This is a genomic window from Chryseobacterium jejuense, assembly GCF_017877355.1.
GTDB classification, from domain to species: Bacteria; Bacteroidota; Bacteroidia; order Flavobacteriales; family Weeksellaceae; genus Chryseobacterium; species Chryseobacterium jejuense_A.
This window is the reverse complement of sequence record NZ_JAGIPR010000008.1, coordinates 1-57,671: the sequence shown is the minus strand read 5'-3', so window position 1 is coordinate 57,671 and position 57,671 is coordinate 1. Positions and strand designations below refer to the sequence as shown.

The 57,671-nt window shown below is 35.0% G+C and carries 43 protein-coding genes (1 of these 43 running past the window's edge); 21 read left to right on the top strand and 22 right to left on the bottom strand.

The window, feature by feature from the left end; all coding sequences use genetic code 11:
• The 17 genes from J2772_RS16445 to J2772_RS16365 form a co-directional block, all read right to left on the bottom strand.
• On the bottom strand, positions 1-1,106 hold the 5' portion of the coding sequence (locus J2772_RS16445) for a DUF2062 domain-containing protein (protein ID WP_209918604.1). 67 nt of this gene lie to the left of the window's left edge; the window shows 1,106 of its 1,173 coding nt (coding positions 1-1,106); its start codon is at positions 1,104-1,106; its stop codon lies off the left edge, out of view.
• A 4-nt stretch (positions 1,107-1,110) separates the two neighbouring features.
• Positions 1,111-1,587 (bottom strand): hypothetical protein, encoded by a 477-nt coding sequence (locus J2772_RS16440; RefSeq protein WP_209918603.1) that lies wholly within the window; start codon positions 1,585-1,587, stop codon positions 1,111-1,113.
• Positions 1,584-1,964 (bottom strand): 3-hydroxyacyl-ACP dehydratase, encoded by a 381-nt coding sequence (locus tag J2772_RS16435; protein WP_209918601.1) that lies wholly within the window; start codon positions 1,962-1,964, stop codon positions 1,584-1,586. The genes J2772_RS16440 and J2772_RS16435 overlap by 4 nt, the downstream gene beginning before the upstream one ends.
• Before the next feature lie 4 nt (positions 1,965-1,968).
• On the bottom strand, positions 1,969-2,580 hold the full coding sequence (locus tag J2772_RS16430) for an outer membrane beta-barrel protein (protein ID WP_209918599.1): 612 nt from the start codon (positions 2,578-2,580) through the stop codon (positions 1,969-1,971).
• Between the two features lie 7 nt (positions 2,581-2,587).
• Positions 2,588-3,223, bottom strand: a complete 636-nt coding sequence (locus tag J2772_RS16425) for a hypothetical protein (RefSeq protein ID WP_209918597.1) — start codon at positions 3,221-3,223, stop codon at positions 2,588-2,590.
• Positions 3,189-3,815, bottom strand: a complete 627-nt coding sequence (locus J2772_RS16420; protein ID WP_209918595.1) for a LolA family protein — start codon at positions 3,813-3,815, stop codon at positions 3,189-3,191. The genes J2772_RS16425 and J2772_RS16420 overlap by 35 nt, the downstream gene beginning before the upstream one ends.
• Entirely contained in the window at positions 3,808-4,563 is a 756-nt protein-coding gene (locus J2772_RS16415; protein WP_209918594.1) for a polysaccharide deacetylase family protein, read from the bottom strand. The genes J2772_RS16420 and J2772_RS16415 overlap by 8 nt, the downstream gene beginning before the upstream one ends.
• A 209-nt stretch (positions 4,564-4,772) precedes the next feature.
• Positions 4,773-5,834, bottom strand: a complete 1,062-nt coding sequence (locus J2772_RS16410) for a beta-ketoacyl synthase N-terminal-like domain-containing protein (protein ID WP_209918592.1) — start codon at positions 5,832-5,834, stop codon at positions 4,773-4,775.
• Positions 5,831-7,030, bottom strand: coding sequence for a beta-ketoacyl-[acyl-carrier-protein] synthase family protein (locus J2772_RS16405; RefSeq protein ID WP_209918590.1), 1,200 nt, complete (start codon positions 7,028-7,030; stop codon positions 5,831-5,833). Before J2772_RS16405 ends, J2772_RS16410 begins: the two co-directional genes overlap by 4 nt.
• Before the next feature lie 86 nt (positions 7,031-7,116).
• The gene (locus J2772_RS16400; protein WP_034692439.1) at positions 7,117-7,374 is read right to left on the bottom strand and encodes a phosphopantetheine-binding protein; all 258 of its coding nucleotides are present in this window, start codon (positions 7,372-7,374) and stop codon (positions 7,117-7,119) included.
• Positions 7,375-7,471: 97 nt separating this feature from the next.
• Positions 7,472-8,011: a 3-oxoacyl-ACP synthase gene (locus J2772_RS16395; RefSeq protein WP_209918588.1), complete on the bottom strand. Its 540-nt coding sequence runs from the start codon at positions 8,009-8,011 to the stop codon at positions 7,472-7,474.
• Between the two features lies 1 nt (position 8,012).
• Complete coding sequence (locus tag J2772_RS16390; RefSeq protein ID WP_209918587.1) at positions 8,013-9,164, bottom strand: beta-ketoacyl synthase N-terminal-like domain-containing protein; 1,152 nt, start codon at positions 9,162-9,164, stop codon at positions 8,013-8,015.
• Positions 9,161-9,589, bottom strand: coding sequence for an acyl-CoA thioesterase (locus J2772_RS16385; protein ID WP_209918585.1), 429 nt, complete (start codon positions 9,587-9,589; stop codon positions 9,161-9,163). Before J2772_RS16385 ends, J2772_RS16390 begins: the two co-directional genes overlap by 4 nt.
• Positions 9,590-9,655: 66 nt before the next feature.
• Complete coding sequence (locus J2772_RS16380) at positions 9,656-10,924, bottom strand: ABC transporter permease (protein WP_209918583.1); 1,269 nt, start codon at positions 10,922-10,924, stop codon at positions 9,656-9,658.
• Positions 10,911-11,669 carry an ABC transporter ATP-binding protein gene (locus tag J2772_RS16375; RefSeq protein WP_209918581.1) on the bottom strand — a complete coding sequence of 253 codons (759 nt, stop codon included), beginning with the start codon at positions 11,667-11,669 and terminating at the stop codon, positions 10,911-10,913. The genes J2772_RS16380 and J2772_RS16375 overlap by 14 nt, the downstream gene beginning before the upstream one ends.
• A 1-nt stretch (position 11,670) precedes the next feature.
• Complete coding sequence (locus J2772_RS16370; RefSeq protein WP_209918579.1) at positions 11,671-12,666, bottom strand: BtrH N-terminal domain-containing protein; 996 nt, start codon at positions 12,664-12,666, stop codon at positions 11,671-11,673.
• 51 nt (positions 12,667-12,717) lie between these two features.
• On the bottom strand, positions 12,718-13,122 hold the full coding sequence (locus J2772_RS16365; RefSeq protein WP_209918577.1) for a hypothetical protein: 405 nt from the start codon (positions 13,120-13,122) through the stop codon (positions 12,718-12,720).
• 439 nt (positions 13,123-13,561) lie between these two features.
• Here J2772_RS16365 and J2772_RS16360 point away from each other — a divergent pair, with 439 nt between their 5' ends.
• Complete coding sequence (locus J2772_RS16360; protein ID WP_209918575.1) at positions 13,562-16,474, top strand: insulinase family protein; 2,913 nt, start codon at positions 13,562-13,564, stop codon at positions 16,472-16,474.
• A gap of 217 nt (positions 16,475-16,691) precedes the next feature.
• On the opposite strand, the gene J2772_RS16355 is transcribed toward J2772_RS16360, so the two are convergent.
• Genes J2772_RS16355 through J2772_RS16335 form a run of 5 tightly spaced genes read right to left on the bottom strand, consistent with a single transcriptional unit; the run spans position 16,692 to position 23,324 of the window.
• Complete coding sequence (locus J2772_RS16355; RefSeq protein ID WP_089739202.1) at positions 16,692-17,135, bottom strand: ABC transporter permease; 444 nt, start codon at positions 17,133-17,135, stop codon at positions 16,692-16,694.
• Positions 17,136-17,141: 6 nt separating this feature from the next.
• Entirely contained in the window at positions 17,142-17,573 is a 432-nt protein-coding gene (locus tag J2772_RS16350) for a hypothetical protein (protein ID WP_209918573.1), read from the bottom strand.
• On the bottom strand, positions 17,573-18,712 hold the full coding sequence (locus J2772_RS16345; RefSeq protein WP_209918571.1) for a beta-ketoacyl-ACP synthase III: 1,140 nt from the start codon (positions 18,710-18,712) through the stop codon (positions 17,573-17,575). The genes J2772_RS16350 and J2772_RS16345 overlap by 1 nt, the downstream gene beginning before the upstream one ends.
• A 1-nt stretch (position 18,713) precedes the next feature.
• On the bottom strand, positions 18,714-19,628 hold the full coding sequence (locus tag J2772_RS16340) for a dialkylrecorsinol condensing enzyme DarA (protein ID WP_209918569.1): 915 nt from the start codon (positions 19,626-19,628) through the stop codon (positions 18,714-18,716).
• 42 nt (positions 19,629-19,670) lie between these two features.
• On the bottom strand, positions 19,671-23,324 hold the full coding sequence (locus J2772_RS16335) for an MMPL family transporter (RefSeq protein WP_209918567.1): 3,654 nt from the start codon (positions 23,322-23,324) through the stop codon (positions 19,671-19,673).
• Positions 23,325-23,496: 172 nt separating this feature from the next.
• On the opposite strand from J2772_RS16335, the gene J2772_RS16330 reads away from it, so the two are divergent.
• From J2772_RS16330 to J2772_RS16235, 20 genes are all read left to right on the top strand, one after another.
• On the top strand, positions 23,497-24,489 hold the full coding sequence (locus J2772_RS16330) for a hypothetical protein (RefSeq protein ID WP_209918565.1): 993 nt from the start codon (positions 23,497-23,499) through the stop codon (positions 24,487-24,489).
• A 21-nt stretch (positions 24,490-24,510) separates the two neighbouring features.
• Positions 24,511-25,659, top strand: coding sequence for a hypothetical protein (locus J2772_RS16325; protein WP_209918563.1), 1,149 nt, complete (start codon positions 24,511-24,513; stop codon positions 25,657-25,659).
• 582 nt (positions 25,660-26,241) lie between these two features.
• Complete coding sequence (locus J2772_RS16320; protein ID WP_209918561.1) at positions 26,242-30,822, top strand: T9SS type A sorting domain-containing protein; 4,581 nt, start codon at positions 26,242-26,244, stop codon at positions 30,820-30,822.
• An 856-nt stretch (positions 30,823-31,678) separates the two neighbouring features.
• The gene (locus J2772_RS16315) at positions 31,679-36,259 is read left to right on the top strand and encodes a T9SS type A sorting domain-containing protein (protein WP_209918560.1); all 4,581 of its coding nucleotides are present in this window, start codon (positions 31,679-31,681) and stop codon (positions 36,257-36,259) included.
• Positions 36,260-37,924: 1,665 nt separating this feature from the next.
• On the top strand, positions 37,925-39,058 hold the full coding sequence (locus J2772_RS16310; RefSeq protein WP_262899067.1) for an EpsG family protein: 1,134 nt from the start codon (positions 37,925-37,927) through the stop codon (positions 39,056-39,058).
• Positions 39,059-39,209: 151 nt separating this feature from the next.
• Positions 39,210-40,352: a hypothetical protein gene (locus J2772_RS16305; RefSeq protein WP_209918556.1), complete on the top strand. Its 1,143-nt coding sequence runs from the start codon at positions 39,210-39,212 to the stop codon at positions 40,350-40,352.
• Between the two features lie 54 nt (positions 40,353-40,406).
• Positions 40,407-42,968, top strand: a complete 2,562-nt coding sequence (topA, locus tag J2772_RS16300) for a type I DNA topoisomerase (protein WP_209918554.1) — start codon at positions 40,407-40,409, stop codon at positions 42,966-42,968.
• Between the two features lie 150 nt (positions 42,969-43,118).
• On the top strand, positions 43,119-44,189 hold the full coding sequence (locus J2772_RS16295; RefSeq protein ID WP_209918552.1) for a formimidoylglutamase: 1,071 nt from the start codon (positions 43,119-43,121) through the stop codon (positions 44,187-44,189).
• A 3-nt stretch (positions 44,190-44,192) separates the two neighbouring features.
• Positions 44,193-45,194, top strand: a complete 1,002-nt coding sequence (locus J2772_RS16290) for a glycosyltransferase family 2 protein (protein WP_209918550.1) — start codon at positions 44,193-44,195, stop codon at positions 45,192-45,194.
• Between the two features lie 102 nt (positions 45,195-45,296).
• Positions 45,297-46,415, top strand: coding sequence for a glycosyltransferase family 4 protein (locus J2772_RS16285; RefSeq protein ID WP_045501270.1), 1,119 nt, complete (start codon positions 45,297-45,299; stop codon positions 46,413-46,415).
• A 35-nt stretch (positions 46,416-46,450) separates the two neighbouring features.
• Complete coding sequence (locus tag J2772_RS16280; RefSeq protein ID WP_209918548.1) at positions 46,451-47,317, top strand: polysaccharide biosynthesis/export family protein; 867 nt, start codon at positions 46,451-46,453, stop codon at positions 47,315-47,317.
• A 4-nt stretch (positions 47,318-47,321) separates the two neighbouring features.
• Positions 47,322-49,814, top strand: a complete 2,493-nt coding sequence (locus J2772_RS16275; RefSeq protein ID WP_209918925.1) for an exopolysaccharide transport family protein — start codon at positions 47,322-47,324, stop codon at positions 49,812-49,814.
• Between the two features lie 213 nt (positions 49,815-50,027).
• On the top strand, positions 50,028-50,918 hold the full coding sequence (locus tag J2772_RS16270) for a DUF6089 family protein (RefSeq protein WP_209918540.1): 891 nt from the start codon (positions 50,028-50,030) through the stop codon (positions 50,916-50,918).
• A gap of 5 nt (positions 50,919-50,923) precedes the next feature.
• Positions 50,924-51,673: an isoprenyl transferase gene (locus J2772_RS16265; protein WP_209918538.1), complete on the top strand. Its 750-nt coding sequence runs from the start codon at positions 50,924-50,926 to the stop codon at positions 51,671-51,673.
• 27 nt (positions 51,674-51,700) lie between these two features.
• On the top strand, positions 51,701-54,235 hold the full coding sequence (bamA, locus tag J2772_RS16260; protein WP_209918536.1) for an outer membrane protein assembly factor BamA: 2,535 nt from the start codon (positions 51,701-51,703) through the stop codon (positions 54,233-54,235).
• Between the two features lie 8 nt (positions 54,236-54,243).
• Positions 54,244-54,792 (top strand): OmpH family outer membrane protein, encoded by a 549-nt coding sequence (locus tag J2772_RS16255; protein WP_209918534.1) that lies wholly within the window; start codon positions 54,244-54,246, stop codon positions 54,790-54,792.
• Positions 54,793-54,858: 66 nt separating this feature from the next.
• Positions 54,859-55,362, top strand: coding sequence for an OmpH family outer membrane protein (locus J2772_RS16250; RefSeq protein ID WP_209918532.1), 504 nt, complete (start codon positions 54,859-54,861; stop codon positions 55,360-55,362).
• A gap of 70 nt (positions 55,363-55,432) precedes the next feature.
• Positions 55,433-55,918, top strand: a complete 486-nt coding sequence (locus J2772_RS16245) for an acyl-CoA thioesterase (RefSeq protein WP_045501263.1) — start codon at positions 55,433-55,435, stop codon at positions 55,916-55,918.
• A gap of 47 nt (positions 55,919-55,965) precedes the next feature.
• A complete protein-coding gene (rfbD, locus tag J2772_RS16240) occupies positions 55,966-56,829 on the top strand; it encodes a dTDP-4-dehydrorhamnose reductase (RefSeq protein ID WP_209918530.1) in 864 nt (287 codons plus the stop codon).
• A 4-nt stretch (positions 56,830-56,833) separates the two neighbouring features.
• Positions 56,834-57,514 (top strand): hypothetical protein, encoded by a 681-nt coding sequence (locus J2772_RS16235; RefSeq protein WP_209918529.1) that lies wholly within the window; start codon positions 56,834-56,836, stop codon positions 57,512-57,514.
• Positions 57,515-57,671 lie beyond the last annotated feature (157 nt).

Genomic DNA, 57,671 nt, shown 5'->3' with positions numbered 1-57,671 from the left:
GTGGTGCTCAGGATAAAACTTCCGATTACATATTGAAGTAGATTATTCTTAATCAGATCAAAATTAAGATCCTGACTGAGGAGATTACTGTCTCCATGTACAAACGGAGCGCCCAGAAATAAGGATGCTGCAATAATAAATGGAATAAATGGCGGTAAGCTGACATTGGAAGCTATAAACGCCAGAACCTTATTCAGTTTGAAGAGTACAGATAAGCTGATCACGAGTAAAGTCTGGAATCCCCAAAAAGGAGAAAGTCCTATAAAGACTCCAAGAGCAATGGAAAATGCTTTGGTACGGTTGCTTCCGTCGCTTTCCAGTACATCTTCCTTTATGAACCTTTTAAAGCTTTTTTTTTTGAAATTATTCACGAAATTCCTCGGAATAATGTAGAATAGGGTAATGGTTACCAAAATAGTATTCAGAATACTGATTCGGGTAAAATCCTTAAACGGTCTGAAGTGAGAAACACGCTCTGCAGGATCATACAGAACCTTGATGGGAACATTCTTTACCGGGAGGTGTCTCCAGGCGGTTCTTACGATAATCTCAATTTCAAATTCAAACTTAGGGGTAAAATATTTCTTTGGAATTCTGTGCAAAGGATAAAGTCTGTACCCGGATTGAGTGTCTTCCAGCTTGATTCCGGTTTCAAACCAAAACCAGAAATTAGAAAATCTATTTCCAAAACTGCTCTTCTTTGGAATCCCGTCCTGAGACATGTTTCTGTTTCCAATCAGCAGAACATCCTCATCTTCCTGAAGAAGGGCTTCTACAAATACAGGGATATCGTCCGGATAATGCTGCCCGTCAGAATCAATGGTTATAGCGTGGTCATATCCCAATTCTTTTGCCTTTCTGAAGCCTGTTTTAAGCCCGTTTCCTTTCCCTTTATTCTCAGGTAAGGAAATTACCGTGATCTGAGGATATTGGTTCAAAATCTGAGGCGTGGAATCGGTGGAACCGTCATTAACCACAATAATACTTTCGGTGTAATCTAAAACGCCGTCAATCACCCTTTTTAGGGTCTTTTCATTATTATAAGTAGGTATTAAAATGCAGATTTTCCTTTCGGAAATTACATTTTGTACTTCAACAAGGGACATGTTTTTATTTTAAAGTGGCTCTTTCAGTCTCGGTAATCGTTTTAGACTGCATGGCGAACCTTTTGATATAGTTTTTTAAAGTTGCATTCTGTTTGCTGTAATTATTCAGTAGAAATGCTTTATCATCTTTTAAGCTTCCTCTGTATCCCACAATTTTAGGGATGTTTTCCTGAACGCTCAGTCTTATCAGACGAAGTTCTGCGTTATTGGGATTGCTTTTGATGATTCCTTCAAGGTTCGTTGCTCCTATCTTTACAAGAGCTTTTCGGTTTCCTTTAGATACTTTGGCTTCCATAATTTTGGCAGCTGCTTTATACCCTAACGTTACCGGATCAGAACCTGATTGTTTTTCTGCAACGTCAATGAAATTTGATGTATTCGTGCTGGAATCATTGGCCTTGGCATAACTGTTTCTCAGTACCTCAATATCAGACTGAAAGAAAAATAAAAATGCCGCTACGAAGGATAAAATAAGTTTCATGACATTAATTTTTTATAGCTTACAGACAGTTTCAATGCAATAGTCTCGCCAAAAGAGGTTACATTTTTTACTTTAACATCCTCACCATCTTCCGTTATATCCAACTGAAGTTTCAGATCAGGAGTCTCAAAAGGATTGATAATGGCCATGAACTTTACATTCGAGGCCGTTTTTAAAAATAACGATGAACCTGTAAATTCTTCTGTCAGTTCTTTAATGATCTGCATCATACAAACTCCTGGAGTCACAGGGTTTCCAGGAAAATGTCCCTTGAAAATGTCGTGATTCTTATTTAAATGGATGTGAGCAGTAAAGCTTCCGTTTTCTGCCTTTTCGTATGATGTTAAAGTATAAAAATCTGTAAGAATGGTTTGCATGATCTTATTTTTTAAGATTAAATGTATAATATACTCCAGCCTGGAAAACTACATTGGCATGTTTTCCCTGGTAGTTATTAATGGTATGTAAGAAGCCATGTTTTATTCTGGCTTCCACCCCAAAATTCTTGGTAATGTCATAACCCGCCCCTGCCGTAATTCCTAAATCGAAATTATAGGATGGATCAAAGTCTTTTTCCACAACCACATCAATGGTAGGGCCTATAAGCACATTAAAATTTTTAAAATAAAACTTATTTACTAACTGAGTTCCAAAATAAGAAATTTTATATTCATCTCTGTCATTTCTGCCCATACTCTCTACTTTTGCACCTTGTCTAGAATAATTAAATTCAGGTTGCAAAGCATAGAATTTAGTAAGTCTTATATTTCCAAAAAAACCAATATAAAAATCTGTACGATTCTTAAATTTATAAGATCCTTTTATCTCATCGTAGGAATGGGTGTTTTCATCATAAATTAAGTATTTTTCAACTCCATTGCCTTGTGTGAAATGTGAAAAATTGGCACCTCCTCTTACTCCAAGGCTGAAAGTTACTTGTGCAAAAGACAGTCCGGAGATGAGTGCAAAAAGCAGGAAATATATTTTCTTCATCTATAAATTATTCATTTTCAGTTATTTGAAATAGTTTTATATTGATCTTAAAGTCCTTATGATCTAAGTGTAAACTGTCCGCGAAGATATGCTTTTTCGCATCAAAAGTAAAATCGATCTTTTCCTTGTTATTTTTTGTGTAAATGATCTGTTTCAGGAGATTGTTTTCTTTATTGAAGAACAGATAATAGCTTTTGTTATCGATTTTAGAGAGATAGATTTTAGCGTTTTCATTTTCAAAGCTTTCACTCACCGGATATTGCCTTTTTAACAGCTGTTGAAAGTCATTTTTCAGGAAGTTAATGACAATTTTCTTATCCAGGTCCGGAAGTACATAGTTGAGCTTAAAATTTTGATCTGAGATTTCAAAATCAATCAGTTTATTCCCGAAATCAGAAGTTAAAGCGACACGATGCGTTGTTTCATTCAATTTTTTGATAATCAGAATACCGCTTACATGATTTTTATAAATATCCATCTGACATTTATAAACATAGTCTTCAGCAGACGAAAAATAAAGATTTTCAACTGTTTTTTCTGTGGTTGGAGCTGGTTTCACATCAGTAAGCTTATAGGATTTACAGGAAACAGCCAATACCAGAATCAGGCTATAAAGTAAATTCTGACGCAGGAATGGAAGCATTGATCTTTGTATTTTTGAAAACAATATTGGTAGTATCTCCCGAAGCTTCTGTCATATTCACTTGAGAAACCGTAGATTGGCTTTTAGGGAAGTACAGTTCAATCTGCTTAATGTATTTTAAAAGCTGTGAAGTCTTCGGAATAAATTTCGCCACATTGTAATTTCCGTTTTTGAAATAAGTGACCGTAAACTCAGGATCGTTGAACATGGTTCCGTTTGAACTCCCGACAATCAGTTTATTGATCTTTTCAAAAGTTTTGCTTTTGGCATCTACAGATGATTTTTTTCCCTGGTCATTAATGTAGATCTTGTTGCTTTTAAAAACAATACTGTACTGATAAGGTTTGGTGTATTTCCAGCTCAGCATATTAGGAGTCTGCAAAGACATTTTTCCGTAAGTAACAATGCTTTTATCCAGAAAATCCATTTTCTTGGTCTGGGTGAAATCACTCTGCAGCGTTTTGATCTCTTTGGTGTCTGCAGAAACCTTGGATACGAATGCTTTAGCCTCTGCTCCGGACATAGCTGTGTTTTGAGCGAAAAATAATCCGGATACCAGTAAAAATGCTCCGGAAGCAATATTTTTAATCATTTTTTCTTGAATTTGTAATAGAATCAACTGTAAAAGTTGAGTACTTTTTATCCGCCAAAAATACTAATAAATCTGCCAGTACACGATACGTTTTTTCTGAAGTATCATGAAGGAGAATAATGCTCCCTTTTCTCAGGCTTTTAGTTACTCTTTGGTAGATTTTCTTTTCATCATCAATAATGGTGTCCAGAGAGCGGACGTTCCATCCGATGCTTATTTTGTGAGTTCTTTTGATTGCTTTAGCAATACTCGGATTGGTAACCCCGAATGGAGGTCTGTATAAATTGGTTTGTATATTACCAACATCCTTCATGATTGTATCACAGTTTTCAATCTCTGCAATCATTTTTGAAGTTGATAAAAAACCTGTTGAATTGGAATGCGATAGGGTATGATTCCCGATGGTATGTCCTTCTTTAATAATTCTTTGAAAGGTTTCAGGATATTTTTCAATCTGTTTTCCGATACAGAAAAAAGTGGCTTTTATTTCATGTTCTTTAAGTAAATCTAAAAACTTCGGCGTGAATTCCGTTGGACCATCATCAAAAGTAAGGGCTATTTCTTTAATTTTGGTTCTTTTATGAGTAATGCTGTTGACGAAATATCCCAGTTCAATAGCAAATGATCCCCAAACCACTACTGCAGAAAAAGCAAGAAACCACGCGATATACACCCAAAGGCTTCCCTGAAACGCATAGATAAAAACGTTGCAGAAGAGATAAAATAGGATGAATGAATAATGTCTCATTATTGGGTGTTTTTTTATTTCTGGTAGAGATTCTTCCTTCGTCAGAATGACAATTGTAACAAATTTATGTCTGTTTGATCTATTTTGAGCTCTTTTTGTCACTCTGTAAGAATCTAGACTAATACATTTAAATTATCTATTTTGAGATTCCACGCTTCACTTCAAAACCTTGTTCGCAAACCTTTGGGCTGTGCTCTGAATGACAAAAATTACACTCTTTCCAATAATACCAAGCTATGGTCATTACCTGCCAGATGATTGTAAAGAAGTACATTTTTCACCTCTGCTTTTTTCTCTGTGTTAATCATCATCACTTCCGGGATCTGCTGTTCCTTTAGAATATGGCAAGCTATAAATGTAGAAAAACCACTTGCTGTATTAAATTCTCCGCTCAGATGTTTGTAATACAGTAATGCTGAATCTGGAAACAGATCCATGGCCTTTGTATAATAAGCATCAGAATCTTTATCTCCGCTGAAGCCTAAAATTACAGCATCAATATCTTTTGTAGAGAGATTGTTCTTTGTTAAAAACTCGTAAATAAAATCTGAAGTTTCCTCCAGTTCCAATCTGTTACTGATTTTAATGTCGGTGAGTTTTGCATAAGTGTTTTCTATTTTATCTTTTCCAAGAACGAAAAAGCTTGCTCCTTCACCCCAAATAACACCTTTGGTAGTAGAATGAAGATAATCGGCAGGAAGATCTGATTCTTTTTTAATGGTATTATTCAGACAGTAGAGTTCCATGGTTCTGTCGGTCTGCTCATCGGTTGATCCAACCAGAACATTTTCAGCTTCACCATCCTTAATCTGAAGTTGGGCATCCAAAAAGGAAAACTCCAGTGATGAAGATGTATTTACATAGGTAAAGTTGTAGGCATGACACTGCAATCCAAGGGCGATCTGGCCTGCAACAGTATTATGGGTGGATTGAATAAAAAATGTTGGAGTTAAAAATTCCTCATGATTATCAATCACATTTTTCAGAAATTTTTCAGAATCCTGAGAACATCCCATTCCGGTTCCCACAATAATGGCATCCGGTTGTTCGATTCCAGCTTCTTTTAAAGCATAATGAGAAACTACAGAGCTCATTTTTACAGTTTTAGACATTCTTCTAATCATTGCAGGAGGAATGAATTCTTTGTAATTAGGCTCTATGGCTTTAATGATCTTTACCGAATTTTCCGGGTTAAGATTCTGAAGAATATTTTCGTTTAAAGTGTCCTGAACAGAAATACAGGATGCACTGTTGATGTATACTGTACTCATGATTTAGAAAAAATTAGGGTTGAACAGTTTCCTCCAAACCCAAATGAATTAGAAAGAACATGATTGATATTTTTCTCCTTCAATTCAGTAACAGGAGTTAAATCAAACTCTTCCATTTTCGTTTTGAAATTCAGATTTGGGAAGATGAGACTGTGCTGCATGGCTAAAATTGAAAATACGGCTTCAATTCCGGCAGCGGCAGCCAGTGTATGTCCTGTAAATGCTTTTGTAGAACTGAATTCAGGGACGTTTTTCTCTCCAAATATTCTAATCATCGCAATTCCTTCAGATAAATCATTATTAGGAGTTGCTGTTCCATGAACATTGATATAATCGATGTCTTCTTTTTGCAAACCTGAAATTTTCAGGGCTTGCTGCATTGCTAAAAATGCACCCTGTCCGTTTTCAGAAGATGCGGTCTGGTGATGGGCATCGTTGGCATTTCCATATCCGGAAAGATAAGCCAGCACCTTTTTATTTTCCTTTTTAACAATTTCTTCGGATTCAAGAACTAAGAAAGCAGCTGCTTCTCCAAGGTTCAATCCTTTTCTGTTATTATCAAAAGGAGTATTATAAGAGTCTGTAAGGATCATCAGGGTATTGAATCCGTTCAGCGTAAATTTTGAAAGGGAATCTGTTCCCCCAACGATAACACGATCCAGAACTCCGTTTTTAATGAGCTTGGCTCCCATCATAATGGCATTTGCTGCGGATGAGCAAGCTGTACTAATAGTAGAAACCATGCCTTTTAATCCCAAATGATCGGCAATCACCAAAGAGGAATTGCCGGCATCATGAGCGTCAATATATTTTTGCTTTTCAGGAAAGTCTTCGTAGGAATAGAAGTATTTTTCAGTAATATCCATTCCCCCGACGCTGGTAGAGGAGATCAGTCCGGTTCTGTACCCGTTGATATCTGATATTCCTGCACTTTCTACAGCTTCTTTAGCGGCTACCATCCCTAATAAAGATGTTCTTGTAACATTATTGTCTTCGCTAAGCTGAAGTTTCTGTACAAGTTCCTCATTGGATAATTTTATTTCCCCTGTTTTAATGGTTCCTGCATGGCGGGTTTCAAACATCTGAATATCTGAAATACCATGTTTTCCGGACTGTAATGAAATAAAATTTTCCTCTACATTGTTTCCGATGGAGGAAATGATGCCCATTCCTGTTATGGCAATTTTCTGGCTCATTCTATTAAATAATGTAACAATGTACCAATCTAGCAGTTTACCAATTATTCTTACATTGATACACTGTTAGATTGTTATATTCATTTTTATTTTGTTCTGTTATCTTCGATGAATTTAGCCATGGTATCGATAGATTGGAAAATTTCCTTTCCTTTTTTGGGATCGGCTAATTTTATTCCATAGTCTTTATCAAGAAGAACGATTAATTCCAAAGCATCAATAGAATCTAATCCTAATCCGCCTCCAAATAACGGATCTGTGTCTTTAATTTCCTCTACAGAAACGTCTTCAAGGTTAAGTACTTCAATAATTTTGTGCTTCAATTCAGTTTTTAAGTTTTCCATAAAAAGTTTTAATTTAACAATGTACCAATATAACAGTTTACCAATGCATTAATGACTTATCATTACTACATTTTCAGATTGCCAGATGGTTACATTTTTATAAGGTTAGCAAATATACAAAAGCTTTGTAATTTTCCTGAAATAATTCAACCCAGCCACACAATACTTTATCCGCTTTTCCGGATTGGAGAATCTGCTCAGCATAATCGGTTAAAAATTTTTCATCAAATTCATCCAAAACGAAGAAAGCATTCTCTGTCTGCATTTTGTGCTTAATACTGATTTCACCTACACAAATATTGGGTAAAGTGTAAACAAAAACTGCGGGACTAGGAAAATAATTCTCCTGGGAATTGATACTTTCCTGATATTTGAAATCAGTATCCAAACTGGAGGATTTGTTAGCAAAAACCAGCGCTGTTCTGCTGTGATCTTCTTCTTTTAATAGCATTTCAGCAGAAAGAAAAGCCAATTTACTCAAACTGTCCATTTTGTGGAATTTCGGATAGCTGAGCTCTAAGCTTTTATAGGCTTCTTTGGCAAATTCCGGGAATGTATTGCTTTCGGTTTCAAAAATAAGGTTTCCATCAACGGTTATTTTTGAATGTTCTATGGTGCAGCTGCTTATTTTCTTCATCCTATTTATTTAAACATTTTTCCAGCACAATTGCCGCATTACAGCCTCCAAAACCAGATGCGGTTTTCAGAATATATCTTACGGTTGCTGACTGGTTTTCCCTGATAATATTCAAAGGTTGAGATACACCCATTTCTTCAAAGTTTTTAGAAGGGATCAGGGTATTCTGAAGAGCACTTTCCATAGAAATAATACTTTCCAGCAATCCGGAGGCTCCCAGACAATGTCCGTAATAGCCTTTCATGCTGTTCAGCGGGACATTTTGTAGCTCCATTCTGCTTAATGCGATGCTTTCCATTTCATCGTTATATAATGTTGCCGTTCCGTGGGCTGAAATGAAATCGATTTCTTCTGAAGAAATATTGGCTTCCATCATAGCATTTCTGATACTACCGTATAAGCCGTCTCCTGTTCTGGAAGGGCCGGAAATATGGTTGGCATCATTGATGGCTGAGTCTCCCAATACTTTAAATCTGAAATTTTCATTTTCGGAAGGGTTAGCTGTGATATAAGCTGCAGCTGCAGCCTCACCAATATTGATCCCATTTCTGTTTTTATCGTATGGTTTGCAAGGCTCTGAGCCAATAGCCTGAAATGAATTGAAGCCTGAAATCACAAATTCAGAAATTTCATCTCCCGCAATCACAAAGGCATCTTTATATTTTCCTGCTTGAATCATATTTTTGGCAACAGCAATAGCCATAACCCCGGAAACACAGGCATTGGAAACCACAATAGGTTGGGTTTTAAACCCAAAAAAATCAGCAATTTTCTGAGCTAAGTGTGATAGATAAACTCCTTCCGGTAATTCAGTCTGGTTTTTTAATAAACTGATATTCCCTTTTGTTGTAGAAAGGATGAGAGCTGTGCCTTCTGTTACTTGATGCTTTTCCACCAAAGGTTTTATGCTTAACAGAAGCATTTTTTCCAGTCTTGTGAATTCCTGATTGTTGCTTTGACTGAAAATTCTACCAAATTCTTCATCCAGCTTTTCAGAATCAATCACGGAGGCATAAAAAGCGTCCTGATTTTCTATAATTTTATGTAAAGTAACTCCGGATTCTCCGGCTAAAAGTGCCTTCCAGTTGGAATCCACATTAAAACCAAGAGGAGTTACGCAGTTGTAGTCTGTGATATAAATTTCCTTCTTCATGATAATCCCATTTTATCTTTCCAGTTTTGAAAAAACTCCGGATTGTATAAACATAAACTTCCGTTGCTGTCCAGAAATACCTGAATGGTTTCTCCACTGCATACTAATTTGTCTTCCTGGTTGAAAAGCTCATACTTATAGATAAGTTTAGCTGACACAGAATTGACAAAAGTGGTTACAATTCTGAATGTTTCTCCATATTTTAAAGGGAGAAAATGCTCGCAGGTACTTTTTACGATAGGTGTTACATATCCTGCCTTCTGAATATCAAGGTAAGTAAGACCATGCAGACGTCCAAAAGCTTCTCTTCCGTCTTCAAAATAAACAATGTAATGACCATGCCAGACAATGCCCAGTGGATCTGTCTCATTGAATCGTACTCTTACTTCTTCAGTACAGGTTAATATATTTTCGTTAGACTGCATGTTTTTCTTCCTGAGTTTTGTTTTTGGATGCCAGAAACCTTCTGACAATATTAGTAATAAAATAGATTAAATATTATGAAGCTTTCTTTCGTAGAAAATAGAGATGGATACGGTTGCAATGTAAAATAAAAACAGGAATACCAGCTCTTTGGTAATACCTCCGATTCCGCTGTTTCTTAGAATAATATCATAATAAGCATTCAATCCCCAGTTCATAGGAGAAAATTTGGCTACAGTCTGCATGAATTCAGGCATTAAAAATACCGGAACCCAGATTCCGCCAATTGCTGCCAATACTACTACAGATGTTGCGCCAAAAGGTGCCGATTGTTCCTGGGTATCTGCAATAGTTCCCAATAAGACTCCAAATCCAATGGCCGCAAGTCCAGCGAACAGGGTTACCGTAACAAGCTGGAACATTTTGCCGGATACATCAAATGCCGGAAGATCCATGTATGGGAAAAGATAAATACCTACAGCCACCATTAGTAAGAACTGAATGAGGCAGATAATAAGATAAGTAAATGTCTTTCCTAAAATATGAACGAAATAGGGAGTAGGGCTTATTCTTGCTCTTACACTCGTTCCCTGGCTTTTCTCTTTTACAAGATTGATGGATAAAGGGACAACAATGAAAAAGATGGCGAAAAGCGTCCAGGCAGGAACGTTATGCTGAACAGAATTGGGCATAATGTCCATTTCTCCTTTCGTAGGGGTGATTTCTTTGAAACTGATAAGATTTTTATTCTCTTCAAGATTTTCAGTAGTTCCTAACTGATCCTGAAAGGCTTTGTAGATCTTTTTGTTTTCGATCTCAAAAACCATTTTGTTTACGGAATTCATTACAGAGTTTTTGAATCCAGCATTGGTAGCCGGGTCAAAATACAAATGAATTTCTTTAGCTTTTGGGGTTTCTATTTTTGTCTTTGCAGAATCACCTTCCAATCCAAATGAACTTACAATCGCCTGAACTTTGGAATCAATATTGGAATTTAAATCCTTCGTAAGGTCTTGAGGAATGACAATCGCCATTTGATATTCTCCCGCAAATACAGCATCCTGTGCTGATTTTTCGTTGAAATTGGTCAGCAGCTGGAAGGTCTTACTATTTTCCAGTTCACCTTTTATATTTTTAGAAACTTCAGATTTGTCATTATCAATAAAAATGATGGGGATTTTTGAACCTTCAAGGTTTTTAAAGGTAGAATCCTGAATCAGGGTAATGGTTACAATCAGCAGCAACGGCATTACGAAAATGATGACAATTCCTCCGATATCTCTTTTCAGCAGAAGAATTTCCTTAATAAAACTTCTCCACAGTTTATACAACAACATCTCTTAATTCTTTTCCGGTTAATGAAATGAAAACATCTTCTAGGTTCTCAGCATGGGCAATCTGAGAAACAAGTTCTTCAGGAGTTCCCACAGCGTGAATTCTTCCTTTATCGATAATCGCAATCTTGGTACAGAATTCTTCTGCCTCAGAAAGGTGATGGGAAGTATAGATAATGCATGTTCCGCTTTTATTCAATTCTAAAAGGAAATCAATGATTACTTTTTTAGATTGTACGTCTACTCCTACGGTAGGTTCATCCAAAAATAGAACTTTAGGATTGTGAAGGGTTCCGGCAATGAGATTGCAACGGCGCTTCATTCCTCCTGAGAATTGGCCTACCTGTTTGTTGGCAAATTTTGAAAGTCCCATAATTTCCAGAGAGTCATCAATAGTTTTGGTAAGCTGTTTATGTTTTAAACCATATAAGCTTCCAAAGAACATCAGGTTTTCTTTGGCTGTAAGAGTAGGATAGAGGGCATATTCCTGTGGAACAATACCCATGATCTGCCTGATCTTGAAATTGTCTTTTTGTGGAGATAGTCCGTCAATCGTAAATTGTCCTGAAGTAGGTTTGATTAATCCCGAAAGCATGGAAATCAAAGTTGTTTTTCCGGCTCCGTTAGGTCCAAGAATTCCGTAGATATCGTTTTTGTGGATATTCACAGAGATATCATTCACAGAAAACTCGTCGGAATTTTTGTATTTTTTATATAGATTTTTGATCTCGATCATATTCTCTGCCATATCAGATTGCTTTTCTCAGTTTTTTATAGAAAGCTTCTTCTAAATCTGCAATATGAAGCATTGTTTTTGATAATTCATTGTAGATGTCGCTCTTGGCATTTCTGTTTTTGTAAACTCTGGCAATATCTACGGCAAAATCTCTCCAAAGGTCGCCAATAGAGGTAATTTCTTTTGAAAGTTCTTTTAACTCATCGTTTTTAAGGATAACAGCTGCTTCCTGAAGAAATGCTCCATAAATAAATCTGAAGCCTCCACCTCCTGTACCGATTTCCTCCTGCATTCTTATCAACTGTCCCAGATAATGATTGGTTACTTTTGTTCCTTTCTTTTCTGCCCATTTTGGAATGCTCTTAGCCACCCATCTCATAGCTTTTACTCCAATAAGAGGTACTGGAGCCAGCATGTTTTTGCAGGTATCTTTAATTCCTTTTTTTATGGCTTCTTCCAGATGTACATCTTCCGGAATATAAATTGGATAGTACATGTGTCCTTTTGGAGGAAGTGCTCCCTTGGCATATCTTACTTTTTCGAGTTCTGCTTCTGTAAGAGAAGTGGTGTAATCCATTACCGGATCACTGATAAGGAATTTTCCGTCTTCTTTACCATATACCACAAGATTGTGGGCATTGAAGTGGAATTTATATTCTTCAGGGAAATAGGTAAGGTTGAAAACACCTACCTGAAGTCCTGTAGGGATATTTTGTGCTAAGTTTCTTTCCAGTGCTTTTTGAGCATCCAGAGGGTTTGAGAATTTTTCTCTTTTGATTTTAATTCCTAATCTTTTAGCTGCCTTACTGAAAATAGCACCTGGCATCGGACGATAGCTGAAGCCTGGAGCAAAATTCACCTTTAGAAAGGGAAGATAGACAAAAAACAATCCTGAACCGATTCCGAAGATCATAGGTTCACTTAGCTTCAGTCCTCTGTTAAGCAGTAGATTAGAAGCAACACCGTTTTCGCAATGCGCTGTCTGATGGTGTTCAAAGTTTAATTTCATTTGCAGTTTATATCTTTTTCATAGGTAAATAAAATGGATGTATCACTTTATTTATTTCCCGTCGAATTTTTTTAGTTCATTGACTGAAATTCCAAATGCATCGGCATATTTTTTCAGTGCAGTTTCACTCAGTGTTTTAAATGCTTTGGGTTTAAAATGTCTTTTTACCCTCCATTGCCACATTCCTACATAAGAGGCGAGTACTCCAAGGTCCATTTTATTAAGTTCCATAAAATAAACGATGGGGCTTACAATATTATTGGCAACGCTTTGTTTTGCTTCTTCAATTCTCTCATAAATAAGCTCCATAGACTCATCTAAAGCAGCTTTTTTAGCATCCCAGCCTGTACTGTTTGCAGTTGTATAATTATCATTTTCATCCGTTACATACAGAACTTCTGTCATGTTGGCTGATTTCAGATTACTTTCGTCTTGAGGTAGGTCTTGTTTTTTCATCTGACTAATGTTTAATTTTTTAGGTTCCAGATGAAATAGAGCTCACCTGTTTTTGATTATTTTAATCAGGTGGCTAAAATAGTGAAAATACATAATATGAAAATTGTACTTGCTTTTATGATAGAATTACGTTGAAATAAAGGCTGTATCAGATTTTCTGTTCAAAATTTAATGATAAAGATAATGATTGTTTTTCTCCGGTTTCATTGGGTGTAATTTGATATTGGAATCTCTGTTGTGGTTTATACTATTAAGGGAAATCTTTGTTTTCTTCAGTTTTTCCCTCAGAGATGTTTAACTATTTGATTGTAATGAAATCTTAAGAAATACTGTTAATACTTATGATGCATGTTTATGACGGAGTAAACTGTAACAAGTGTCTCCTGTTATAAGACTAATGGATTAGAAATTTGAATATAAAAATTATTAAATAACCACTATGAAGAAACTTTTTATTTCTGTTTCGCTTTTCTGTATGCTTAGTGCTATGGCTCAGAAATTCGATACTCAAAAACTAACAGATACCCAGGGCTATACGTATGAAACGGTAAAGAATGACCTGGCAGGGGTAAGAGTGTATACCCTGAAAAACGGATTAAAGGTTTATCTGGCTAAAAATGAAGATGCTCCAAGAATCCAGACTTATATTCCGGTGAGAACGGGATCAAACAATGATCCTAGTGATAATACAGGATTGGCCCACTACTTAGAGCATATGGTTTTCAAAGGAACTTCAAAGCTTGGAACTCAGGATTGGGCAAAGGAAAAAGCTTTGCTACAGCAGATTTCTGACCTTTATGAACAGCATAAGGCAGAAAAAGATCCGGCAAAGAAAAAAGAGCTTTACAAAAAGATTGATGAGGTATCTCAGGAGGCTTCAAAATTTGCAATTGCGAATGAATATGATAAAGCTATTTCTTCGTTAGGAGCTACGGGAACGAATGCTCATACCTGGCTGGATGAAACGGTTTACAAAAACAATATTCCATCTAACGAACTTGAAAAATGGCTAAGAGTTGAGAAGGAACGTTTTTCGGAACTGGTACTTCGCCTTTTCCATACTGAATTGGAAGCGGTGTATGAGGAATACAACAGGGCACAGGATAATGACGGACGTTTGGTAAACTATGCATTGATGGAAGCTCTTTTTCCAAAACATCCTAACGGACAGCAAACTACTATCGGTACTTCTGAACACCTGAAGAGCCCATCAATGATAGCTATTCATAAGTATTTTGATACGTATTATGTGCCTAATAACATGGCGGTAGTATTGGTTGGAGATCTTGATTTTGACAAAACTATAAAATTAGTTGACCAATATTTCGGAGCTTTCAAATACAAGGAACTTCCGATGAAAAAGATGGTAACAGAAGAGCCAATGACTCAAATTGTTTCCAGAACAGTAAAAAGTCCATCTACTCAGAGAATGACGATGGCGTGGAGAACAGATTCATACGGAAGCCAGGAAGCGAGACTGGCAGATGTTGTAGCTGAGATTTTAAGCAACAGAGGTGATGCCGGTTTAATTGACCTTAATATCAACCAAAAGCAAAAAACATTAGGAGCAGGAGCTTACGAATCTCCATTCAAAATGTATGGAACGTTTGCATTAGTAGTGACTCCTAAAGAGGGACAAAGCTTTGATGAGGCTAAAAAATTATTATTGGATCAGCTTGATCTTGTTAAAAAAGGACAGTTTCCGGATTGGATGCTAAAAGCTATCGTAAATGATAAAAAAGTTCAGCGTATGAAAGGGCTGGAAACTGCTGATGGTTTGGCGACTGAGCTTTATGATTCTTATATCAAAGGAAGAACTTGGGAACAGGAGCTGGATGAGATCAATCAGTATGAAAAGATCACTAAGGCTGATGTAGTGAAGTTTGCGAATGATTTCTTTAAGGATAACTATGTGGTAGTGTACAAAGAGAAAGGAGTAAATGATAAACTTGTTCGCGTACAAAATCCAGGAATTACTCCTATTAAACTGAACAGAGAAGCTCAATCACCTTTCCTTAAAGATATTTTAAATACTAAGGTTACTGAAATCAAACCGGAATTCATTGATTATAAAACAGCAATTCAGACTTCGAAGGTAAAAGATAAGACCTTAAGTTTTGTAAAGAATAAATACAATGAAATTGCTCAGGTAAGTTATGTTTTCCCTTTCGGAACAGACAATGATAAGGAACTTTCGTTAGCAGGAACTGTTTTCGAATATCTTGGAACAGATAAATATACTCCGGAGCAGTTGAAAGAAGAGTTTTATAAGTTAGGAATTTCTTACAGTTTCAGAACTTCCAACGATCAAACTACGGTTACTTTATCTGGGCTTGAAAGCAATATGAAGAAAGGGGTGGAGCTGATGAATCATTGGATGACAAACGTAAAAGCGGATAAAGCGATTTACAGCCAAACTGTAAAAACAATTCTTGAAGCCAGAGAAGTTGCTAAAAAAGATAAAGTGAGAATTATGGGTGCTCTTTCCAACTATGCAAAATATGGGAAAGACTCAAGAATGACAGATGTAATTTCTAAAGCTCGTCTTGAAAGCATTGATGCTGTAGAGTTAATGAAAAAAATAAAAACGCTGAATCAATATCCTTACGAGGTACTTCTTTATGGACAGGACAAAGCAGGAATGGAGAAAGCGGTACAGCCTTATATTGTAAACGCAAGTCTACAGCCTGCAAAAGCTAAGGAATATGCAGAGCCTGCAACAACTGGAAATGTATATTTCACGAATTATGACATGGTACAGATGGAAATGGCTAAAGTAGCGAAAGGAAGTCCTGTAAATCTAAGCAACTTTGGAAAAGCCAATGTTTTCAATGAATATTTCGGAAGAGGATTGTCTTCTATCGTTTTCCAGGAAATCAGAGAAAGTAAGTCTTTAGCGTATTCTGCCTATGTTTCTTATGCAAATGCTTCAGAAAAAGGGCATGCTAACTATATCACGAATTATATCGGAACGCAGGCAAATAAACTTCCATTAGCTGTAAGTGCAATGAGCGAACTAATGGCGGAGTTACCACAAATTCCAACGCAGTTCGAAAACGCAAGAGGTTCAGCATTAAAGCAGATCGCTTCCAACAGGATTAACAGAACTAATATTTTCTTCAGCCAGTTAGCACTTAAAAAATTAGGGGTTGATTATGACTTGAGAAAAGATACATATGCTGAAATCCAGGGATTGACATTGCCTCAGCTGACTGGGTTCTATAATACAGAAGTAAAACCTGTACAATACAATACAGCAATTATCGGTAAAAAAGAAAACCTGAATATGGAATCTATCAACAAGATGGGAACATTCCAGGAAGTGTCTCTTGAAGAGATCTTCGGATACTAATATTTTAGTTTTAATAATAGGTAAAGTGGAGCAGAAATGTTCCACTTTTTTGTTTGAATAGCCTACTTGTCTGATAGTGAGTGTTCCACGGAATTGTAGAATGTTTCACGTGAAATATGATGTTGTTTACCCTTGCGATCATTACGTTAAAAACTAATCATTAAAAAACAAAAGCTGCACAAAACGTACAGCTTTTATAATCTTTTTCTTTTCTTTTTTACGATTTTACCTCCTGGATAAACAGGTTAATCTCTGCCCGAATCAACAACTCATCATTGTTGAAGGTTTCGCAGAAGATGTGGCAGATATTTTCAAACTGGGAAATCAGTGATGCTTTTGAAATGATCTTGTCATTTACTTTTGGAAGTCCGAAAATCTCAATCTTTTTGATATTGGTGATAAAGCCTATCACTTTGGTATCTGCTTCCGGGTTTTCGAAGAAGCTTTGTCCAAGGATAGATGAGCAGGTTTGAGCGAGGTTTTCAATTAAGCCTGCTTCAGCCAATTCATTGTTATGAACAAAGATATTGTCTTCTTTTATTTCAAAGGAAGTCACTACTTTTTCCTTGGTCAGTTCCAGGATATAGTCTGCCATAAGCATCGGTTCACGATGCGGTAAAAAGTTGTGAATATTGATGATATTTTCTTCCCTGATTTCCATTAAAAGTTATTTTACAGCAGTTTTCATTTGAGATTTTGCAATTACTTCACCATTTAATTTGGTGACGATATCTACAAGCGTTACTCCCATTACTTCATTGAGGATGGTTACCTCAGATTTCAGTTGATCTCCAATTTTAGGCAATATTTCGGCTTCAAAAGATTTAATGGCTCCAATATATCCTGTAGGAGCATCTTTTCCAAGCAGATAATACTTATAACCTGTATGCAGTGCTACACTTTGTGCCTGATGTTCAATAAGCCCTGAAGCCTGAAAAAATCCGTCATGAACAAAAAGATTATCTTCTTTTATTTCAAAACCGGAAATAAGATGGTTTTCAGAATATTCTGACAGCTCATGTACCATTACAAATGGCGCACGTTGTGGGATAAGGCTTTGTACAAAATCTTTATCGGATGTTGGCAGTCTGTTTTCCATTAGCAGACTGTTAATAAAGAACAAGAATAGGCAAATCTTCCACTTTCAGGAACGCAAAGAAGTACTTTTTCTCCTTTTTTCAGTGTTCCGGAGTTCATCAGTTCCTCTAATGCTACGAAGATAGATCCAGCCCCGATATTTCCTATGTCAGAAAGGTTGTAGAACCATTTTTCAGCAGGAAAATCCATCCCTTTTTTAGCGAATTCTTCTTTCAATCCATCTTTGAAATAGCCTGAAGAGATATGGGCCAATACATGGTCAATTTTTTCAGGATCCAGATTATGTTTATCGAAAGAAGCTCTTAAGCTTTCAGCACCTTTTACGAGAATATATTTATCAAGGATTTTAGTGTCTTGTTTAATGGCGAAAATAGAGTCCTTCAACCAGGAATCAGATGGATAATCTGCCCATGATTTTAAGCTTCCGTCTTCCTGCTTTTCACATCCTGCATACATACATGCTTCGATCTCGTGAGCATAAGAATAGAAATCAATGAATTCCACTCTTAAAGATATACCGTTTTCTCTAGGTTTATTTTCTAATAAGAAAGCACCTGCTCCGTCAGAAAGCATCCATCTAAGGAATTCTCTTTTGAAAGCGATGATAGGTCTTTCTTCTAATAATTTTAAATTTTCAGCTTCATGGTTGAATTTATCAGCAGTCATCCATGCAGACATTCTTTCAGAACCTGCACATACAGCACTTTCCTGTACACCGGCTCTTACAGAAAGGAATCCGTAGTTAAGGGCATTCATCCCTGAGTTGCAAAGTCCGGTAGCTGTATTGATCTCAATCGATTTCCCGATGTTCAGTTCACCATGAACCATAGAAGCATGTGAAGGCTGAATCTGATCCGGAGAAGTAGTTCCCACGGATAATAATTTCATATCTTCCTTTTTGAAATTCTCATCAAAAAGTCCTTCGATTGCCTTTGCAGTAAGCTGTGCATTGGAGTGTGTAGGATTTCCTTCTTTATCTAAAGCGTAATATCTTGTGGTGATTTTATTATTTCTTAAAATAAGTGATCTGGCTTTAGAAGGTGCGTCATTGATAAGCCCCAGATATGTTTCCATTTCCTCATTTGATACCGGTTCATTGGGTAAAAATTTTGAAGCTTTTGTTATAAATACGTCGTACATTCTATTTTAAATTAATTCCTTGTAAATATCTTTTTTGTTTTTGTCTTTTAAACCAAAATATAGGGGTTGTAAGCAGGTGTAACACCAAAACGACAGGTGAGATGATCCATATCGCAGCCATCAAATATACCTTAAAGAATTTTATCAGCAATGGGCGTTTCTCTTTTTTCTTGATAATCAGATGAGACCATACTGTGAAAATCTTGTTCCCTACCTTTTCTACACGCACTAAAAACGGACGGATTTCAATAGCACCATTTTTTACAAGATCTGGTTGTAAATTTTCCAGGTCATTGTTTTTAAAATGCTTTTCGATAATCTCTCCATATTTTACAGAACCTGTAATTTCTTCCTCCGAAACTCCTGCTGCCGGAAGCATACCAGATTTTTCCTTTTGTCCTGTGGTCAGCCAGCGAAGAATAGTCAGTACGCTGGTATAATTATCATGCCGGTCTACTAGTGCAATATTCCCTACAAGTTGGGCTTTTAAGTCTTTTAAATATACTTTCAGTTTTTCCTGAGAAAGCATCCACATATTTCGGGTTCCGGAAATGGTGACTACAGGAGTGTCTTTCAGGATGCGCTCTGCATAACCACTTTTCAAAAATGAAATAATCGGGATAGAGGGGGTGAGATACCACACCTGATATCCGAACAGGATGAGGTCATACTTTTTGTTAAGGATTTCTTCTGAAGGCGGTACAATTTCCTTAGGTATTTGTAAATAAGATTCCGGAAAGGTGTTGAAAAAAACATCACTTGGCCACGGAAAAGGAAAATCTTCCTTTAGCTTAATATTATAATACGTAACATCATATTCTTCCTTTTGAGTTTCAAAAGGCTTGGCAATATTTCTCACAATATCCTCCAGCTGGCCGGTTTGAGAATAATATATGACAAGGATATTTTTTTTCATGGAATCTTTTTAGTGTTTACAAAAATATGTTTTTCATATTTATTATTCAGTTTTAAATACTTTTAATGCTTCAGAACTGAATTTTAATGTATGATTTTTACTTTCTATTGCCTTGTTTGTTGTATTGATGAAAATGATGGTTTCAGGAAGAATCTCAAGATCGCTGATGTTAAAACTGTCATCAGAAACCAAGAGAACATCAATCTTCTTATTCACTTCAGACAGATCTTTTATATAGTTTATTTTTCTCCTTTTTACCAGATAATTATTGGAGGCTGTTGCTCTTTTATTTTCATTTCTAATCCACGAAAAAATTCTTCTGCTGGCCTGATAAAGAGTAAGTAAAGCATCTTTTTGTCCAAAATCATCAGCAATATGCAGAATGTTGGCATCCACAGCAATATGTTTATTCAATTCAAAGTAAACCGATTTATTGGCATTGAAGTCTTTCTTTACTTCTGTCACTACTTCATTATCCTTATATAAATAGCTTAGGAATAACTGCTTTTTAAAATAATTTTCATCTTCAATTTCTTCCCTCAGTTTGGTGAATTCTTCTCTGTAGTAAGCATTGATCTTTTTTGTTCTCTCAGAATAATTTTTACCAAAGTTCAGATCATCTTTATTGATTCTTTCTCCCACTTTTACTGTAATGCTTCCGTCATAGATAATGAAATCCCCTTTGGGTAATACTTCCGAATTTCCGTGAATGTATAAAGGAAGAACATCCAGTTCAAACTGTTCTGCAAGATAGAATGCTCCTTTATGGAATCTTTTCACATCATTGGAATAAGAACGTTCTGCCTCTGGAAAAACAACAAGAGAATATCCCTGTGCAATTTTTTCCTTCAATTGATCCATTCCGTTTTCAATACCTTGAGAAACCGGATAGAAGCCCAATGCTCTTACCAGTCTTCCGAATACCGGAGATTGATATACCCAATCATTAACCAGATAAATGATCTTATGAGTTGCCATAGCAATAGCCAATGTATCTAAAAAGGAAGTATGATTGGCAATGATAACAGCAGGTTTACTGAAGTCTTCCGCTGGATTTTTAATAACTTTTTTCTTAACAAGTGGACTTGAATAAAGCACAGATGTTAAAAATTTAGCCAGGATTAATTTGATGATGTCTAATGTTTTTCCCTTGGAGTTTTTAATGAAAATACTTCCGAAGGCGGAAAATACCAATCCACCAAGTCCATAATATAAGAATGAGAATACAGCTCGTAAAAATAGTCTGAATGTAATGGGTGAAAGTCCTTTTTTTGATCGGTTGGTAATCAATAACCTAAACCAGAAAGGATATAGGGTAGAAGTAATGATAATCACAGAGAACATTCCGATCAGGGCAACCAAAGCCAATGAATGTAAAGCCGGATGTTTGGCGAAAATTAAAGACCCAATAGATAAAATGGTTGTGAATACTGCTAAGATAATGGAGGTTCTGTAAGTCGGAAGCTCATTTTTCCCTGTGGTGTGCTCTTTTTGCATGGCTTGAGTAAGGAAGATACTGAAGTCATCCCCAACTCCGAAGACTAATGTACAAACTACTGTACTGAAAATATTTAATTCCAGTCCTAAAAAATATAAAATTCCGGCGGTTACCACTCCTGTAAGAACAATAGGAAACATGGTAAGAATAGTAAGTTCAAAATTCCTGAAGAAGACAATAATTGTTAAAATAATAGCCAGAAGGGAATAATTAATCAGCGTATTGAAATCTTTTTTTAATAGACCTAAAAAGTTCTCATTCATTTGCTGGCGGTCAATCGCAATGGCATTATGTTTCTTTTCAATATCCTTAATGAAGGCATCTCTTTTATTCTCGTCAACTTTCACTACATTGGAAACCGTGTAAAAACCATTTTCATTGCTCATAAACTCTGAGATCTGAAGAGCTTTTACTTTTTCATAGTCCTTGATGTCTAATGTAGAGTAGTTTTTATTTAAAACCTCATTGAAATTGTCAAAAGCTGAACTGTTGAACCCGAATTTGTTTCCATTGCTGATGAGCTCAGAAACGGTTTGATTCTTTTTATTATCATTCCAGAAGCTTTTCCATTCCTCAATTTTCTTTTGCTGATCTTTTTCAGACAGAACAATGCTTCCGATTGAGTTATAGCTAAGAATTTTGCCCTCTTTTTTCTCCTGTTCCAGGAATATGTTTAATTGAGAGTTTCTTGCCAACACCTGCTCTTCAGAGTTTCCATAAGAAATCGTATAAATGGATTTAGAAGTAATATCCGATAGTTTCTGAAGTTTAGCTTCACTGATTTTCATTTCTTTCGGAATGTAATTCAGATCCCCAATATCTTCATTAAAGCCTACATGCCTGAATCCAAACAAACACGCTAGAATGATGATGGAACATCCAATAATCAAAGGTTTGTTTTTTTCATACGGGTATGATCCGATTTTATCAATGAAGTTGGTATTCAGTTTCTCTTTGACATGTTTAGGCTTATAAAGCTGTGGAACAATAATCAGGGCACTAACGGAAGATAAAATAACAGTGATGGCGGCAAAAAGTCCCAGATCCTTTAATGCTTCAGATCTTACAAATACCAGACATAAAAAAGAAACAGCAGTAGTTGCACTGCTCAAAATAATAGGCTTGGTGATCTCTTTATAAAGTTCCTCAATATTGTTATTGTGTTTATAATGAGTAAGAATATGCAATGCATAATCTATGGTAATTCCGATAAGGATAGCTCCTACACTTAATGAAATGGCAGAAATTTTATCCTTAATAAAGTACAAGACCAATAAAGCCAGTAAAACAGAGAATACTGTTGGAAGAAACACAATAATTGGGGTAAAGAAATTCCTGAAATAATAAATCAGCAGAACCAAAAGTACTGTCATAGAAATCACAACCGTATTCTGAATGTCTTTTTTGATCTGTTTGGCATTGGCAACGGCAATGACCGGAGAACCAAAATAACTGATCTCGGTTTTTCCCCTGAACTGTTTATTGAGATTGTTTTTTATGGTATTAAGCTGGTCAACAAAAGCTTCATTGGCCTTTGTATCGTTACTTTTGTTTTTAGGTTCAATGAAAAGCAGGAGGTTTTTACCATCTTTGGTTACAATATAGCTGTCTTCCAGTTTGAAGTCCTTACTGATGTTCAGGGCATTTAATTTTTTGATTCCTAAAAAAGTTAGTCCCAGAGGGTCTTTTTTTATAAATTCCTTAGTGACAAGGCTGGTAGGAGAAACTAATGAAATGTAATTATCCTCTATTTGTTTGGCAATGCTGTCTTTTTGAAGTTTCCTTTCAATCTCTTTATAATCATTTTCATTGAGGAATAATGGCAGGTTTTGATTCACAAAATCAAAGGTTTCAGAGATTTCGTTATCATTTATTTTTCCCTGAATGGAGCCAATATACTTTTGTAATGGTTCTGTTTTTTGTAAAAAAGTATCCGCAGTTTCAGAAAGCTGGAAGCTGTCTTCATTAGATTTATTTTCTATGATAACAATAATTTTATCCGAAAAATTAAGTTGTTTAAGCACCTTTGCGGTAAGATCCGACTTTTCATTTTTAGGGATGATCTGGTTAATATCTTCCTCAAAATTAATCTTGGAAGCAAAGAAAAGGCATAAGAGAGCAATTCCTAATGCTGTAAAAACAGAAAGAATTTTGTTTCTGGAAATCAGATAATATAAAAATATAAAAAAGCGATGCATTGCGTTTGAATCAAGTCTGCAAATTTAAATTTTTATGAATTACATCAAAATAATTCAGGACAAGTTTTGGCTGAAAATCAATAAAATATTCTACTTTTGTAAAAGTTCCCTTTTGATGAAATGTATTTTAAACCATAATTATTATTAAAAAAATAAGAATCTGTTTTTTGATATGTTGAAAAAAAATGATGAAAAAATAAACGGATTTCTATTTGTAGCAGTACTCCCGTTTCTGCTGTTTGCTATGGCTTACTATGGCTTTGAATCTTCCTATGTAAGATTGAAAACCATGGAAAAGGCTCCTGATTTTATGTTCGCTTCTGTATATGCTTACAGAGTAATTCCCAATTATCTGAGTGTACATGTTACAGAAGTAGTGACTTTCATTGTGAATAATTATCTTCCCTTTCTGAAAAACTTTCTTTTAAAGCAGGGAACATTATTTTATCACAGTATTTTTCTGATTAACAGCTTCTTTTTTATTTTATCCTCGGTTGTTTTGCATGCGCTTCTTAAGCTAGGTGCCTTGCATCTTACTATCAGAAGAATGATCCATCTGCTGGCGATATTTTTTATTGTTATTATACAGTATGTTCCCACCAACTGTGATTCTATTGCAATCTTCTTTTATCTTTGGGGAGCATTACTCACATTGAAATATCTAGAGCACAGGAAACTCACAGATTTTATTCTTTTATGCGCAGTGGTATTTATTTCTACGTTGGCAAGAGAAACTTCATGCCTGAATATTTCTTTCTTTGCTGCAATGTGCATTGATTTTGAAAAATTAAAAAATAAAGATTTTACTTTTATCAAAGAACTTGTCTTTTTGGTGATTGCTTTTATTGTTCCTTATGCCGGGCTTAGAATAACGATTCATCAGGATGTTTCTTTTGTGGAAGGAGTTTATTTCCTTGATAATTTCAGCAGTCCTTTTAACCTGAGTGGTCTTCTGTTTGGAATAATAAGTTTATATTTCAGTTATCTGTTGTGTAATGATAAAGGAAAAATGCTCATAAGAAAGTACCTTTTCTTTGCCATTCCATATCTGATAATGATTGCTATGGTAGGCCTTTTCTGGGAAACAAGACTTTTTTTACCATTGATTCTTACAGGAATTGTAGTGGCTGCCCATCAGTTTAAAAATGTGATACCAAAACAGTGAAATTCATAATAAATTAGTTCGATGAAAAGAGCACTGAAAGGATTTAAATTAGAATGGTGGTACCTTGTAGGGGTTACTATTCTTTGCTTATTTAAAATTGGATTTGCCTATTATGCATGTAATGGGTTTGCTTTCGCGGATTGGTTGATTAATTATCAGGATGGTGGATTTAAAAGAAGAGGGCTCCTAGGGACTGTTTTTGTTTTTTTATATGATTCATTCTCAATAAAACTCCAGTATTCTGTTTTTGTCGTTCAGGCAATCGTTTATATTCTGTTTTTTTATATTTTGTCATTGTTGTTTAAACTTAAACAGACAAATATTATAGATGTATTTTTATTTCTTACCCCGTTTTGCCTTTGGGGATTCTTGTCTGATGCGGCAATTGGTTCCAGGAAAGATGGAATTTTATGGTTGCTTTTCACCCTATTTACTTACTTTTTAATAAAGAATAAATATTCGGGATTTAGAGAGAATATTTTATTGATTTCTTTCTCTTTATCTGTTTTTATTCATGAAAGTTTTATTTTCTACGCCCCTTATTTTTTATTTATCCTATTTCTTCATACAGGGAAGCTCGATTTTCAAAGAACAATTAAAATTGTATTAGCTTTTTATATTCCTGCAGCACTTATATTTTTAATGGGAAATATGAACCCGGATTATGGCTATACCCTTCAGCTTGTTAAAGAATGTGGTATCAGTTTACAGGATTCAAATATTTTTCAATGGAAAGAAAATGAATTGATTAAAACAAAATATTATGAGGAGCATCTAAATACGGTCAGTCTTTATTTAGTGAGTTTCACACTACAGATATTCTTCATTCTCTATTATATTTTTATCATTAAGAAAGATGAACTATCTAATAAGAAATTTCTGTTAATCACTTTTTTTATATTGATTATATCTACTGTTCCTCTGTTTTTAATCGCTATTGATGTGGGAAGATGGTTGTATAATCATTTTATTCTTTTCTTTATTATCCTTATTTTCCAGCTTCCTGATAGGAAAGGTGGGATGAAAATAATGGACAGATCTTTGATAAATAATAAAAATATAATTTTCGTTTCTCTTATTCTTGTTGCTGACTTTATTTATCGTGTCCCATCTTATGAATTGGGCCTTGATATGGGGTTGCCCCTAAAGCTTTTTTTGAAGTTTTTTTAAAAAAAAACAATTAGATTTAAGCCCCATAAGACTATTAAAATACATTTTAAAATAACTTGTTATAATTAACCTAAAACAGAAAAAATATAAAAAACAGTGATGTGATTTATTTATTTTTTCAATTTTAATGTGATGTTTTTTTGAATGTTTTTCAATATAAATGAGGTTTATGATGGGGTAAATTATTTATTTTTCATTTATGATCTATTTTTATTCAAAAATAGAATTTCTCTATTATGAGATTTTTTTTTATTTTTTTTGGTAACTTCGTTAAAAATTTAAAGATCAGCTATATCTGGAATTTTTAAGGATTTCTAAAACACATAGCCAGAAAACTAAAAAACACGTAATCATAAAAAAATTACGTTCTACCTATTTACAGATTACTCTGTTCGCAGCCTCTTAAAATTATTCATAAGAATCTGATTTAACATACCCTGTTTTCCAGATAATAAATTTACGACCCTGACTTGTCGATAAAGTTAGGGTTGGGATAGTGTTTTGAATTCTATCTGATTTTCAAAATATTATTTGGATTATACATTCATCTTACCTTCTAAAACACTTTTTAATTCTTTTGGTATGAAAAAAAGATTCATCTTAAAGATTTTTGCTGCAGTACTTTGTATTGCGTCGTCTCATACATGGGCAAGGACAACAACTGTCCCCAAGCCCGGTGAGACCAGTATTGGATTCAAACATATGACTGCTTTGCCTCCAAGTGTCTATGATCTGGATCCTCTTATCATCATTTCACAAAATGTGAATGAGAAGGGATTGGTAGTTATGAAAGGAAACTTTCAAAAACCCTCTACCGCAGGAGATGTAAAGGTTACCATCAAGTACAAAGATGCCCAAAACAACTGGGTATCTCTATGGTGTAAAACTTTTGCAGGGAATTATGACTATAATGAAGATCTTACAGCCAATTTCGAGCTGCCGTCATCAGTTTTGAGTACACATTCCGTTAAAATTGAATTAAGCTCTAATGAAAGTATTACGAATTGGCAGTCAATTACGTGGAGTAAAACAATAAGCCACTACAAACAGTCAAACTATGTCTATGGGAACTGTGATTTGGATGAAACCCAATACACTCTTCTGTTTACCCCTAAAAAGAATGAAACGGTTGTATATAATCCGAATGGAACTGTTTCAGGGGTAAAAGACAGGGTGACTTCTCAGCATCTGGTAAGAAAACTGGATGATATTGTGTTGTCTTTCCAGGGAAATGCTGCATTAGATAATTCCAATGCCAGTTCACCGGTGATTAACATTACAAACCCGAATAATCTTTCTACGATAGCAAGTTCACAGAAATATATTTATGAGAACAGTAATACCAGTCCTTTCGAGTTCTCTTATCATGATCCGGTGTATATGTTTGCAGGAAAATTTTCCAATGAAAGTTTCTTTATTAATTTCAGCAATTGGTTTTTACTAGCGTCTGATGGAGGTGAGGATTTAGGCAGGGGATATCTGGATTTTACCAAGCCTAATGCTCTTGTTAACAAATATTATGGCCTTTATAACTATATCAATGAAAAATTAGGCGATGTATTTACCAATCAGCAGCCTGTTGTTATTGTTATCAGTAAGGTTACAGGATTAAGAGTTTATAAAGCCAACGGAGAATATATTTCCCTTTCTGCGATAAGTAACTACAATACAATTAATGATTTTGGGTATCCGCCTCTTAATGGCAAGCAGAGAGGTCCCGGTTCCGAAAATTTTTCATTAAGTAATACTTCTCAGGCATCACTGTACGGTGTGGGTGCCATTAGAAACAGAAAAGTACTCAACAGCTGGAATGGTCCGTCAAGACCTTTGATAGATATAGAAAGCGAGATCAGTAAGTTTATTAAATATGTAGGAATTTTTACCAACCCGGTTACAGAGGAATGTCCTGTTACCTGCTTTACAATTAATTCAGGAGCTGTATCTGACTATGGAGACTGGTCCAAAGCTCCAAACAGTTATATCTTCACGGGTAAGGATAAGAAAACCAATGCTGAAGTAGATGGTCTTTATATTCCTGTAAAAAAGGCTTATAAAATGTGGAGTTCTAATTCACTTATGGGCGGAATTCCTATCCCTTCTGGTACAGTGACAGCAGATGTATATTGGGAAGATATCCATGGATTAATAAAATCCGGAGAAAATTACAGTCTGAAAATTATAGGATCCGGAGAAGATGCTAAAATAAAAGTTCCAATCAACAAAACTAAAGAAGGAAATGCCGTAATTGCTTATAAAGTAAATGGAGAAATCTTTTGGTCTTGGCACGTTTGGGTTACTGATGATCCTACAAATGGTTCAACATATAAAAGTTTTGATGGAGTAAAAAGACAAAAAACTGACGGAACTGTAGAATTAATCCCTGATTCGGATTGGGGATGGATGGACAGAAACCTAGGCGCTTTAGGGAATACCATTACTGGAACCAATTATAACCAAAACGGAGGTCTGCTTTACCAATGGGGAAGAAAAGACCCGATTCCTCCATTGGCATACAAAGGAAATGACTTCTATGAAGCTTCGGGATCTGTTGGAAGAATAAGACACAAACAGTCCAGAAATATGGCTAATGGTTCTCAGAAAATAGATAATTTAATTAAATTGGTAACCTTATCCAATGCCACGGTTCCTAATAATATCCGTTTATCTATTAAAAATCCCTTAAGCTTAATATATGTAAACAAGGATGATAATTCCGGACAGGCACTTTATAATAACAATGCCAATCTTCAGGTAAATTGGTTTGGTAATGCAGCCACGTTGCCAGCCAATAGATTAAGTGAGTTAAACTTATGGTCTGATAACTCAAAAGGTTTTATTACAAACGGAGATTTGAGTAGTGACAATAGTGCCAATCCATATAGAGATAAATCACCTTTTGATCCATGTCCTAACGGATGGAGAATTCCTTCTGTATTGGTTTCCAATTTAGGAGATACAAGCTATATTGATAATGTAAGGGTAGATTTTAGCCCGTTTGGTATCAAGAACAATATATCCATCAATACTTTTGAAGCTAATAAGTATCATATCATTAAACCTAATGATAACAGTGCTCCTGTTTATATGAAAGGTTTCAAAATTTACAACAATGTAGGAGTAGATCTAAGCAATGTAGGAGGAAATAACATGGGAATATTCTCTGGTACGGGTATGCTTGTAAGGAATTACCATGAAGGACAATATACAGATCAGCACGAAACGTATTTGTGGACAGCAACAATGACTCGGTTTTTCGATGCAACACCTTCCGTTTCAGCCAGAAGTTTCCGTGTGATTCCTGACAGAGATCAACCAGATGTCCCTGATCCTTCTTTACCTTCCATCACAGGAAGGTATCAATATTATCCTCTAACTGGAGGTGTAACTTCCGCAGCTCATGGATGCAGATGTATTAAAGATCCTTTGTATGAAGTAAATAACTATAACTTCCCTACCGAGTACTTTAATAATGCAGTAGAATATGCTGATGGATTAAACAATCCAAATTCATATACGATTGTTAAAAATACAACTGAGTCTACCATTCAGATCCCAATCAGTAAAGCGTTTTCTGCTCAAAGCAAACTGCTTAGCAATCCTGATATCCTGAATCCAGCGAATTTCAATAATCTGAAAGTTAATGTGCTGTGGTCTACTGCTACAGGTTTAATCAGTAATGTTGCATTGTCTAACGCTACTCCAACTTCATTGGCTGATATTTCTAACGCCAATATCAATGTTAAAATTGCTCCGAACCAGTCGGGGAATGCTGTTGTTACATTGCATAACGGAAGTATTACCAACCCTATTTACTGGAGCTGGCATATCTGGGTTACCAATACGCCTATCAATTCTGTTACCTATATTACTGAATTACCTAATCAGGCTGCTGTTAATTATCTTAATTACATCAAACCTGGTGAAGTCATCAAAACAGAAATAATGGATAGAGACCTTGGAGCTAATCAGGCTATTGCAGAAGCCAATAAAACTACTTCTACCGGAGGATTACATTTCCAATGGGGTAGAAAAGATCCGCTGCCTGTTTTTGTAAATGCCAACAGAAACTCAGCTCCGGTTTATTTAGGAACCGTACAGGCAAATGGTAGTGTTACTTATGCCACACTTGCTGCTGCAACGTATTATTCGGATTCCTATCTTAAAAAGTATCCTGATTATTCTGTACAGGCCAACGTACTGGCTACAGATAAAGTAGCGGATAAAATCAGCAAGGTTTTATCTTATTCTGTGAAAAATCCAATGATCTTCATGGTTCCTACTATGACCACGAAATCAGCGGATACTAATCACACCAATGGTGCAGACTGGTTGGCAAATGAGCCTAACCTGGCTCCGGAAAGATGGGGGAGAGGTGGTAAAAAGTCTCCTTTCGATCCTTGTCCTGAAGGATGGAGAATTCCTGACTTAACAGGGGTATCCAACACAAGTATAGGAGCAACTCCTTTTTATAAACCTACTGCAGGAATCAGTATTCCTAATAATTATGGAGGAACAAGAATTAACAGAAGTCCCTATAGTTCCGCAGCTATTGCATATTCTTTTGACAATCCTGCTTATAATATAGGAAGCTTTGCCAATTTGGGAGTAAGAGGAGCTAGAAATACCATAGAAGCTCTTCCGGTTTCTCCGGATTTCAATGCTATTGATTACGTGTATGGAGGTTTTTGGCTAGGTGCTTTAGGTTCCAATTATACCGGAAGAGCATTAAGAACGGAGATACAGTATATCGGAAATTATTTAACTCCGTTTAGCAGTAATGCCGACCCATATTTTGCTCAAAACTGCCGTTGTGTTAAAGTAAAATATGATGAAAACGGAAATGAGTTAGGACCAATTCCTAAATTGCAGATTACCTCATTGTCTGCAGCTAGAGCAACTAATGTTTTAGCAAAATCAGTAATTGAGGATAAAATAACCCAAAATAAACTTGAGTTATTCCCTAATCCTGTGAAAAGTATATTATATATCAAAGGTAATGATAGGGTTAAAGAGTATTATTACCAGATTTATAATATGTCTGGCCAGATGGTAAAATCAGGTAAGTTTGAAAATGAACAGATTGATCTTTCTTCTTTACTATCCGGAGCCTATTTAGTAAGAATTAACAATTCTGAAACCATAGTAAAGATTATCAAAGAATAATATGAATTAATGTGAAATTTAGAACCGTCTCAGTTTTGAGACGGTTCTTTTTGAAGAAAACTCTTTGATAGTCTTATTATTACTAATATTACAGTCTTAGGAGTAATTCCGGATATTCAGTAAAAATTTTAAGGTATATTAATAATTCCTTTTGTGAAATTAATTACTGGTGCATCGTTTCAAATAAACAATATTAAAACACAAAATGTATTCTATTATATGAACTGAGAATTGATATGGGATTGCCCTTAAGCTTTTTTTGAAATTTTTTTTAAAATTACCTCAATCTAATATCATAAGAATATTAGAATATGTTTTAAGACTTATCAATAATAACTTTTTATATTTGACCCAAATTCGGAGAAGGAAAATCTAAAAAATAGGGAACGTTCTTTACTTTATTCAGGTAGAGCAGCATTTTTTGTATATTCTTTATGATAAACAAGCTTTATGATATTCTAAATCACCTATTTTTGATTTATCTTATTGGTTTTTCAAATATAGAATATCTCTATTGTGGGAATATATTTTTTTTCTATTTTTGTTAAGACTTTAAAGATCAGTTTCATCTGAAATTTTTAAAGTTGAAAAAACACACAATAGAAAAACTAAAAACATATAAACATGAAAAAAAATACTTTCTACCCATTAACAGGTTTCTCATTTCGTTACCTCTGAAACCTACTCACAAGAATCTGATTTAATCAATCGTATATTCCAGATAAAAAAATAAAATCCTGGCTTTAATTGCTAAGATTGGGATTGGAATATTTTTTTAATTCTACTTTGATAACCAATGTATTATTTGGATTATACTTTCATTTTACCCACTAAAAACACTTTTAATTCTATACGTATGAAAAAAAAATCGACCTTAAAGATTTTTGCTGCAGTACTTTGTATTGCGTCGTCTCATACATGGGCAAGGACAACAACTGTCCCCAAGCCCGGTGAGACCAGTATTGGATTCAAACATATGACTGCTTTGCCTCCAAGTGTCTATGATCTGGATCCTCTTATCATCATTTCACAGAATGTGAATGAGAAGGGATTGGTAGTTATGAAAGGAAACTTTCAAAAACCCGCCACTGCAGGAGATGTAAAAGTTACCATCAAGTACAAGGACGCCCAAAACAACTGGGTATCTTTATGGTGCAAAACTTTTGCAGGGAATTATGACTATGATGAAGATCTTACAGCCAATTTTGAGCTGCCGTCATCAGTTTTGAATGCACATTCCGTTAAAATTGAATTAAGTTCAAATGAAACGGTGACAAATTGGTCATCAGTTACATGGAATAAAACTGTAAACCATTACAAGCAATCGGATTACACTTATGGGAACTGTGATTTGGATGAAAACCAGTACACTCTTCTGTTTACCCCTAAAAAGAATGGAACTGTTGTATATAATCCGAATGGAACTGTTTCAGGAGTAAAAGACAGGGTAACTTCCCAGCATCTGGTAAGAAAACTGGATGATATTGTTTTGTCTTTCCAGGGAAATGCCGCATTAGATAACTCCAATGCCAGTTCACCGGTGGTTAACATTACAAACCCGAATAATCTTCCTACGATAGCAAGTTCGCAGAAATATATTTATCAGAACAGTGATACCAGTCCTTTCGAGTTCTCTTATCATGATCCGGTGTATATGTTTGCAGGAAAATTTTCAAATGAAAGTTTCTTTATTAATTTCAGCAACTGGTTTTTACCACCGGAAGAAGGAGGAGAACCATGGGGTAGAGGATATTTGGATTTTACCAATCCTAATGCTCTTGTAAACAGATATTATAATCTTTATAATTATATCAATGAAAAACTGGGGGATGTATTTACCAATCAGCAGCCTGTTGTTATTGTGATCAGTAAGGTTACAGGATTAAGAGTGTATAAAGCCAACGGACAGTATATTGCTCTTTCTGCTATAAGTAACTACAATACGACCAACGATTTTGGCTATCCACCGCTAAATAATAAACAGAGAGGTCCCGGTTCCGAAAACTTTTCATTAAGTAATACTTCTCAGGCATCACTGTACGGTGTGGGTGCCATTAGAAACAGAAAAGTAATCAATAGCTGGAACGGTCCTTCAAGGCCTTTGATGGATATAGAAAACGAGATTAATAAATTTATTAAATATGTAGGGATTTTTACAAATCCAATCACAGAGGAATGTCCTGTTACCTGTTTTACAATTAACTCCGGAGCTATATCTGACTATGGAGACTGGTCCAAAGCTCCAAACAGCTATATCTTTACGGGTAAGGATAAGAAAACTAATGCTGAAGTAGATGGTCTTTATATCCCTGTAAAAAAGGCTTATAAAATGTGGAACTCCAATCCTCTTATGGGAGGAAGCCCTATCCCTTCAGGCACTGTGACAGCAGATGTATATTGGGAAGATATCCATGGATTAATAAAATCTGGAGAAAATTATAGCTTGGAAATTCTAGGTTCCGGAGAAGAGGCAAAAATAAAAGTTCCAATCAACAAAACTAAAGAAGGGAATGCTGTAATCGCTTACAAAGTAAACGGAGAGATCTTTTGGTCTTGGCATGTATGGGTTACTGATGATCCTACAAATGGTTCAACATATAAAAGTTTTGATGGAGTAAAAAGACAAAAAACTGACGGAACTGTAGAATTAATCCCTGATTCAGACTGGGGATGGATGGACAGAAATCTGGGAGCTTTAAGTAATACCATTACAGGAACTGAATTTAACAAAAATGGAGGTCTGCTTTACCAATGGGGAAGAAAAGATCCAATTCCTCCATTGGCATACAAAGGAAATGACTTCTATGAAGCTTCGGGATCTGTTGGAAGAATAAGACACAGACAGTCCAGAAACATGGCGAATGGGTCTCAGAAGATAGATAATTTGATTAAAACGGTAACATTATCCAATGCTACTGTTCCCAATAATCTACGTTTATCCATTAAAAATCCATTAAGCTTAATTTATGTAAACAAGGATGACAATTCCGGACAGGCCCTTTATAACAACAACGCCAATCTTCAGGTAAACTGGTTTGGTAATTCAACAACGTTGCCAGCCAATAGATTAAGTGAATTAAACTTATGGTCTGATAACTCAAAAGGCTTTATCACAAGCGGAAATTATAATAGTGATACTAGTGCCAATCCGTATAGAGATAAATCGTCTTTCGATCCATGTCCTAACGGATGGAGAGTTCCTTCTGTATTGGTTTCCAATTTAGGAAATGGAAGCTATATTGATGATTTAAGGGTAGATTTTAGCCCGTTTGGTATCAAGAATAATATATCCATCAATACTTTTGAAGCGAATAAATATCATATCATTAAACCTAATGATAACAGTGCTCCTGCTTATATGAAAGGTTTCAAAATTTACAACAATGTGGGTGTAGATCTAAGCAATGTAGGAGGAAATAATATGGGGATATTCCCAGGTACAGGTGTTCTTGTGAGAAATTACCATGAAGGGCAGTATACAGATCAGCACGAAACGTATTTATGGACAGCAACAATGCCAAAATGGTTTGATGCAACCCCTGTAGTATCAGCCAGAGGTTTCCGTATGATTCCTGACAGAGATCAGCCGGATGTCCCTGATCCTTCTTTACCTTCCATCACAGGAAGATATCAATATTATCCTATAGGTTCAGGAGCAACTTCCGGGGCTAATGGGTGCAGATGTATTAAAGATCCTTTGTATGAAGTAAATAACTATAACTTCCCTACCGAGTACTTTAATAATGCTGTTGAATATGCTGATGGATTAAACAATCCAAACTCTTATACTATTGTTAAAAATACAGCAGAATCTATCATTCAGATCCCAATCAGTAAAGCATTCTCTGCTCAAAGCAAACTGCTTAACAATACTGATATTCTGAATCCATCGAATTTCAATGATTTGAAAGCTAATGTGTTGTGGTCTACTGCTACCGGCTTAATCAGCAATATTTCACTTTCTAATGCAGCTCCAGCTTCATTGGCTGATATTTCTAACACCAATATCAATGTTAAAATTGCTCCGAACCAGTCGGGGAATGCTGTAGTTACCTTACATAACGGAAGTATTACAAATCCAATTTACTGGAGCTGGCATATTTGGGTAACCAATACGCCTATCAGCTCTGTTACCTATGTTACTGAATTACCTAATCAGGCTGCTGTTAATTATATTAATTACATCAAACCTGGTGAAGTCATCAAAACAGAAATAATGGATAGAGACCTTGGAGCTAATCAGGCTATTGCAGAAGCCAATAAAACTACTTCTACCGGAGGGTTACACTTCCAATGGGGTAGAAAAGATCCGCTGCCTGTTTTTGTAAATGCCAACAGAAACTCAGCTCCGGTTTATTTAGGAACCGTACAGGCCAATGGAAGTGTTACATATACTACCCTTGCAGCAACAACTTATTATTCGGATTCCTATCTTAAAAAATATCCTGATTATTCTGTACAGGCCAACGTACTGGCTACAGATAAAGTAGCGGATAAAATCAGCAAAGTTTTATCTTATTCTGTGAAAAATCCAATGATCTTCATGGTTCCTACTATGACCACGAAATCAGCGGATACTAATCACACCAATGGTGCAGACTGGTTGGCAAATGAGCCTAACCTGGCTCCGGAAAGATGGGGAAGAGGTGGTAAAAAGTCTCCTTTTGATCCTTGTCCGGAAGGATGGAGAATTCCTGACTTAACAGGGGTATCCAACACAAGTATAGGAGCAACTCCTTTTTATAAACCTACTACAGGAGTAAGCATTCCTAACAATTATGGAGGAACAAGAATTAACCGAAGTCCATCAAGTTCCGTAGCTGTTGGATACTCTTTTGACAATCCTGCTTATAATATAGGAAGCTTTGCCAATTTGGGAGTAAGAGGAGGTAGAAATACCATAGATGCAACCCCTGCAGCTCCGGATTATAATTTTATTGATTATACTTTCGGTGGCTTTTGGTTAGGTGCTTTAGGTTCCAATTATACAGGAAGGGCGCTAAGAACAGAGATACAGTATGCCGGAAATTATTTAACTCCGTTTAGCAGTAATGCCGATCCATATTTTGCTCAAAACTGTCGTTGTGTTAAAGTAAAATACGATGAAAACGGAAATGAGTTAGGCCCAATTCCTAAACTGCAGATCACATCATTGTCTGCCGCTAGAGCAACTAATATTTTAGCAAAATCAGTAATTGAGGATAAAATAACCCAAAATAAACTTGAGTTATTCCCTAATCCTGTGAAAAGTATATTATATATCAAAGGTAATGACAGTGTTAAAGAGTATTACTATCAGATCTATAATATGTCTGGTCAGATGGTAAAATCAGGTAAGTTTGAAAATGAACAGACTGATCTTTCTTCTTTATTATCCGGAGCCTATTTAGTAAGAATTAATAATTCTGAAACCATAGTGAAGATTATCAAAGAATAATATGAATTAATGTGAAATTTAGAACCGTCTCAGTTTTTGAGGCGGTTTTTTTATAGAATTAAAATACTTAATATTCGTTCTGGTTTTATGTGCATGACTTTAATTTGGACTATAGGATGGGGAGCACTTGAAGGAGAGGTCGTGGATCTGCAGGAAAATAGGAGGTTGAAAAATATTCCATTTGAAAATCTAGATACAGGGAATAAGCAGGTATACTATTTTAAAGCCAAATTTTGAGAAGCTTATCTTTCAGAAAAGATTAATAAAAGAGCAAAAGAATCTATCGATAATCAAAGCGGTGTTCCGCAGATGAAAGTACTTCATATGATGATTGATAGGTTTGGTGTTGCCAATATTATAGTCTTAGGAGTAATTATGGATATTCAGTAAAAACTTTAAGGTATATTAATAATTCCTTTTGCGAAATTAATTACCTTTGTGAGGTTCCAAATTAATAGTATTAACACACAAATGAGTTCTATTACAAACTACTTTTTGCGATTTTTTTTATTCTTTATCGCTCTTTTTTTGATTTTTAAGATTTATTTCGCGTACATCATTGCTAATGGTTATCCTTTTGGTGACTGGCTTATTAATTATCAGGATGGAGGGTTTAAAAGAAGAGGATTGTTGGGAACAATCGTTTTTTTCATGTACGAGAAGTTTCAGATTAAAGTACAGTATATCGTATTTTTCTTCCAGTTTCTCTTCCATTTTCTTTTCTTCTATTATCTGGTACGGCTAATAAATTTGAAAAAATATAATATTCTTGATTTTGTATTTCTATTTACACCTTTCTGTTTATGGGGATTTGTTTCCGACTCTGGCATGGGGGCAAGAAAGGATGGTGTCTTATGGTTTATGCTATCTTTCTTTACTTATACCCTTACAAAGGGTAACATAAGCAAGTGGCGATGGTATTTTTTGTATTTCATTTTTTTTGTTTCGGTATTTATACATGAAAGTTTTGTTTTCTTTTTTCCATGTTTTGTTACTTTATATTATTTTCATACAAAGAAGATTGAGCTTTCTAAGATTATCCTGATTTCATTATCATTCTGTATTCCTACTTTGATTATTTTTTTTGGAGGTATGAAAAGTGTCGGATCAGAATACACATTGGACATCATTAAAGCTTGTGGAATCAATTTGCAAAATGATAATATTTTTACATGGAAAGAAAATGAGTTTATTAAGTTAGATTACTACTATAAACACCTTTATGACTATTCACTTTACAGTATAACTTTCATATTGCAGCTGGTGTATGTGATTTTCTATTTATATATCAAAGAATTTAAGAAAGAAGATATACGGAGATTGGTGCTCTTCTTTTTTGTCTGCTTATTGTGTACAATACCCTTGTTTCTGATTGCAATTGATATTGGAAGGTGGTTTTACAATTTGTTTATCTTCTGGAGTTTATTGATTATCTCTCTTTTGCCAAGTACTGATTCTAAAATATCAGTTTTTGATTATAAAACAATTTATTCTAAAAAAAATATGAGTTTTATATTGTTAATTTTTCTGTCCAATTTTCTTTACAGAGCTCCTTCTTGCTTTACTGGGATTGAGATAGCGGCGCCACTAAGGAGATTAATGCTTTGGTTTGGCTATTCGTAAAATAATTTTAAAGGATATATGATTTTTAGATAAATTAGCATTATGGATATATTACCCCTTTATTTTTTAATTGTTTTTTTAATTTTATTATTTCTTACTTTTCAAGAATATTCTGGTGGCTATATAGACCCCCGAATATTATATACAATTTGTTTCTTTCAGATTATTTTGATTGGGCTTCGGAATGAGGTAGGACCAGATTACGGATCTTATAGAGGAATTTATGACTATTCTTATCTTTATGATTATAAGACAATCTTTCTGAGTAATATTCCTTTTACCAATACTCCCAAACTAGGGGTGGAATGGATATATATTTTGATGAACAGGGTAGTATATGATCTAGGGCTTCCTTTTTATGTAGTTACTCTATTGGTGGCCATCATTTCGCTGACATTAGTATATAAATTTTTAATTGCCAATTCGGATTATCCAACCCTCTTACTTTTATTAGGGTTTATTCCTGGAATGTTAATTTCTACAGGGGGCCAGATGAGACAGTCTGTGGCGGGAGGAATTATGTTTTATTCTTTTATCTTTATTAAAGAGAGGAAGCTATTGAAGTACTTTCTCTGCGTATTTCTAGCCGCAGGATTTCATACTTCGGCGTGGGCAACCTTGCCTTTGTATTGGTTGGTTAGAGTTCCTATGAACAAATTCTTAATCTTTGGATTAGTCCTAGTTTCAATGATATTGTCTCCCTTTAAAATCTATGAACAACTCGGTGTTTTCTTGAATATGATAGCAGGGGGTACTGCAATTTCAGATGGAGTTAATGGATATATGGATGAACAGTATGCGAGGATTAATGGAGGTTTTGGTATACCTGAAATCTTAATGGTTCTTTATACAGGTTTTATTATATATTTTAATGATAAATTAGAAGAAAAAAGTCCTTATTATGAGTATTATAGAAACGTTACCATAATAGGTATATGTGCATTTTTCATTCTAAGGGAAAACCCTATCTTAAGCTCCAGATTAGTAGGGGTTTTTATGGGGTTTGTAATGTTACTTATGGGAAATGCAATTTCAGTTGTTCCTAAAATAGAAAGACGATTTATTTTCTCAGGGCTTCTATTTATTGTATTTTTTAACTTTTGTATTTTTTCATTTTTTAATGCCAAAAAGGCCAATTACTCTATTGATACCTATAAGAACTTTGTATTACCCTAATGAAGAAAGGTTTTTGGATTGTTTTTATACTTAAGAAATAAAATTTCCTTCAGATATTTATAACACATAGTTTTAGTATGTGTAGAAATTGTGAAATCATAAAATTATTTTGTTATTTCGTTTTTTGTGAATTTTAAAGCGCTTTATGAAGATGAAAAAGATAGTTCAAAATTTTAATATCAAGATTTTTATCTACTTTTTAGTAATAATAACAGCCATATATACCCTTGCTTTTACCCTTGCATTTAATCTTAAAGATGACGGATATATTCTTGCAGACTGGCTTATTAACTATGAAGACGGAGGTTTCAAAAGAAGAGGGCTGTCCGGGAGTTTCTTTTTTATTCTTCAGGATATAACAGGGCTTAGTCTTAATTATATTGTTTACTTTTTTCAGTTTATAATTATTTCTCTGTTTTTTTGGTGTTATACAAAGCTCATCAGATATAAAATAACAGATCTGCTTTATCTCTCACTTTTACTGTCTTCCATTGGTTTCGTAGGGCTTTTGAATACTGTAACTTATGTAGGGAAAAAAGAATTTATTGTATTTCTTTTGTTTACCTACTTTGTATACCTTTTAGATAATGATAAGCTTTCAAAGTATAAAGAATATATCTTCTGTTTACTACTCTTTATAAGTACACTTTTACATGAAGTTACCCTGTTTTACGTTCCTTACTTTGCCATTGCACTCTATGTGAAAAACGGAAAGCTGGAGATCAAAAGATATATCAAATTCTTCCTTGCAGTCATCATTCCTGCAGCAGCTATTGTTGTATTGGGAAAAAATGTGAACGAAGGAATGTCATTGGAAATTCTTAACAGCAGAGGAGTGCACCCTACCTATGGTATTTTCTATTGGAACATTGATGAAAGACAGTATATTAAAGAACATCTTAATGAATATCTGCTTTATTTTATCAGTTTAGGAATAAGCATATTTCATATCGCCTATTATTTAAAATATCTAAATGGACGAAAGATTTTATATATTTTATTAATCGGAGCCTTTATCTTTTCATTTCCACTGTTTTATCTTGCTATAGATTGGGGAAGGTGGATGTATATTCATATGATGTTGATGATTGTGCTTTTTGCCATGATGTTGAGAAAAGGAGATTCAATATATGTCTACGAACCCATAGTCATTAACAGGAAATTTTATATTATAATGGCTATTATACTGCTGTCCTTGCTATACAGAGTAGAAATGTCCGGGAGAGGTTTTACTTTCGAAGGAATACTCTACAGACTGTTTGTTGCTCCCATGGAATTATTAAATAAAATGTGATTTCAAAAAGTATATAATAAAAAAGCTTTACTTTTGCAAAAAATTTTTTTTAGAATGTCAAAAAATTTAGTAATCGTAGAGTCCCCGGCAAAGGCAAAAACTATTCAGAAATATTTAGGTAAGGATTTTGAAGTGAAATCCAGTTTCGGCCATATTCGGGATCTCCCTAAAAAAGGAATGGGAATAGATCTTGCCACCTTTAGTCCTGATTACGAAGTTTCAGCAGACAAGAAGAAATTGGTGACAGAATTAAAGGCTGCAGTAAAGAAAGCAGAAATGGTTTGGCTGGCTTCCGATGAAGACCGCGAGGGAGAAGCTATTGCATGGCATTTAGCAGATGAATTGAAACTGAAGCCTGAAAACAGAAAAAGAATTGTTTTCCACGAGATTACTAAAAATGCCATTCTAAAAGCCATTGAAAATCCAAGGGATATTGATCAGAATTTAGTGAATGCTCAGCAGGCAAGAAGAGTGCTGGACAGAATCGTAGGTTTTGAAATGTCTCCTGTTTTATGGAAAAAAGTAAAACCAGGACTATCCGCAGGAAGAGTGCAGTCGGTAGCCGTAAGATTAATTGTTGAAAGAGAAAAAGAAATCCGTGAATTTGTACCCAAAGCAAGTTTCAAACTTGACGGAATTTTCTTAAACAATACAGAGCAGGAAATTGCTGCCAAACTTAAAAAAGACTTTGAAAAAGAAGCTGAAGCAGAAAAATTTCTTGAGCTGGCAAAAACTACAGAATTTAAAGTTCTGAATGTTGAAACCAAACCGGGAACACGTTCCGCATCTGCACCTTTTACCACTTCCACACTACAGCAGGAAGCTTCATCAAGGTTAGGATACAATGTAACCAATACCATGCGTCTGGCGCAGAGACTATACGAAGAAGGATTCATTACCTATATGAGAACTGACTCCGTAAACCTTTCCCAGGAAGCTATTGAAGGTGCCAAAAAACAGATCATCTCAGAATACGGAGCAGAATATTCTTCTCCAAGAAACTATACTACAAAATCAGCTTCTGCACAGGAAGCTCACGAAGCCATCCGTCCTACGGATTTCGCAGTGAAAAGCATTGGTGATGCACAGTTGAATAAATTGTACCAATTGATCTACAGAAGAACATTAGCTTCCCAGATGGCAAATGCTAAAATTGAAAAGACTGTAATTGAAATCGGAAATGCTTCATTGCCACATCATTTTGAAGCACAGGGAGAAGTAATCATTTTTGATGGTTTCCTGAAGGCTTACGGTATTGTAAAAACTGATGAGGAGGACGAGGAAAATAACGAAAAACTATTGCCAAAAGTAAAAGTTGGTGAAGTATTAAGTTATAAATCCATTACAGCAACAGAAAAATTCACGAGACCAAGTGCAAGATATACCGAAGCCGGATTGGTAAGAAAACTGGAAGAGTTGGGGATTGGTAGACCCTCTACCTATGCTCCAACCATTCAGACCATTCAAAATAGAGAATATGTGGATAAAAGAGAAATTGAACCACATACCCGTGAAGTGATCAAAATGTCTTTGGTAAAAGACAAGATCAAAAAAGTCGTTCTGGATGAAAAATTCGGTGGTGATAAAAATAAATTCATTCCTACAGATATAGGAGAAGTTGTCAATGATTTCTTAACAGACAACTTCAAAGAAATTCTGGATTATGGTTTCACGGCAAGAGTAGAAGAAAGTTTCGATGAAATTGCAAGCGGAGATCAGAAATGGAAAGAAATGATGGGTGATTTCTACTCAAAATTCCACCCAAGAATTGAAGATGTAGAAGAAAATGCAGACCGTGCAACAGGAGACAGACTTCTAGGAGTAGATCCGAAGACCGGTAAAAATATTCACGCCAGAATCGGAAGATTTGGAGCAATGATCCAGATCGGAGAAACAGATGATGAAGAAAAACCAATTTTTGCATCATTAATGTCTGGTCAGAATATTGCTACAATTACCTTTGAAGAAGCATTGGAATTGTTCAAATTACCATTTGAATTGAGCGACTTTGAAGGACATGCTGTTTCTGTTGGAGTAGGAAGGTTCGGACCTTATGTGAAATGGGGAGAAACTTTCATCAGCATTCCAAAAGGAGAAGATCCACTTTCAGTCGATCAAAAACGTGCAGAAGAGATCATCAACGAAAAGAAAAAAGCAGATGCTCCCATTGCTACTTATAAAGGGGAGCCTGTAACCAAAGGGTCAGGAAGATTCGGGCCATTTATAAAGTACAAAGATATTTTTGTGAATGTTCCGAAGAAATATAACTTCGAGAATCTTTCTCAGAGTGATATCAATGAACTGATTGATGCTAAACTTGAAAAAGAAGCCAACAGATATATCCAGCAATGGGAAAAAGAAAAAATTTCCCTTGAAAATGGAAGATGGGGACCTTTCATCAAATTTGGAAAAGCCATGTTCAAAATTCCAAAGAAAAATGATGATACCAAATACGATGCAGAAGAATTGAAAGAAATTTCTCTGGATGAAGTGAAGAAATGGATCACAGATCAGGATAAAAATGCCTTTGCAGAAAAGAAAAAACCTGCAGCAAAAAAGGCAGCCACCACCAAGAAGACTACAGCTGCTAAAAAGCCAGCTGCCAAAAAGAAGTAATATTAATTATATAATACAAAGCCGTTAACAAATAGTGTTAACGGCTTTTTTTATGAATAAAAGTCTCCGCAGGATTCCCCAGTTGTGGCGTTTTTTTGTATGTTTGTTATATCAAGGAGTTATTAAACTATTATACTTTCAGGTTAAAATATGGATTTTGAGGATTTTATCATTTCACCAAGAAATTTCAAAACAGAAAGCTGGCAGATCGGAAACAGGATTACAAAAGATATAAAAGAAGACAGTATTGTTCTTTTATTTGTGTCAGATTATAGAGGAGCGGGTGGCGATGCAGAAGTACAGGATTTTACAGCAGTCAGAAAAGAATTTTATAAACTTGCACAGTTGGATTTTGAAATTCCGATTGTGGATCTTGGTGATCTGGTCTCAGGAAAGTCTGTTCAGGATACCCATTATATTTTGCAGGAAGTTTTATCAGCCTGTCATTATAAAAGAGCACTTCCGGTGATTATCGGTGGTTCCAATGACTTTGCTTTTTCTCTGTTCTCAGCCTTGAATTTTCACCAGAAAAGTATCAATTATACTCAGATCAGTAATATAATTTCCCTTAAACAAGGAGAAGAAATTAATGAATATACTTTTTTAGGCAAAATTTTCGGAGCTAAGAATTTTTCCATTAAAAACTATCATCATTTAGGATATCAGAAGCATTTGAACGAAATGGATTCTGTACGATTGATTAAAGAAGTAGAGTTTGACATCATCCGTTTAGCAGAAATGATGAATTCTACTGAAAAAACAGAACCATTCTTCAGAAAAGCAGATCTGATCACAGTAAATTGCGATGCTATTGAAAGTTTCAGTGAACCATTTTCTATGAATCCGCAAGTAAATGGATTAAACAGAAGAGAAATTTGCGCCTATATGAAAGAAATCGGGTTGAGTGAAAACCTGAAAACAGTGGGGATTTTTAATTATAATATTTATTCAGACAATCAACTGAACCATCAACTGCTAGCACAAATGATATGGTATCTGATCGAAGGGGTCAATATTCAGCAGTCTCATCCCAAAGAAAGACAGTATGAATTGTTTTATGTTTTAATTGATGACAGACAATTTGCATTTAAGCGTGATACTTTCAGTAATTTGTGGTATTTTGGTGACGATGAAAATATAGAAAACTGTATTCCCTGCTCAAGAAAGGATTTTGATGATGCTAAAAAAGGCTGGTTGAATGCAAGACTGACGAAATTTTAATGTATGACCAACGTTCCCTCAAGAATTTCAATTATTGTTCCCGTTTATAATGTCGAAAATTATTTGGCAAAATGTCTCGACTCTCTGGTGAATCAGACCCATCAGAATATCGAGATTTTTGTAGTGGATGATGGAAGTAAAGATAATTCCATAGAGATCATTAAAGAGTATGAAGGAAAATATCCTGACAAAATAAAAACCTTTACCAAGGAAAATGGCGGATTAAGTGATGCCAGAAACTTTGGTCTAGATAGAGTAACAGGAGATTACATAGGCTTTGTAGACAGTGATGATTACGTTACGGAAACGATGTTTGAAGAAATGCTTCACTTGGCTGAAAAGCATCAGGCGGAAATAGTGATCTGTAATATTCAGAAAGTAGATGAAAATGGGCAGATAACCCAAAAACTGACACAAATTCCCAATATGGAAGAAAAGATAAGATTGGAAGATCACTTCTCAATTTTTTCAGATATCAGCTATTTTGCCTGTAACAAATTGTTCAAAAAAGAACTTTTTAATCAGAAAAGGTTTAAAAAAGGAGTTCATTTTGAAGATATTCAGCTGATTCCACAGTTATTGCTGGAGTGTGAAACCATTGCACAGACGCAGAACTTTCATTACCAATACCTTGAACGTACGGATTCTATCACGAAAACCCATACGGAAAAAGGACTTGATATTTTGAAGGCCGTACAGGATGTGGAAAGTGCATTTAGCCAATCAAAATACGCTCATAAAAGAAAGGAGTTGAAAAATTTCCAGATTTTTGAAGGAGTGTATTCTTTTCTGGCATATCTGGCCTTTGTGAAAGAAGAAAAAACATTTTACAGCATGGCTGATAAGCTGTCTGTTTTCATAAGAGAAAGACAAATAAAAATTCAAGATATATTGAACTATAGTCGTTTTGGTACAAATTATCTTTTATCTTTGCCAGTGAAAAAAAAGATTTTTTATCTATTATTTTTTGCCGGACAGAAAAAGTTGATAAGAAAATTGATATAAACACAAATGTAAGTACTATTGTTTCGGACAGTAGAACATGATGAAAGCATATATGCGTCGTCGGTTTAATTGGAAAGATAATGTGTACTGGATAAGAAAAGAATGAAAAACTTTGAATTGTTCTTAAGCGGATCGGGAATACCTATTTTCTATGTAAAAATAGGACTAGGTTTCGTATTCTCCTTTTTAATTACCTTTTTCTCCATCCCTACTATTGTAAAGATCTCCAGAAGGAAGAATCTTATGGATGAACCTGGCGTCAGAAGTTCACATCTTAGAAAAATCCCAAATCTTGGGGGAATTGCCATCTTTTATTCCATTGGGATATGTGTTTCCATTTTTGCTTACGAGCTGTTTGACCTTTATAAATTCTTGTTTGCTTCACTAGTTATCCTTCTGTATATTGGAGTAATGGATGATATTGTGGTTATGAGAGCCTATAAAAAGCTTGTGGCTCAAATCTTAGTATCCTCATTAATCGTAATTGGTTCAGATATTAGAATCAGAAGTCTCTTTGGAATATTCGGAGTCTTTGAATTAGGCTATTTTGTAAGTATTCTATTTAGTATTGTTACTTTTATTATTCTTATCAATGCTTTTAACCTGATTGATGGAATTGATGGGTTAGCAGGCGGATATTCTGTGATCTGTAGCGCATTATTTGGAATAAGCTATTACAGATTAGGGGAGTATAACTACCCATTGGTTGTTTTATCGGTGGTGATTATCGGAACAGTTTTGGCATTTCTATATTATAATCTGTCAAATTACAGAACCAACAAAGTATTTATGGGAGATACAGGGTCTATGCTTTTAGGCTTTCTGTTGGCCTTTACCTCTATTTGTTTTATAGATATTTTTATAGATAAAAATCTTGCAGATGTGCCAAGGTACCACCTGCAGTCTGCACCGGTAGTGGCTGTAGCCATTCTGATCTTACCGATTGTGGATACACTGAACGTAATCTTCGTAAGGCTTTATAACAAAAAGTCACCCTTTGATGCTGATAAAAACCATATTCATCACAAACTTCTAAAATTAAATCTTACCCATAGAAGGTCCACATTCTATATTATTCTATATTATTTAATGATTGTAACAGTGGCATATTATCTGAGACACATCAATGTGAATCTGCTGTTGTTGGTTGTTGTTGTATTGGGCTTTATGGGAGCATATTTACCGGATTTGATATATCGGTTAAGAAATAACAAAAATTAACAATTAAATATTACTTTTGTAAACAATATTCAAACATGATGAAGAACTTTAAGTATTTATTTTTATTATTACCTTTTTTACTTACCTCGTGCATCACGGTGAAAGATGTAAGATATTTACAACCGAGTGAAAGCCTTGTAATTAATGAAGAAGGTCTTGTTCCCTACAATATTCCTGTTTACAGGATTACCAAAAATGATATGCTTAACCTTAATATAGTGACCACTCCTAAGGGAGATGCAGCACAGTTTTACTCTGCTTACAATGTTTCAGGCGGAACAGGAGGCGGAGCTATAAACAACTCAGCTGCAGCAGGCGGAAGAGGTGGCGGTACAGGGGCTACTACCGGAGGAAATGTTAATTTCTATTTTAATGGTCTGAAAGTGGATATCAACGGGGATATTAATGTCTTCGGGATAGGCTATATTAAAGCAGAAGGAAGAACTCTTGATGATGTGTCAAAGGAAATCCAGACTAAAGTAAATGAAAACTTTCAGGAAGGGAAATCCGAAGTCAGATTAAATACAGATGGGATTACCTATTACATCCTTGGTGATTTAGAGACTACAGGCCTTTCCGGAGAGAAAGTAGTACATAAGACAACCCTTACCATTACTGAAGCCCTGGCCATTAATGGTGGGTTAAACAGAACGGTGGATAAAAGAGAAATTGTAATCCACAGAAAACTTCCAGAGGGAATTAAAATTGCTAAAATAGATCTTACCCGTGAAGACCTGATGAATTCTCCTTACTATTATATACAGAACGGAGACGAAATCTATCTTAATACAAGACGAAAAAGCTTGAACGGATTCGGTAAAGATCCTATTCAAACGATGCTTACAGGTGTAACAGCAATTACAACTGCATTGTCTATATATGTACTCCTACAAAGACTTTAATTCTATGATTCCAGGAAAAGATACTAACGTAGGAAAAAGCGAAGCTCCCAAAGAAAAGTCCGGAACTTTTGCACTGTTTGATATTGAGCACTTTGCAAGAAGATTACTCAAAAACTGGTATTGGTTTGCCTTTATGTTTCTTATTGGCTACGCCATTTCTTGGGCATACAGTAAATACTATGCTCAGAATGTTTATGCTTCAGATTTATCCCTGAGTATTTCCAATAATACCTCAAGTTATTTTAGTCCCAATCAATCTATTAATTTCATTTGGGGGCAAGGAGGAAATCAGGATGGTGTTTATCTAAAGAAAATGCTTTTTTCAAGATCCCATAATGAATATTTGGTTAAAGAATTGAATCTTTTTGTAAATTATTCTACCAAGGGACTTATAAAATCTACCTATTTAGATAAAGATGATTCCCCTGTTTTTCTTGAAATCGATAAAAAGCATCTTCAGCAGGTAAATTATCCAATTACAATAAAACCAAAAGGAAATGGTACCTATGAAGTGGTATTGCCGGAAGAAGGGCAGTCTACAAGTTTGTACAGTTATGAAATAGAAGGTTTTCAAAATATTAATGCCTACAACAGACCGGCAAATAAGGTTATTAGAGTAAATGAATGGTATAATTCTCCGAATTTGAGATTTAAGCTGGTTCAGAATCCAATTACTCCTGATATTAAGCTGGATAATATTATTGTCAATTTAACGACAATAAATCAGAGTGTTAATGATATTGTGTCTACTATAGCAGTAAACTTCGATAGGGAGATCAGTACCATCATGATCATTAGTAAAAGAGGTTATAATCTTAACAGTACGGTAAATTTCCTGAATAAATCAGTTGCTGAACTTCAGAAAAAAAGACTGGAAGATAAAAATACCGTTAATAAGAATACAACGGTTTATCTGCAGGGAAGTCTGGATGAGATCCGCAAAAGATTAGATTCTGCTGCCACTGTTCTGAACTATCTGAAAACTTCAGAAAAGCTTTATAATATTAAAGATAGAGATGAAAAGTCACTTGAAACAATAAAAGACCTCGAAGCCAAAAAAGCAGATATTGTAAGCAAAATTGCCTCTCTGAATAATATCAGAAATACACTTCAGTCACAGAATTTTGATAAAATGATCACTACCAATGCGGCAGGTTTTGAAGATGGAATGTTCTCTGCTTCTGTGAGTGAACTTAAGGCTCTTTATACAAAAAGATCAGAATTAGCCACCATCTATAAGCCCGCTTCTGAGCCTATGAAGGAAGTAAACAGAATGATTAATGATGCTAAAACAAGCTCTTTTAACAGCCTGAAGAATTACTATACCAAATACTATGATGAGATCAATAAACTTGATCAAAAGGTTGCAGATGCTAATTCCGATTTACAGTCTTATCCGGAAAAAGAAAGAAAATATCTGGATGCAGAAAGAGGTTATAATATGATTGAAGCTACATATAGTAGTCTTTTAAACAGACAAAATGAATCTCGTTTAAATGTAGCAACCAATCAGTCTGATATCAGCGTAATTGACCCTGCAAAAAATCTTGGACAAGGACCTATAAGCCCTAATATAAAAATGGCAAAAGCAGGAATAATCGCTTTAATGTTATTAATCCCACTCTTGTTTATTCTAATAGGTGAATTGCTGGATAATAAGATCAGAAATATTAAAGAACTATTAGGCGTAACAAAAATTCCGCTTATTGGGGTTATTGGAAATAATAACAGTGAACATATGCTTACTGTTTTGGAACAACCAAAATCATCTGTTTCAGAAGCATTTAGAGGAATTAGAGCCAATATGAGATTCCTGATGAATAATGAAGATGAAAAAGGTAAGGTAATCTTGGTAACTTCTTCCGTTGGAGGAGAAGGAAAAACTTATGTTTCCATTAACCTGGCTTCTGTATTAGGATTAAGTGATAAAAAAACTATTCTTTTAGGAATGGATCTTAGAAAGCCAAAAATCTTTGGTGATTTTAAGATTGATAATAAATATGGTATTTCAAACTATCTGACAGGAGAAGTGGGTATTGATCAGATTATTAATAACACCAAGATCCCAAATCTGGATGTTGCTACTTCAGGACCTATCCCTCCGAATCCTTCAGAATTGCTGATGAGCCAGAGGAATGTTAATTTTATACAGGAACTGAAGGAGATTTATGATTTCATTATTATAGATTCTCCACCAGTAGGTTTGGTAGCAGATTCTTATGAAATTATGAAATATTCTGATGCCAATATTTATGTGGTGCGTCACGAGTACACAGAGAAATATATGATGAAGCTCATTACCGAGAAGTATCAGAATAATGAAATTGAACATTTAGGACTTATTTATAATGACTATAATACGAAGCAGGGATACGGGTATGGTTACGGCTACGGATATGGTTATGGATATGGATATTTTGATGAAGATAAAAATTATAAAGAACCGTTATTAATTAGGATACGGAATAAGATGCAGACAATGTTTAATAAAAAATAGAGCCTTGAACCCTCATTCAATGGGGGTTTTTTCATACTTTGTGTATTTTGATTCTATGAAAAAAAGAATATTTTTGCCACTTTGCCGTTTACTTTATAACAAATTATGTTTTTTTGTTTATTTTTAACTAAACATTAAGATTATCATTAATATAAAAATGTTTTATATTTGCAAAAATTAAATTTTAAAATAACCATAAATCCATATTCTTTTATGAATAAAAAATTATTGTTTAGCTTCCTTGCCTTCCTTGGAGTGGTGAGTGTTAAAGCACAAAGAAACGAATTGGGGGTTCGTCTAGGTATGAGTAACCTAGTGGGTGATGTAGGGAGTACAAGTTATATTTTACAAAAGCCGTTGGATTTAAATAGAATGTCGGATTGGGGGATCCCGTTTTATGGTGGAATTTTATACAGATTTAATTTTAACCCGCACCAAACTGTTAGATTGGATTTAGGATATAACCAGATTCAGTTTAGCGATAAAGCTGCGAAAGAAGAATATAGAAGAAATAGAAATGCATACGGGAAAAATAATGTATATGAAGCAAGTTTAATGTTTGAATATAATTTTTTCCCCGTTAATAATGAACAGGTAAGTATGGTAAGCCCATATATTTTTGGAGGTATCGGTGCCTTGATGTTTGATGCACCCAAAGCTAATCTAACCCATGATTTCAGAAGAGATCCGGACGGTGTAGCTCTGGCTCCCATTAATGAAATGGACTTTAAAACAACTACCGAATACTCATTAGGAAAAAAAGTTACCATGCATATCCCTTTTGGTGTAGGTTTAAAGTATAAATTTAACCATACTTGGGCTATATTTGCAGAAGCAACATTTAGATATACTTTGACAGATCAGCTTGATCACAGTAAAATTCTTTCTGAAGATGTAAAAAATTCCTTTAATGCCGATATCCTAGATCCGGCTACAGGAGGCTCTTTATTACAGTCTGGAAACTATTATGCTGTTGCTAAGGAAAGAGAAGAAGAGTTTATTAAAAAGAGAAATATTGGAGATGATAAATCCAAAGACTGGTTAAATACATTCAGTTTAGGATTAACGTTTTCGTTCGGAAGACCTCCATGTTATTGTGATTAATTAATATGTCGTTGATTAAAGATAAAATAAATTCTGAGAATTTACCAAAACACGTAGCCATCATTATGGATGGTAATGGGAGATGGGCTAAATCTCGTGGCGAAGAAAGAACCTTCGGTCACAAAAATGCCATTAATGCTGTAAGAAATGCAATTAATGCATGTAATGAGATCAATATCCCTTATTTAACACTGTATACATTTTCTTCAGAAAACTGGAATCGTCCTTCTGAAGAAGTAAATACCCTCATGAGCTTACTTGTGGAAACCTTACTGTTAGAAGCAGAGGAGATCTTCAGTAAAGGACTGAGAATGCATGTGATAGGGAATCTTGAAAAGCTGCCTACTTTAGTAAGAGAGCAGCTGCAGCGTGTGGTAGAACTTACAAAAGAAAACACAAAAGGAAATCTTGTACTGGCAATCAGCTATGGCTCACAAAATGAAATACTGGAAGCCGTTAAAAATATCAGTTCAGATGTAAAAGAAGGAAAGGTAGATGTAGAGAATATAGATGAAAAACTATTAGAAAACTACCTCTATACCAAAGATTTTCCTCCTGTAGATCTATTGATAAGAACTAGCGGCGAAATAAGAATAAGCAACTTCCTCCTCTGGCAGATTGCTTATGCTGAATTACAGTTTTTAAATGTTCTATGGCCGGATTTTACCAAAGATATTTTCTTTCAATGTATTTTGGATTATCAAAACAAAGAAAGAAGATACGGTTTAACCGGAGATCAGATACAAGGCCAATAATTTTAAAGAAAAGAAAGACTCGATAAAATGAAGTTTAGACTATTACCCATCATTATGTTTGCTGCTTCTGCACATTTTTATGGACAAGTAACTCCACAGGACAGCACAAAAGTAAACAATGCTGTGCATGCAGACAATGAGGTAGGTACTTATACGCTTAAAGACATTGTTGTAGATGGGGTAAAAAAATATACACCAGCTCAGATCCTCAGATTTACTGGCCTATCCAAAGGAGAAAGCGTAGATATTCCGGGACAGAAAATCAGCAATGCTGTTAAAAAGCTTTGGGATACCCAATCTTTCTCTGAAGTGGAAGTATACGTTCAAAGTATTGAAGGACAGACTGTAATTCTTAAATTCTATCTTCAGGATCTGAAGGAACTTGGAGAAGTGAAATTCAAGGGTAAAGGAATTGGAAAATCAAAAAGTGAAAAACTGGCTAAAGACAACAACCTGAAGCCTGGTACAAAGATTACCCAAAACTTGGTGTCAAGTCTTAAGACAACTATTCCTAAAGACTATATCAAAAAAGGTTTTGCTGATGCCAAAATTACAATTGAGGATAAAGTAAATGCCGGAGATCCTGCTTTGGTAGACTGGACGATTAATGTAGATAAAGGTAAAAGAATTAAGATCGACCATATTGAGTTTGAAGGAAATCCAAGTGTAAGTGATAGAAAACTTAGAAACAAAGCCTTTAAAGAAACAAAACAGAAACGTTTCAGTATTGGTGGTATTTTGAAATCTTCAAAATTCATTGAAGATAAATATCAGGAAGACAAACAAAACCTGATTAATTATTATAACTCTTTAGGGTATAGAGACGCAAAAGTTGTTTCAGACTCTGTATGGAGAAATAAGAAAAACAACTACGAAATCAATGTAAAACTTAACGAAGGTAAAAAGTATTATATCGGTGACATTACGTTCACTGGTAACACCGTTTACGCTACAGAATATTTACAGAGATTATTAGGATATAAGAAAGGAGATATCTACGATGCCGTAGGATTCAACAAAAAAGTTGGTGAAGACGGAGGTAAAGAAGATGATTCCGATATTAAGTCCGTTTACATGAATAACGGATACCTTTTCTCCAATGTGACACCGGTTGAAAAATCAGTGAACGGTGATGCCGTAAACTTGGAGATCAGAATTAACGAAGGAGAACAGGCTACTTGGAATAAAGTAACATGGCAAGGGAATACAACAACCCATGACCACGTAATTCTTAGAGCGTTAAGAACAAAACCGGGAGAATTATTCAAAAAGACCGAAATCAAGAGAACTTATTTTGATTTGGCAGGGATGTCATTCTTCGATCCACAACAGATCGGACAGGATATTCAGCCTAATCAGGTAGACAACACTGTAGACGTTAACTGGAAACTTGTAGAAAAAGGATCTTCTCAGGTTCAGCTTCAGGCAGGTTATGGAGGTAACAGCTTTATTGGTACTTTAGGATTAACGTTTAACAACTTCTCATTGAGAAATTTCCTTAAGTTCAAAGACTTTAAACCAGTACCACAAGGAGACGGACAGACTTTCTCCATTCAGGTACAGGCGGGTCAGTACTTCCAGAATTATGGAGTATCATTTGTAGAACCTTGGTTATTCGGTACAAGACCCACAGCCCTTTCCGTGAGTTTAAACAACTCAAGAGTAAGATATAGTGATGGACTTGGAGGTTCCCAGAAACTAAATATATTCTCGGCAACACTAGGTTTGAACAGACTATTGAACTGGCCGGATGATTATTTCTCACTATATACAGGATTACAGTTCCAGAAGTATGACTTCAATAACTATCCATTCCAGTTTGGGGAGACTACAGAATATAACGGATCAGCCAATAACTTTAGTGTCAACCTAGGGTTAAGTAGAAACTCTGCCGGGATAGACCCTATCTTCCCTACAATGGGTTCTAATATTGAACTTTCTGCAAAGTTAACACCACCATATTCATTGTTCAGTAACAAAAACTATGAGACAATGAAGCCTATTGATAAATACAAGTGGATGGAATTCTATAAGATCAAGTTTAAGGCAGACGTTTATAACGAAATTGCCGGTAAGCTTGTATTGAGGTCTTCTGCTGAAATGGGATTCATGGATGGATATAACAAAAATCTTGGTGCACCGCCATTTGAAAGATTCTATGTAGGTGGTACCGGATTATTCGGAGGTAGATATGACGGTAGAGAATTGATTCCTTTAAGAGGATATGATAATGCAAGTACTTATGGTGGTGAACCTACTGATATTACTCAAAAAGGAGGGGGAACAATCTATAACAGATTTACTTTAGAACTAAGATACCCTATTTCAATGAACCAAACCGCTAAAATTTATGCATTAACATTTGCTGAAGGAGGTAACGTTTGGAACTCATGGGGTAATTATAACCCATTCCAGCTAAAAAGGTCAGTAGGGGTAGGAGTTAGAGTATATATGGGGGCGTTCGGATTGATCGGGTTCGACTTTGCTTATGGATTTGATAAGACAATGTCAGGAAACCCATCAGGATGGCAAAACCACTTCTTGATGAACCAATCATTATAATTATATATATGAAGAACTTTAAAATAACCATCACTTTTGTATTACTCTTAATTTTCGGGTTGGGAAACGCCCAGAAAATTGGAGTGGTAGATACTAATGAAATTTTAAATAAATTACCTCAGTATAAAGAAGCCGAAGCGAGACTAAACTCTCAGATCGATACCTGGCAGTCTGAACTTCAGAACATGCAGTCAGAATATGAAAGAAAAAAAGCGGCCTTTGAAAGTGAAAAAGTGTTATTGATAGGTGACCAGCTGAAATTGAGAGAAAAAGAAGTGGTAGATCTTGATAAAAATATCAAAACCACTACAAGTTTACGTTTCGGAGCCAATGGTGAAATCACAAAATTGAGATCAAATCTTGTTTTACCATTCCAGGATCAGATATGGGAAGCTATCAAAACAATGTCCGAAAAAAATGGGTTGGGCATAGTTCTTGATAAAAGCAATAACATTAGTGTTATTTTTCTTCAGGGAAAATATGATTATACAGAAAAAGTATTAACTATTTTACTGAAAGGAACAGATAAAAAAGAGAAAAGTAAAAGTAAAAAGTAAAATTGTAAGTTAACTTTTACGTAAATTCGAAATCTAAAAACAAATTAAATTATTTATTTACCAATTATGAAAAAATTAAGTGTATTATTTGCAGCAGTAATGATGTTTGTTTCTGTAGGTATGGCAAAAGCTCAAAAAATGGCTACTTTAGATGTATTGGGAGTTCTTAATGCAATGCCTGAGAAGAAAAAAGCAGATGCTGACCTTAAAACATTCTACGATACTAAACAAGGTGAGATCAAGAAGAAATATGATGCTGGGCAAGCTAAACTAAAGCAATATAGCGAAGAAGCTCCTAAGAAAACTGCAGACGAAAACAAAGCTAGAGAAGCTGAACTACAAAAAATTCAGGAAGAAATAGCTCAAATGCAGGATAAAGCTCAAAAAGATCTTCAGGCTAAGCAAGAAGTAGCTTTCGGACCAATTGAGAAAAAATTGAACGATGCTGTTGATAAAGTAGCTAAAGCTAACGGGTACGAGTATGTAATGGATGCAAATTCACCTGCATTCCTTTACAAAGCAGGTGCTGATGCTACTGCAGCTGTAAAGAAAGAATTAGGAATTCAATAATTTCGGCAAATTAACAAAGATTTATAAGACAAACCGCCTCCAAAAGAGGCGGTTTGTTTATTTTTGCGGAATGGAAAAAGAAGTATCAACTATAGTAAAAGTTAGGTTTAGCGATTGTGATCCGATCGGTCATTTGAATAATGTAAAATATCTAGATTATATGTTCAATGCCAGAGAAGATCACGTGGAGACATTTTACGGATTTACTTATGAAGAATATACCAAACAGACAGGCTGTACCTGGATTGCCATCCAGAATGAAATAGCTTATATGAAAGAAGTAAGGTATAATACCCAAGTCGTTATCAGCAGTAAAACTATCGATGTACAGGACAGAACAGCCAAAGTTGAAATCTTAATGAAAAGCTTAGATGAGAAAACCGTTCATGCTGTACTTTGGGTTACCGTTATTTATTTCAATATGAAAACAAGAAAATCAGAAGTACATCCTGAAGATATAAAAGAAACATTTAATAAGTTTTATGTAGATCTGATACAAAAGGATTTCCAGTCAAGAGTTAAATTTTTAAGATCCCAAAATGCAAAAAACTCTTAATAGATATTCCTATTGAAAACTTTTTTGATAATTTAAATTTATAATATATGAAAAAAATAGTAGTAATAGGCAGCAATGGCCAATTAGGAAACTGTATCAGAAAAATTGCTCCCGATTTTGAAAATAAGTACGAGTTTCTTTTTACAGATTCCACAATCCTGGATGTTACCAATGAAGAACAGGTTAACGACTTTTTCTATGATAACAAACCAGATTACTGTATCAATGCTTCCGCATATACGGCGGTAGATTTAGCAGAGAAAGAAAAAGAAAAGGCATTTGCTGTAAATGCAGACGGAGTTGCCAATCTTGCTCAGGCTTGTATAGAGTATAAAACCATCCTTATTCATGTTTCTACTGACTATGTTTTTGATGGAGATACCAATCTGCCTTATTCAGAAGATGATTTTACCAATCCGGTAGGAGTGTATGGAGAATCAAAAAGAAGAGGAGAGGAGCTGGCATTGGAACTTAATCCGAAAACTATTATCCTTAGAACTTCCTGGCTGTATTCCGAGTTTAATAAAAACTTTGTGAAGACGATGTTGAATTTGTTCTCACAGAAATCAGAGTTAGGTATTGTTGCAGATCAGTTCGGGCAGCCTACAAATGCTAACGATCTTGCGGCAGCCATTATGGATATCATCGAAAATCCAAATAAAACCTTTGGAATTTTTCACTTTTCAAATTATCCGGAAACCACATGGTTTGATTTTGCGAAGAAAATTGCTGAATTTTCAAAATCTTCAATACAATTAAACGCGTTAACAACCGAGCAGTATCCAACTCCTGCTAAAAGACCTGTAAGAAGTACTATGTCTCTGGATAAAATTGAAGAGATTTATAAAATTGAACCAAAACATTGGGAAAACAGCCTTGAAGAATGTGTTGACATCCTTACACAACAATAGTAATATGAAAAATATAGCCATCATCTTTTCCGTAGTATGTGCTCAGCTTTGGACTGCGCAAAATGTTTATCTGAGCAAAGTAGAGAAAACCAATGATAATTCAGATAAGTTTCTTTATAAGAAAGATCAGGCAGAAACAAGTGCTATCTATTTAGGAGAAGCAGAGGTTCAGGGATTCTCAAAAGATGATGCAATGGTGTTTTCGTTAGTGTATAAAAAAGCAAAGGAGATTGGAGCCAACACTTTTGTAATAAAACCTTTTGAAAATATTGACGGATCACCTCAGACTTTTAATGCTTCTAATTATAAGATCGCATTATATTACACTCCAAAAGAAAAACTGAAAGTTCAGAAGGGGGCTATGTATATATTTGCTTCCTCAGAAAAAGATCAGAAGATCAATGTTAATAGGAATGACTATATTGTTCCCCCAAGAACATTTTTAAAACTAAAAATTGTTCCGGGAGAAGTTTATACAATTTCTACCAAGAAACTTTTGGGGTCAACTGTTAAAGTTCAGCCAAAGACAAATGATGAGAACCTATATTTTCAGGTATCATCATTAAAAATTAAGCCCGATGCTTCAGGAGTTGGAGGTTTAAACCTTAAATCAGGTGATGTTATTGGTTTGGATAAATCATATGCAGAGTTTTTAAGTGCTATTTATACAGAAAAGACGCCATAAAAGTAGATCCAGGAGCCTTAATTTATCTTTTACTTATCTAAGAAGACTGATTAACTAAATTTTGTTTAAAATTTTTCATCCATGCTATCAGAGTATTAAGGAAGAATATTACGTGAATATGAAATTAAAGTTAATAAAGTTTGTTTTGCGTTGTAAT

Coding starts and splice junctions, on each gene's coding strand:
- J2772_RS16420 (WP_209918595.1), bottom strand. CDS start 3,815: ATGATTAAAAATATTGCTTCCGGAGCATTTTTACTGGTATCCGGATTA.
- J2772_RS16395 (WP_209918588.1), bottom strand. CDS start 8,011: ATGAAGAAAATAAGCAGCTGCACCATAGAACATTCAAAAATAACCGTT.
- J2772_RS16335 (WP_209918567.1), bottom strand. CDS start 23,324: ATGCATCGCTTTTTTATATTTTTATATTATCTGATTTCCAGAAACAAA.
- J2772_RS16435 (WP_209918601.1), bottom strand. CDS start 1,964: ATGCAAACCATTCTTACAGATTTTTATACTTTAACATCATACGAAAAG.
- J2772_RS16355 (WP_089739202.1), bottom strand. CDS start 17,135: ATGGAAATCAGGGAAGAAAATATCATCAATATTCACAACTTTTTACCG.
- J2772_RS16265 (WP_209918538.1), top strand. CDS start 50,924: ATGTCGTTGATTAAAGATAAAATAAATTCTGAGAATTTACCAAAACAC.
- bamA (WP_209918536.1), top strand. CDS start 51,701: ATGAAGTTTAGACTATTACCCATCATTATGTTTGCTGCTTCTGCACAT.
- J2772_RS16380 (WP_209918583.1), bottom strand. CDS start 10,924: ATGTTGTTGTATAAACTGTGGAGAAGTTTTATTAAGGAAATTCTTCTG.
- J2772_RS16235 (WP_209918529.1), top strand. CDS start 56,834: ATGAAAAATATAGCCATCATCTTTTCCGTAGTATGTGCTCAGCTTTGG.
- J2772_RS16405 (WP_209918590.1), bottom strand. CDS start 7,030: ATGAGCCAGAAAATTGCCATAACAGGAATGGGCATCATTTCCTCCATC.
- J2772_RS16390 (WP_209918587.1), bottom strand. CDS start 9,164: ATGAAGAAGGAAATTTATATCACAGACTACAACTGCGTAACTCCTCTT.
- topA (WP_209918554.1), top strand. CDS start 40,407: ATGTCAAAAAATTTAGTAATCGTAGAGTCCCCGGCAAAGGCAAAAACT.
- J2772_RS16425 (WP_209918597.1), bottom strand. CDS start 3,223: ATGCTTCCATTCCTGCGTCAGAATTTACTTTATAGCCTGATTCTGGTA.
- J2772_RS16325 (WP_209918563.1), top strand. CDS start 24,511: ATGAAAAGAGCACTGAAAGGATTTAAATTAGAATGGTGGTACCTTGTA.
- J2772_RS16320 (WP_209918561.1), top strand. CDS start 26,242: ATGAAAAAAAGATTCATCTTAAAGATTTTTGCTGCAGTACTTTGTATT.
- J2772_RS16255 (WP_209918534.1), top strand. CDS start 54,244: ATGAAGAACTTTAAAATAACCATCACTTTTGTATTACTCTTAATTTTC.
- J2772_RS16415 (WP_209918594.1), bottom strand. CDS start 4,563: ATGAGACATTATTCATTCATCCTATTTTATCTCTTCTGCAACGTTTTT.
- J2772_RS16330 (WP_209918565.1), top strand. CDS start 23,497: ATGTTGAAAAAAAATGATGAAAAAATAAACGGATTTCTATTTGTAGCA.
- J2772_RS16245 (WP_045501263.1), top strand. CDS start 55,433: ATGGAAAAAGAAGTATCAACTATAGTAAAAGTTAGGTTTAGCGATTGT.
- J2772_RS16400 (WP_034692439.1), bottom strand. CDS start 7,374: ATGGAAAACTTAAAAACTGAATTGAAGCACAAAATTATTGAAGTACTT.
- J2772_RS16430 (WP_209918599.1), bottom strand. CDS start 2,580: ATGAAGAAAATATATTTCCTGCTTTTTGCACTCATCTCCGGACTGTCT.
- J2772_RS16250 (WP_209918532.1), top strand. CDS start 54,859: ATGAAAAAATTAAGTGTATTATTTGCAGCAGTAATGATGTTTGTTTCT.
- J2772_RS16410 (WP_209918592.1), bottom strand. CDS start 5,834: ATGAGTACAGTATACATCAACAGTGCATCCTGTATTTCTGTTCAGGAC.
- J2772_RS16345 (WP_209918571.1), bottom strand. CDS start 18,712: ATGTACGACGTATTTATAACAAAAGCTTCAAAATTTTTACCCAATGAA.
- J2772_RS16290 (WP_209918550.1), top strand. CDS start 44,193: ATGACCAACGTTCCCTCAAGAATTTCAATTATTGTTCCCGTTTATAAT.
- J2772_RS16275 (WP_209918925.1), top strand. CDS start 47,322: ATGATTCCAGGAAAAGATACTAACGTAGGAAAAAGCGAAGCTCCCAAA.
- J2772_RS16375 (WP_209918581.1), bottom strand. CDS start 11,669: ATGGCAGAGAATATGATCGAGATCAAAAATCTATATAAAAAATACAAA.
- J2772_RS16270 (WP_209918540.1), top strand. CDS start 50,028: ATGAATAAAAAATTATTGTTTAGCTTCCTTGCCTTCCTTGGAGTGGTG.
- J2772_RS16310 (WP_262899067.1), top strand. CDS start 37,925: ATGGATATATTACCCCTTTATTTTTTAATTGTTTTTTTAATTTTATTA.
- rfbD (WP_209918530.1), top strand. CDS start 55,966: ATGAAAAAAATAGTAGTAATAGGCAGCAATGGCCAATTAGGAAACTGT.
- J2772_RS16340 (WP_209918569.1), bottom strand. CDS start 19,628: ATGAAAAAAAATATCCTTGTCATATATTATTCTCAAACCGGCCAGCTG.
- J2772_RS16295 (WP_209918552.1), top strand. CDS start 43,119: ATGGATTTTGAGGATTTTATCATTTCACCAAGAAATTTCAAAACAGAA.
- J2772_RS16350 (WP_209918573.1), bottom strand. CDS start 17,573: ATGGAAAACAGACTGCCAACATCCGATAAAGATTTTGTACAAAGCCTT.
- J2772_RS16285 (WP_045501270.1), top strand. CDS start 45,297: ATGAAAAACTTTGAATTGTTCTTAAGCGGATCGGGAATACCTATTTTC.
- J2772_RS16280 (WP_209918548.1), top strand. CDS start 46,451: ATGATGAAGAACTTTAAGTATTTATTTTTATTATTACCTTTTTTACTT.
- J2772_RS16370 (WP_209918579.1), bottom strand. CDS start 12,666: ATGAAATTAAACTTTGAACACCATCAGACAGCGCATTGCGAAAACGGT.
- J2772_RS16440 (WP_209918603.1), bottom strand. CDS start 1,587: ATGAAACTTATTTTATCCTTCGTAGCGGCATTTTTATTTTTCTTTCAG.
- J2772_RS16305 (WP_209918556.1), top strand. CDS start 39,210: ATGAAAAAGATAGTTCAAAATTTTAATATCAAGATTTTTATCTACTTT.
- J2772_RS16315 (WP_209918560.1), top strand. CDS start 31,679: ATGAAAAAAAAATCGACCTTAAAGATTTTTGCTGCAGTACTTTGTATT.
- J2772_RS16360 (WP_209918575.1), top strand. CDS start 13,562: ATGAAGAAACTTTTTATTTCTGTTTCGCTTTTCTGTATGCTTAGTGCT.
- J2772_RS16365 (WP_209918577.1), bottom strand. CDS start 13,122: ATGAAAAAACAAGACCTACCTCAAGACGAAAGTAATCTGAAATCAGCC.
- J2772_RS16385 (WP_209918585.1), bottom strand. CDS start 9,589: ATGCAGTCTAACGAAAATATATTAACCTGTACTGAAGAAGTAAGAGTA.